Source organism: Mycobacterium sp. 1164985.4 (genome assembly GCF_001668575.1).
Lineage (GTDB): Bacteria > Actinomycetota > Actinomycetes > Mycobacteriales > Mycobacteriaceae > Mycobacterium.
In genome coordinates, this window is sequence record NZ_LZMD01000070.1 from 114,310 (window position 1) to 162,235 (window position 47,926).

A 47,926-nucleotide genomic window follows, 5' to 3' on the forward strand; every position below is an offset into this window, starting at 1 on the left:
GGGCTTCGTGTTCGTCGAATCGCCGGGGATTTGTGTTGAATGACGAAGCTGAGCCGAAGGGGACAGCGCGGGTAACCGCTGTCATTGTCGAGAGCCGTCCGTTGGCACACCTCAATTCACCCAGGTCGGCGCAACATCGGCCAGATGGGGGGCGAACTGCCGGTCTGTATGACGCCGAGTTCCTCGAACCCGTGCGCGGCGTAGAGCCGCTTGTTGCGAGGGTTGGTTGCTTCGAGGTACGCGGGTAGGTTGTCGCGGTCGCAGCGTAGAGCAGCGTGCCGGAGCATCGCCGAGCCGAGCCCTCGGCCCTCCTTCGGCGCGTCGACACCGATCAGAGGGAGGTACCAAACGGGCTCTGCCGGGTGGTATTCCCCCATCTGTCCCAATACGCTGAAGACCTCTTCCTGGTCGGGCTCCGGTACTGCCTCAGATGCGATGGCCGCCATCGCCTCGTCGTTCGACCCCACGTTGGGTGGCAGCCACAGGGCCTCCGCAATCGTCGACCGAGTCGGCAGTACCAGCTGCGAATGCTTCGCCGGCCAACGCGCGTACGAACGGGGGCCAATACGTCAGGTATCGACTCGCGTCGGACAGGAACCAGCGGGCGACGGGATCGCTGCTGAAGGCGATCGTGAGCGTGGCGATCGCCCTGCCCTCGTCGGTTGCCGGGGTTACCCGAGACTCCTCCGGACTCGTCATGCGCTGACGATACTCGGGCGCAGAGCTCAGATTTGTTGTCTGAGCTGAAGCGGGGAGTGTCAAGGATCAGCCGAAGTAACTGTCAACCATCAGCCGAAACACCGTCAGCCATCAACCGCAGCAATACAAAACAGAAGTGCCCCCGGCAGGATTCGAACCTGCGACACCGGCTTTAGGAGAGCCGTGCTCTATCCCCTGAGCTACGAGGGCGGACCGCTGGCAGCTTACCGGCTGGCACCCGCAGGCAGCGCGGACCACTCGTCCCAGGCCGCGACGCACCAAACGACACTGCGGGAACCTTCCGTCGATTACGCTACTGTTCGTTCCGTAATTGCAAAAGATCATTGCGGTCAGGAGGATCTGTCGTGCGCAGTCGCTATGCGGGCACGCCGTTCACGACGCCGACCGCCGAAATCGAGCGAGCACTCGAGGACGTGAGCGTTCCCACGCTGTTGCTCAGCCTCGTGCACATCACCGGAGACACCCGCTTCATCCGCGACTACGCCCAGGCCGGGCTGTTTCTCAACGAGGTTCAGGGCTTCATGTCCGAGGAGGACAAGGCTCGGGCGCGAGCCGAAGCCCTCGACGTGATCACCGAATACCGCGACCGCGGCTGTCCCGAACCCGCGCCGCTCGATGCGTCCGTCGTCAAGCAGATGATGGATTGGGCCGCTTGCGAACCCGTCGGCGAGGAGTATCTGCCGCTGCTGACCGAGGAGCTCGATCTCGACGGCGCCGACCCTCGTCGACCCGAAACCCTTGACCCGGCTGCCGCGGCGAACCTTCCCGTGCTCGTCATCGGTTGCGGTGAGTCCGGCCTGCTTGCTGCCATCCGACTCAAGCAGGCCGGCCTGCCGTTCACCGTGGTCGAGAAGAATGCCGGCCCCGGGGGAACCTGGTGGGAGAACAGCTATCCCGGCGCCCGCGTCGACGTGGCCAACCACTTCTACTGCTACAGCTTCGAACCCAGCAACGACTGGAGCCATTACTTTGCCGAGCAGCCGGAGTTGCGGCAGTACTTCGTCGACGTGATGAACAAACACGGCATCGGCGAGCACGTCCGCTGGCAGACCGAGGTGGTCTCGGCCGAGTGGGACGACGGGCCCGGCACCTGGACCGTCGCGCTGCGCGCCAAGGACGGCCGGATCTCGCGGGTGATCGTGCGCGCGATCATCAGCGCGGTCGGCCAACTCAACCGCCCCCTGGTGCCCGACATCGACGGCGCGGACACCTTCGGCGGTCCGGCGTTTCACTCGGCCGCGTGGAACCACGCCGTCGATGTCACCGGCCGACACGTCGCGTTGATCGGCGCTGGCGCAAGCGGATTCCAGATCGCGCCCGCGATCGCCGACCGGGTTGAACACCTGGACGTCTACCAGCGCACTGCCCAATGGATGTTCCCGAACCCGATGTACCACGACGAAGTCGGCGACGGCACCCGCTGGGCGATGGAGCACCTGCCGTTCTACAGCCGCTGGTACCGATTCCTGCTGCTGTGGCCCGGCGCCGACAAAGGGCTGGACGCCGCTCGCGTCGATCCCGCTTATCAGCGAAGCGATTACGCGGTCAGCGACATCAACGCCGCCGCGCGGATGATGTTCACCGACTGGATCACCAGTCAGGTCGACGGTGATGACGAACTGCTCGCCAAGGTCCTGCCCGACTACCCCGCGACGGGTAAACGCACGTTGCAGGACGACGGCACCTGGTTGCGAACGTTGAAGCGGGACAACGTCGAGTTGATCCGCACACCGATCGAGCGGATCACGCCGACGGGCGTGCTGACCGCCGACGGCCGTGAGCGGCGTGCCGATGTGATCGTGTACGCCACCGGTTTTCGGGCCACCGAGGTGCTGTGGCCGCTTCGGATCATCGGCCGCGACGGCGACGGCAATCCGGTCGACCTGCGCGACGTCTGGGGTGACCGTCCGTTCGCGTATCGGGGGATCATGGTTCCCGGCTTCCCGAACTTCTTCCTCACCTACGGCCCCGGCACACATCTCGCGCACGGCGGCAGCCTGATCTTCAACTCCGAGTTGCAGATGCGCTATATCGGACAGTGTCTGCATGCGCTGGCCGACGGGCTACACTCGATCGAACCGAAGGTCGACGCGACCGAGCAATGGCGCCGCACGTCGCAGGAGGCGATCAAGATGACGGTCTGGTCGCACCCGTCGATCGAGCACTCCTACTTCAAGAACGCCCGTGGTGAGATCCACACCGTCAGCCCGTGGAAGCTCTACGAGTATCACGACGCGGTGCGCGAACCGGAATGGTCGGACTTCGTCTTGAGGTCCGCCGATACCGCTGTGGTGCAACCGTTATAGCTCTGCGATCACCTTCGCGAACGGCTCGGCATGCAACTGCTGGACCGTGATGTAGCTGACGCCGTACGTGTCGCGGTAATGGCGCAACGTGTCGGCGATCTCGCTCGTCGATCCGGACAGCACCGCCGGCGTCGCCAGCAGTTCCTCATCGGAGAGGTGCGGTAGGAATCGCCGGGTGATGGACAGGTCGGGCATGCCGGAATCGTCGGTCGGCATGGCCGTGACGGCGATGTTGAGTTCGAGATCGTCGAACCGGTCACCGGCGGCATCGCGCACGAATGCGATGCGATCGGCGAGCGGATCGGATGTCGCGGTGATCGGGGCGCCGCCCGTCAGCCCGATGATGTCGGCGCGCTGTGCGGCCAGCGTCAGCAGCTTGTCGCCGTTGCCCGCAATCAGTATCGGCACATCGGGTGCGTGCTCTGCCATGTGTTCGGTGACATGACGCAACCAGTCCACGCGTTGGCCTGCGGTGGGGTAGGGCAGCTCGGCCTGCTCGAACTCCTCCTTGACGTAACCGGCTCCGAGCCCGAGGTCGAAGCGTCCGCCGCTCAAGTCGCGCAGCGTCGTCACCTCACGCGCGAGCAGGGCGGGGCGGTAGAAGCCCGTGTTGAGCACGAAGGTGCCCACGCGGAGGCGCTCGGTGACCATCGCCATCGCCGTCATCATCGGAAAGGGCGCCGTGGTGTAGAGGTGGTCGGCGACGTGCACGATGTCGTAGCCCATGTCCTCGGCGCGGCGCGCCCAGTCCTGCACTGACTTCTGACGACGCGCAGCCTGAAGGCCCACACCGAACCGGAAGGGTTTGGTCACGGATCGATCGTAGGAGGATCGCAGGCCGGCAAAGAATGTTTGGCACGCAGACTCGCTGGGCAATACATCTGCCGCCGACTTCGAATCACCGAAGTCCACTAGCCAAAGGACTTGCTGCCCCGATCCGGCCCGTCGTGAACTTCTCCGACGGGCCGGATCAATATTTCCGACCCCCTCAGTTATGGCCACTCATCCCACCATCGGTGTCGAAGAAGAATTTCTGCTCGCCGACCCGGCGACCGGTGAACCGGTCGCGCTCAACGAGGCCGTCGCGCGCGAGGCCGCCGACCGGGGTGTGAAGCTGCAACTCGAGCTGACCACCTGCCAGGTCGAAACCACCAGCGACGTGGTCGGCTCGACCCGAAACCTGCACGAACAACTGCTTCGGCTCCGTCGCCTCTCCGCGGAGGCCGCACAGGCCGCCGGCGCCCAGCTGCTGGCGGTTGGACTGCCGCCGACACTGCCTCGCGACTTTCCGATCACGGACACCCCGCGGTACCGCGAGATCGGCGACAAGTTCGGCATGATCGCGCACGAACAGGGCATCTGCGGCTGCCACGTCCACATCGCGGTGCCCAGCCGGGAAGCCGCGATCCGGGTCAGCAACCGGCTGCGGCCGTGGCTGCCCAGCCTGCTCGCGCTGAGCGCCAACTCCGCGATCTACCGCAACTCCGACACCGGCTACGCCAGCTGGCGCAGCGTGCTGTGGGCGCGCTGGCCCAGCGCCGGTCCGCCGCCGCATTTCGACTCCGTCGACGAGTACGACGCGGTCGTGCAGATGCTGCAGCAGGCCGGCGCGATGCTCGACGACGGCATGGTCTATTGGGACGTGCGCCCATCGACGAACTTCCCGACGATCGAGGTGCGCGTCGCCGATGTGCCCGCGACGGCGGACGAGACCGTCCTGCTGGCCGCGTTGAGCCGGGCCGCGGTGATGACCGCCCTGGAGGACGAGCGCAGCGGCGAGCGGACACCGCCGTTGTCCGCGCACGCACTCAAGGCCGCGTACTGGAAGTCTGCGCGCGACGGCCTCGACGGCGATGCGGTGGACCTGTTGGAAAGCCATCAGCGGGTGCCCGCGCGCGAGCTGCTGGACCGCCTGGTCGAGCACGTCCGACCCGCGCTCGAGGCGGTGGGTGATTACGACCTCGTGACCGACGGGCTGCGCCGCGTCACCGAAGACGGCAACGGAGCCATGCGTCAGCGGCGGGCGTGGCAACGTCGTGGCGACGTGCGCGACGTCGTCGCGGAGGCCGCTGAAGCGACGCTGGCGGGAACGTAAGCCGCGCCTTAGACCAGCGGGAGTTCGGCGAATGGCGCGCTGGTCGGCTCCTGCGAACCGCCCGGCGGTTCGACGGTGAAGGCCAGGGTGCTGGAGTCGCCGAGATCGGGCAGCACGGCAGTGGTCGACGGTGCAACGGACTGCGGGTCCATCGTGCCCGCCGGGTGCGGACCGTCCGCGCCGACCAACCACATCTGGTAGACGGTGCCGGGCTGTGGCGGGGTGACGTTGTTCATCACCAGCACACCGGCGTCCTTCTCGCGGGAGAACAGCACTGTCGCCGTGCCTCCGCCCGGGATCTCGCCCGAAACGGTGCGCACATCGGGAGCGGCGAACACCTGCTCGGCGGTCGACGGTTTGGCCGTCGGCCGCAGGGCCAGGCCGACACCGACCGCACCGAGCCCGACCACGAGCACGGCCGCGGCGGCGAGCGCCGTCCTCTGCCACCGGCTCGGTCGCGGCCGCAACCGGCTCACCGGTCGCTCTCGTCCACCGCCGACCTCGGCGAGCAGACGCTCGCGCAGCTGCGGCGGCGGTTCCGTTGCGGTCGAGGCCGAAACCACCGCCATCGCCTCCCGAACCTTACGAACCTCGTCGGTGAAGGCCTGCGCGACGGCAGGCGGGGCGGCCGCCACACGGCGGTCGACGTCCTCGCGTTCGGTGTCGGACATGGCGTTCAGGGCGTACGGCGCCGCAAGTGCGCCGAGGTCGGAATCCATGGGCTCGGTCATGCCATCCCCAAGCACTTGCGCAGACCGCGGAGTCCGTCGCGCATCCGCGATTTGATCGTGGCCAGGTTCGCCGACAGTCGCTCGGAGACCTGGGCGTAGGTCAGCCCGTCGTAGTAGGCCAATTGGATGCACTCCCGCTGCACATCCGTCAGCGAGCCCAGGCAGTTGGCCACCTGGCGGCGTTCGTCACGCAAGATCACCGAGTCGGCGACGTGGTCGGCGGGCGGTTCGACGGACGCCGCGCCGTAACGGTCCTCTCGCTGGGTCGCCGCCTGTTCCGACCGCACGCGGTCGACCGCGCGGCGGTGCGCGAGTGTCATCAACCACGCGAGGGGGGAACCCGCCGCCGGGTCGTAGGTGTGCGCGGTGCGCCACACCTGCAGGTAGATGTCCTGCGTCGTCTCCTCGCTGTACCCGGGATCGCGGAGGACGCGCGACACCAGACCGAACACGCGCGCCCGGGTGCGGTCGTAGAAAGTGGCGAACGCCTCGACGTCCTGTTCGGCGACCCGGCGAAGCAGTTCGTCGAGGTCCGTGGTCACCAGCGGTAGCCTAGCCACCCGAGTCTGTACCGGCACGGTTATCGGGATCTGGCCGCATGGCCAACGAAAGCCGGTGCCGGAGGAGCGGTTTCGCCGCGCCGATACGCAGGGGATACGACGGGGACACGCCTCAGTCGCAGCGTCAGGTGTTGGAGCCGGTACTCGAGCGCGGTCATCAAAGGCGCCAGCGGAGCCAGCACCTGCATCCGCAGCACCTGGGCGACGCTCGCACGTCGGCGCGTGCCTCGCACCGTCGCGATGAACGCCGGTTCGCTGCCGCGGTGCAGCGACACCGTCACATCCACCTCGTCGTCCGGGTGGGGCGCGCGAACGAGGTAGTGACCGTCGGTGCCGTGAAATGGCGACACCCGCAGCTTCTTCGGCGCCATCGACGTGCCGTCCGGACCCGGTGACAGCAGATATGCGTGCCGTTCGCCGTGGCGGTTGTGCATCTCCATGACGATGTGGCGCAGCACGCCCTCGCAGTCGTGGCACCAGTACAACGTGACCGGGTTGAAGACGTAGCCGGCGACTCGCGCCTGCAGCAGTGCGGTGACCCGCCCGCCTCCGAGGTCGACACCGCGGTCGAACAGGAACGCGTCAATGCGCTGCCGCAGCGTCTCGTCCGAGGCGCCTTCGAGGTGGTCCCGGGCGTCGAACTGCGCGAAGGGGCGCAGCCACCAGGGGAGTCTCGGCAGCCGGTCGAGGTCGACGAGCCAGCTGAAGCCGTGATGCTCGAAATGGTGGTACACCGGCGCGCGCCGCAAGTGCGCCGTCCGGGTGCGGTACAGGTAGGAACCATCCACGTAGCGGTATTCGGAGCCGCTCGCGCCCCGGATGGGTCCTCAAGCCGAGAGTCGTTCCCAGGAATGCGCGGACGCGACGAGCCCCTGGATCAACGCCGACGTCGCCGGCGTGAGCCCGTCGTCGCCGGGCAACTGACTGCGGGGGCTGATACCCCGCACGCGCGGTGTCAGCTCGAGTTGCGCGCCACCCCCGCGGACGCGGTTGACCGGATTGTCGGGGTGCAGCCCGCGCAGTTCGCGAGGCATCGCATCGAGATCGGTGATGAGTTGATACCCAGGCACTTCGACGTGCTCCGCGAGGTGTTCGGCGAGTGCGCGGTTGCGCCCGCCCGCGAGCAACTGTGTGCTACGACCGATGCGGCCGTACCCGTGTAGTGACACCGCGACGTCGACGTGATCGAGGAACTCCGCGAGGCGTTCGGATTCCTGCGCCCGGTACAGCGCCGACGGCAGGTGGTGCGGGTAGTGATCGGGGTGGCGCACCACGTACAGGGAGGCGCCAGCGGCGTCGGCGGCGCGTTCGGCGATCACGTCGGTCATCTGCTCCAGGCCACCGCCGTGAATTGCCAGAAAACCGAAGCGGGACCTCAGGATTCGCTCCTCGACGATGCCCGGCTGCGCCAGGAGTTCCGAAAGCGACTCAGGGGCAGGCAGATCGGATTGATCGGTGCGGCCCGGCCAGTGTGCGGGATCCCATCGCTTGAGGAACTCGACCCAGCGCTGCGGCAGCCCGTGGTGCAGGGCGCCGTCGATGATGCGCTCGAGGTACCCGGCCCGCGGCGGGCCCGGTTCGACGCGATGGTCGATATAGACCCACGCCTCGGCGGGCCCGTCGTCGGTGTGCACGGTGAGCCGGTCGCGGCGGTAGCGCACCGGAACGCCTTCGGCGCTGTCCAGCACCGCCAGGTCGTGATCGTTGAGCTGCCACAGCACGCCGTGCACTTCGGAGCCGTCGAATGGTTCGACCGTGGCGACACCGCGCTCGTTGATCAACCAGTCGTGGTCGGCCAGCCTCGCCGGCCGGGGATCGGCGGCAGCGGGGCACCGCAACGCCATCTGTGAGACGTTGAGGTTCGAGCCGTAAGCGAAGTACGCGTGCATCAACCCGTCAGCGTCAGATAGATCAACACCACGTTCAAAAGGGTAATCAGGCCGGCGATGAGCCACCCGAGCGCGGTCGTCACCCGGTGATTGACGTCGTCGCCCATCAGAGCGCGGTCGCTGGTCAGCCGCACCAACGGGATCAGCGCAAACGGAATCCCGAACGACAGCACCACCTGCGACAACACCAGCGCGCGGCTGGGGTCCAGGCCGATCGCCAGCACCGCCAACGCCGGCAACAGCGTCACGAGGCGGCGCAGCACCAAAGGAATGGAACGGTGCAGCAGACCCTGCATGATCATCGCGCCCGCGTACGCCCCGACCGACGACGACGCCAACCCCGAGGCGAGCAGCCCGATCGCGAACAGCAGCGCGATCGTGGGCCCGAGCGTCTCGTTGACCGCGGCGTGCGCCCGCTCGATCGAGTCGGTGTTCTCTTGACCCCGCAGATTCGTCGCCGCGACCAACACCATCGACAGGTTCACCGCGCCGGCGATGACCATGGCTATGCCGACGTCCCAGCGGGTGACGCGCAGCAGCATCCGTCGCATCGGGCCGGGATCGGGGTGGCCGTGCCGGTCGCGGGCCAGGCCCGAATGGAGATACACCGCGTGCGGCATCACGGTCGCGCCCAGCATCGCCGCCGCGATCAATACGCTCTCTGCGCCTGCGAATTTCGGCACCAACCCGGCGGCCGCCTCGTCGAGCGGCGGATGAGCGACGAACAGGCTCGCGAGGAAGCCGACCGCGATGATCGCCAGCAGGCCGGTGATGACGCGTTCGAACGAGTTCTGGCCGCGGTGGTCCTTAACCATCAGCAGCACCAGAGACACGACGCCGGTGATGATGCCGCCGGCGAGCAGCGGCAGGTCGAACAGAAGGTGGAGCGCAATGGCGCCGCCGACGACCTCGGCGAGATCGGTTGCCATCGCGACCGTTTCGGCCTGCAGCCAGTAGCTCAGCCTAGTGCGGCGCCCCATTCGGCTGCCGACCGCCTCGGGCAGGGACATCCCGCTGACCAGGCCGAGCTTCGCGGAGAGGTACTGCACGGTGCAGGCCATCGCGTTGGCCGCGACGATCACCCAGATCAGCAGGAAGCCGAATTGCGCGCCGGCGCTGACGTTCGCCGCGACGTTGCCGGGGTCGACGTAGGCGATGGCGGCCACGAACGCCGGTCCGAGTAGCAGCCAACTCGGCCGCAATTTCACCTCGGTGTTCTGGGCCACCCCACCCTCTTTCTATCCGGAACTGCGAATAGAAAAGTTAGGTTAGCCGAAACCTTGCGGCCGTGGGGTTAGGGGTTACTTGTGCCAGCCACCGAGTCCGATGACGAGCCCGCCGCCGTACGGCCAGCCCCAGTACGGGCTCGTCTGTACAGACGGTGACGTGACGATCTGCGAACTCCCGTTGGTCTGGCACTGCGTGGTGTTCGGGCCGATGTTGGTGCATTCGGGCGCGGCGCCGGCGATGGGTGCGACGAGCGACAACGCGCCGATACCGCCGAACGCGAGAAGCGGTGCGGCGTAACGGCAAATAGCCTTCATGGTTGGCCTCCTCGGGCCAGGGCACTTCAAGTCAGCGGCCGCTGGTCGGCGAGCGCTGCGAAAGATGTTGAGCGTCAGTCCCGGACGATCACGGGAAGAAGAAGCCGTCGCCTTCCCACATGCTGCCCCAGGGGCCGACGTACTCCTGCTCGGCGGGGGTCGCGTTGATGGAGACGTTGCCCGGGCTGACGCACTCGGTGGTGGAACCGCCGATGGCTTGCGCGCCGCCGGTGTCGACGCACTGCGGCAGCGTGGGATTCGGGGCCGGTTCGGCGGCGGCCAGCGGTGCCGCCGCAAGCGCTGCCGCAATGCCGCATGCAGCGATCGCCGGAGCGAGATAACGAAGAGTGGTCCGCATAGGCACGTCCTTAGTCTGGTCTACCCCCGGCCTTGCTGCACAGCGTACAACCCTTTTCCGGTGATCAGCGGCAAGTCGAGTGTCGTGCGGATGCCGGGTGGCGCCGCCACGACCGCGGGGATCGCGTTGACAACACGAGCGGCCGTCGCGACGAGACCGGCATGGTTGTGATCGCCATTCGGGCTGCTCAGGCAGAGGTCGACGGTGTAGGAAGGCTCGCCGGTGATCTCGATGCGATACGAACCGCCTTCCTGCGCCGGCTGCGGCCAGTCCGGATGCAGGTCGTCGCGCAGGCGGGTGACGTGCTCGAGCACGACGGCCACCCTGCCGTCCTTGATGCCCTGCACTTCGAAACGCAGCGCCGCCGCGGTGCCCTTGGCGATGTGGCCGGACGCGATGTCGAAATCCTCTGGCGCCGGTTCGCGCACATAGGTTTCCGACACCTTGTCGAGCGCGATACCAAGCCCCGCCGCCAGCTGCCTCACCACCGATCCCCAGGCCAGGCTCAGCACGCCGGGCTGCAACAACATCGGGATCTCATCGAGCGGCTTGCCGAAGCCCATCACGTCGAACATGACGGTCGCGCTGTCGTAGGTGTCGTAGTTGATGATTTCCATACACCGGATCTGCTCGACGCTCTGGCAGGTTCCGGCCAGCGCGAGCGGGAGTAGGTCGTTGGCGAAGCCGGGGTCGATGCCGTTGACGAAGACGCTCGACTGGCCCGTCTGCGTCGCCTCCTCGATGGGCTTGACGAGTTCCTCGGGCAGCACCTGCCACGGGTATTGCAGGAAGACCGCGCTGCTGCCGACGACGTTGACGCCGGCGGCGAGGATGCGCCGGTAGTCCTCGAGCGCCTCGGGCAGCCGGTTGTCGGCCATCGCGGTGTAGACCACGCAGTCGGGTTTGGTCGCCAGCACCTCATCGAGGTCCGTCGTGGCGGTGATGCCGGTCGAAACCTGCAGTCCCGCAAGCTCGCCCGCGTCCTTGCCGGCCTTGTCCTCCGACGACACCCATACTGCGGCGAGCTCGTACTGCGGGTCGTTGATGAGTTGGGTCAGCGCGTGCCTGCCGACATTGCCGGTGCCGATCGCGGCGACTTTGATGGTCATGGCGTTCCTTTCACAGATCCGGGATCGGCATGTCGAGATTAGGGACCGTCAGCCCGCCGTCGACTTCGAGCGTCTTACCGGTCAGGTAGCTGCCTGCCGGCGAGGCGAGGTACACCGCGGCCGCGGCGATGTCCTGCGGGTCGCCGAGCCGACGCATCGGCGTGGCCTGCTCCATCGGCTTCCGCAGATCGTCGTTGGACGCCACGATGTCGAGCGCCGACGTGAGGATCGAACCCGGCGCGATCGCGTTGACGCGGATCCGCGGGCACAAGTCGAGTGCGGCGAGGCGGGTGTAGTGGGCGAGCGCGGCCTTGGCCGTTCCGTAGGCGGCGAAGCCTCGGCCGGCCAGCCGTCCCATCGTGGAGGTGATGTTGATGATGCTGCCGCCGCCGGAGTGTTCGAGCATCAGCGGAACCGCGGCCGTGGTGAGCGCGTGCGCGGTGGTGACGTTGAAGGTGAACGCGTCGCGCAGGTCCTTGGTCGAGGTGTTCAGGAGCGCGTTCGGCATGGTGCCGCCGACGTTGTTGACGACGATGTCTAGTTTGCCGAACGCCTCGATCGCGGCGCCGGCGAGCATGGCGGTGTCGGCGGGGTGCGCGAGGTCGGCCACCACGACGTGCGCGCTGCGCCCGACGCCCTTGATCTGCTCGGCCACCTCCTCGAGTTGCGACTGGGTGCGCGACGCGATCACCACGTCCGCACCGGCTTCCGCGAAAGCAACCGCCATCGCGGCACCGAGGCCGCGGCCTGCGCCGGTGACGACGGCAACCTGATCGTCGAGCCGGAATCTGTCAAGAATCACGTTTCGAGTCCTTCCCTTGCCCGGCGAACCGTAACAGGGTGCGGCGGCAGGCGTGACGGCTTTTTGAAACACGTTCTAATTTCCGCCAAACGTACGCCAAGGTCGTACTTCGACCGGTCAGCACGGCCCTGGTGTACGTCTCGCGGAAACGAGGTTCGGCGGCGGGGGGGCGACGGCGGCGGGGGGTGCGACGGCGGCGGGGGTGGACGGCGCCCCTCGGGCGGACGGCGCCTCTCAGACGAGCGGCTACTTCTTGGCGGCGGTCTTCTTGGCCGCGGATTTCTTCGCCGTCGACTTCTTCGCGGCCTTCTTGGCGGGCGTCTTCTTAGCCGCGCTCTTCTTCGCGGGCGCCTTCTTGGCCGGCTTGTCGTCGTCGTCGGAGCTGCGTGACCCGCCGCGGCCTTCGCGGCGCGCCTTCACACTGGCCTCGAGCTTGGCCAGCAGATCGGAGACGTCCTCGGTCTCGTCGAGCTCCTGCGGCTGCTCCTCGGTGGTAAACGCTTCGCCGCCTTCGAGTTTCGCTTGGATCAGCTCGCGCAGCTGCTCCTGATAGTCGTCGTGGTAGCGGTCGGGATTGAAGTCGTCGGTCATCGAATCGACGACCTGGGTTGCCATCTTCAACTCGGCCGGCTTGATGTCGACTTCCTTGTCCAGCACCGGAAAATCGGGGTCGCGGATCTCGTCGGGCCACAACAGCGTCTGGATCACCATGACGTCGCGCTTGCTGAAGTCCTGAACCCGAAGCGCGGCGAGCCGCGTCTTGTTGCGCAACGCGAAGTGCACGATCGCGACTCGGTCGGTCTCCTTGAGCGTCTTGGTCAACAGCACATACGACTTCGACGACTTGCCTTCGGGCTCGAGGAAGTAGCTGCGGTCATACATCATCGGGTCGATGTCGCCGGCCGGAACGAACTCCAGCACCTCGATCTCGCGGCTGCGTTCCTCGGGCAGCGTGGCGATGTCCTCGTCGGTGATGATCACGGTCTGCCCGTCGTCGGATTCGTAGGCCCGGGCAATGTCGCGATATTCGACTTCCTCGCCGTCGATCTCGCAGACACGCTTGTAGCGGATGCGCCCGTTGTCCTTCGCGTGCACCTGATGGAACTTCACGTCGTGGTCCTGCTGCGCGCTGTAGACCTTGACCGGCACGTTCACCAGGCCGAACGCGATCGAACCCTTCCATATGGAACGCATCAACCCAGTATGGCTGATTTGAGGGCCGCATCGCGGGTACTGCGATCTGGCAGGTTGGCGCCGGGCTGCGAGACCGTCAGCGCCGACGACATCGCGGCGGTGCGCACGACGTCCGTGAGCTGGTCGGTGCCGATGCGTGCGAGGTCACGGCGGCGCTCGGCGCCCAAGAGTCCGAGCGTCCACAGTGCGTCGATCAGGCCGGTCATGTACGCATCACCCGCGCCCACGGTGTCGACGACGTCGACCTGGAACGCCGGAAGCCGCACCATGCCCTGCGCACACAGCGCGAACGAGCCATGCCCACCCATCGTCACCGCGACGATCGATGGGCCCAGTGACAACCACGTCTGCGCGATCTGCTCGGGTGTCCGTCCCGGATCGAGCCAGCGGATGTCTTCGTCGCTGGCCTTCACCACGTCGGACCGTTCGATGAGCCGGTCGATGCGGGCGCGTGCTGCGTCGGCGTCCTCGATCAGTGCGGGCCGCACGTTCGGGTCGAACGTCACGGTGGCCGAAGGGTGATAGGTGTCCAGCAGCGCGGCGGTTGCCCGGCAGCCGGGCTCGAGCACCGAGGCGATCGATCCGGTGTGCGCGACCAGCGGCGGACCCACTTCTGGTGTTCCGGTCAGCTGCCACTCGATGTCGAACTCGTACTCCGCCGATCCCTGCTCGTCCAGCGTCGCCAACGCCGTCGGCGTCCGCGCTGCGTTCGTGCTGCCTTCGACCAGCCCTACCCCGGACGCTTCGACGTGGTCGGCGATGCGCCGTCCGCGTTCGTCGCCACCGATGTGGGTCAAGAAGTCGACGTCGCGGCCCAGGCGAGCCAGCCCCACCGCCACGTTGAGTGGGCTGCCGCCGACGTGCTCACCAATGACCTCGCCACCGCGCCGGACGATGTCGATCAACGCCTCGCCGATCACCAGCGCCCGCTGCACGCTCACGAGTCGTCCTTGTGCATCAACGCTTCCAGCGTCGCCCGCGCACCATCGCGGTGCAGCGAGTCGAGCGCCCAGACGTAGGCATCGACGAATCGTTCGTCGGAGGCGAGATCGCCGAATAGATCAGTGTTTTCGATGAATGCGGTCGGATTCTCGCGCGGCTGTTTGGCCAGTGGTACCAAGACGTCGGCGAGCTGATCCTGCACGTCGATCGGCTGGCCGTGTTCGTCGGTGGCCTCGGCATAGCGTGCCCAGCTGGCCACCGTCGCCGCCGACAGCCGGATCGGCGCGCCGGTTCTCAGGTTTTCGCGGATGACGGGCAGCAGCCATTTCGGAATGCGGTCCGAGGAGCCGTAGCACAGCCGGGCGACGGTATCTCTGACGCCGGGATTGGCGAACCGCTCGATCAGCGTGCGCTTGTAGTCGGGCAGGTCGATCCCGGGTACGGGTTTGAGTGTCGGTGTCGCCTCGTCGTCCATGTACGCCAGCAGGAAGTCGGCGAACAGCGGGTCGCCGGCGGCGTCGTGGACCAGACGGTACCCGGCGAGATATGCGAAGTAGCAGAGGCATTGATGGCCGGCGTTGAGCAGACGCAGCTTCATCAGCTCGTACGGGGTGACGTCATCGACCATGAGCACGTCCACGGCTTCGAGCGGTGGTCTGCCGTCAGCGAAGTCGTCCTCGAGCACCCAGGAGGTGAAGGGTTCGGCTACCACCGGCCATTGGTCGTCGATACCGAATTCGGTTGCCACGACGTCGATCACGTCGGGGGTGGTCACCGGTGTGATGCGATCGACCATGGAGTTGGGAAACTTGGTGTGCGTGTCGATCCATTCGCCGAGGCCTGCGTGGACCCTTTCGGCGTAGTTGGTGAACGCGTGCCGGGCGACCTCGCCGTTTCCCTCGATGTTGTCGCACGACACGATCGTCGGCGAGGGGATGCCACGGTCGCGCCTGCGCGCGAGCGCATCGACGACCAACCCGAAGACGTTCACTCCGTCGGCGCCGCCGACATTGTCGATGTTGTAGCCACCCTCGGTGATGGTCAGCGAAATGATCCGGGTGGTCGGCGCGGCCAGCAGCTCGATCACAGAGTCGGGGTCGTCGGGCGCATAGCGGTAGTCGACGATCGAACCGATCACGCGTGCATCGCGGCTACCGTCGGGCTTCTCCAGCAGCAGGATGTACAGGCCGTCCTGGCTGGCCATCACATCGGCCATCTTGCGGTCGGCGGGCATCACGCCGACACCGGCGATACCCCACTCCTTCGCGAGCCCCTTCTCCAGAAGCCGGTCGACGTACATCGCCTGATGCGCCCGGTGAAAGCCGCCGACTCCGAAATGCACTATGCCGACCGATATTCCGGAACGGTCGTAGGTCGGCTTGTCCGACGGCAGCTGGGCGAGCGTGGAGTTGTCGAGTTTCATGAGACCGTCACCACCGACTTCACGCTACCCGGCGTGCGGTCGGAGTCGAGGGCCTCGGCGGTGCGCTCGAGCGGAAAGCGGGCGGTCACCATCGCATCCAGATCAACCTGTCCCGATTCCACCAGGGCGATCGCCGTCGGCCAGGTGTTCGCGTATCGGAAAACGCCCGTCAGCACCAGTTCTCGATTCTGAATCACCTGCGTCGGCAGCTCCATCGACTCGGCGCCCAGGCCGACCAGCACCACCTTGCCCGCCGGTCGCACCGCCCGAACGCCGTCGGCGACGGCCGTCGCCGCGCCGGAGGCGTCGATGAACGCGTCCACCCCGAGATCCGTGATGGGTTGGACGGTCGGATCGAGCACTGCCGTCGCGCCGAACGAGGTCGCCTGTCGTCTCCGGGCCTCGTCGGGATCGCTGACGACGATGTCCGTCGCGCCGTAGGCGCGCGAGAGTTGGGTGATCACGATGCCGATCGGTCCGGCCCCGGTGACCAACACCCGCGAGCGTCCGTCCACGCCCGCCTTGCGTACCGCGGCGATGCCGACGGACAGCGGCTCACACAACGCGGCCGCGTCATCGGAGATGGAGTCGGGCACGCGATGGGCGAACTCCGCTCCGATGGTCACATACTCGCACAGTGCTCCGTCGACGGGTGGGGTCGCGAAGAACCGCATGTGCGGGCAGAGGTTGTAGTGCCCGCGGCGGGTCTCGTCGCTGTCGGGATCGGGGCGCTGCGGTTCGATCGACACGCGCTCACCGATGCGCGCGCGGTCGACGTTCTCGCCGACGTCGACAATCGTGCCGGCCGCCTCGTGGCCCAGGATCAGCGGCGCCGCCACGACGAATTCGCCCACGCGCCCGTGCCGGTAGTAGTGGGTGTCCGATCCGCACACACCCACTGACGAGATGCGTACCAGCACGTCACCGAGGTCGGGGCGCGGCACAGGGCGCTCCTGCATCTCGATCCGCCCGGGTTCGACGAGCACCGCGGCCCGCATCCGGCTATCCGGCGAAAGTGTTGTGTGCGTCACATCGACCATGTTAACGTGGTGAGCATCTAATCGCACCCCTGAGCAAATGCTCACGCGGCGAATGCTCAGTTACGGAGGGCGGAGGGCGTGACCGCATCGACGTCGACCGGTGAACTCGGCGGGGCCGCGGTTCCGGCGCAGGACATCCGGCTGGCGCTGCGTGCGGCGACGATGTACTACCTCGACGGCCTGACCCAGGCCGAGATCGCCGCCCGGCTCGGCGTCTCACGTCCGACCGCTGGTCGACTGATCGCCCGCGCGAAGGCTCGCGGCCTGGTCCGCATCGAGATCGCCGTCCCGGCCGGGCTCAGCGAGGATCTGCACGCCGAGGAGGAGCGCGAACTCGAGCGGCGCTACGGCCTCACCGAGGTGGTGGTCGCCGGGCACGGCGTCGACATCGGCGCCCCGGGTCGGCCGGCCGGGTTCGCCAGTGTTGGGCGCGCCGCGGCCGCGCTGCTGATGCGGCGCCTCATGCCCGACGACGTGCTCGGGTTCACCTGGGGCCCTGAGCAGGTTGCCGCCGCCAACGCGCTGGTTCCGGGGGTGGCGAGTTGTCGCGCAGTCGTGCAGCTCGACGGCGCCATGTCGACCGCGGCCTATCAGACCGGCACGGAGTTCATCCTGACGCGGTGCGCGGAAACGTTGCGCGCGAGCACGTTACGGCTACCAGCACCGCTGTACGCAGACCCGTCGACGGTCGCGTCGATGCGCACCGATTCGGTGATTTCACGCACGCTCGAGGCGGGTCGGCAAGCGGACATGATGCTCTTCGGTGTCGGTGCGGTGTCGACCTCGACCACGCTGTTCGAGGGCAGCTTCCTCGACACCCGCATGCTCGATGAGCTCGAGTCGCTCGGTGCGGTAGGGGAGATCGGCGGACGGTTCTTCGACGCGGACGGTGCGCCCGTCGACACCGAACTGCAGCAGCGTGCGGTGTCGGTGCCGCTGGAGGACATCCGTAACTGTGGGAAGACGCTGCTGATCTCCAGCGGCGCCACCAAGTACGACGCCACCCTGGCCGTCCTGAAGGGCAAATTGGCCCGGCTGCTGGTATGTGACATCGATTGCGCGCGTTGGTTGTTGGGGCAGTGAGGAGACGACGCAGGTGAGACCGATAATGATCAGGCGATTCGCGGCGGTGACCGCCGCGTCGGTCGTGGTGCTCGCATCCGGTTGCTCGGGCGCCGGGAGCCTCGGCGCTTCGGACAACCAGGTCACCATCGCGATGGTGTCGAACTCCCAGATGACCGACGCCAGGGATCTGTCCTCGGAGTTCGAGAAGGCCAACCCGGGGACGAAGTTGAAGTTCGTCACGCTCTCGGAGAACCAGGCCCGCGCCAAGATCACCATGTCGACCGCGATGGGTGGAAGCGAGTTCGATGTCGTGATGATCAGCAACTTCGAGACCCCGCAGTGGGCGAAGGACGGCTGGCTGCGGGACCTCTCCGAATACGCCGCGAAGACACCGGGTTACGACGAGGAAGACTTCATCTCGTCGCTGCGCGAGTCGCTGTCGCACGACGGTGATATGTACGCGGTCCCGTTCTACGGCGAGTCGTCGTTCCTGATGTACCGCAAAGACCTCTTCGAACAGGCCGGGATCAAGGTCGATCAGTCACCGGACTATCAACCCACCTGGCAGGAAGTGGCGCAGTGGGCCGACACCCTCAAGACCAACAACCGCGCCGGCATCTGCCTACGCGGGAAGCCCGGGTGGGGTGAGGTGCTCGCACCGCTCGACACCGTGATCAACACCTTTGGTGGGCGCTGGTTCGACGAGCAGTGGGACGCGCAGCTGAACAGCCCGGAGGTGCGCAAAGCGGTCAACTTCTATGTCGACCTGGTCAAGCGTTCCGGTGAGCTGGGCGCGGCCTCGACCGGATTCCAGGAGTGCGCAAACCTGTTCGGGCAGGGCCAGACAGCCATGTGGTACGACGCGACGTCCGCGGTGTCGGTCCTGGAGGATCCGAAGGAGTACCCGGAGCTGGTCGGCAAGATCGGCTACCTACCCGCACCGATCGCGGAGAAGCCGAACTCCGGATGGCTGTACACCTGGGCATTGGGCATTCCGAAATCGGCCAAGAACCCCGACGGCGCCTGGAAGTTCATCTCGTGGATGACGAGCAAGGACTACATGAAGCTGGTGGGGGAAAAGCTCGGCTGGGCCCGTGTTCCACCGGGCAGCCGCACGTCGACGTATACCGAACTGCCGGAGTACGAGAAGATCTCGCAGTCGTACGGGCCTCTGACATTGCGCTCGATCGAGAATGCGAACCCGAACAAGCCCACGGTGCAACCGGTTCCGTACACCGGCATTCAGTTCGTCGCGATCCCCGAGTTCCAGGACCTCGGCACCAGGGTCAGTCAGCAGATCAGTGCCGCGATCGCCGGCCAGAAGACTGTGGACGAGGCCCTCGACCAGGCGCAGCAGTACGCCGAGGTTGTCGGCAAGACATACCAGGAGAAGTAATGACCGTAACCGCCGATACCAAGGCCGAAACCAGCGAAATGGCGGTGGCCGAACGGGTTCGAAGGATTCGAGAGGCACAGGACACCGGCGTGAGCCGCGCCGAGGCCTGGCGTCGCCGCGGCCCGCTGCTGCCGGCGCTGATCTTCATGATCGTCGTCACGCAGATCCCGTTCCTGTTCACCCTCTACTATTCGACGTTGTCGTGGAACCTGGTTCGCCCGGGTTCACGCAGGTTCATCGGATTGCAGAATTACGTCACGGTCGCCAAGGACAGCCAGTTCTGGACGGTCGCGCTCAACACCGTGATCCTGATCGTCGGGGTGGTGTTGCTCTCGGCGTTCTTCGGGCTGCTGCTGGCCCTCCTGCTGGACCGGGCGTTCCTGGGCCGCGGGATCGTGCGGACCCTGTTGATCACGCCGTTCCTCGTCACACCCGTTGCCGCCGCCCTGATCTGGAAGACGACGATCCTCGATCCCAACAACGGAATCCTGAACTGGGTGATGTCGCTGGTCGGGATCGAGCGCATGGACTGGATCGGGCGGTTCCCGCTGCCGATGGTGATGGTGATGCTCATCTGGCAGTGGACACCGTTCATGATGCTGCTGATCCTCGCGGGCCTCCAGTCGATGCCACGCGACATCCTGGAGGCCGGTCGAGTCGATGGCGCCAACGCGTTCCAAGTGTTTCGGGAGTTGACGCTGCCACACCTTCGGCGATTCATCGAGTTGGGCGTCGTCCTGGGAGCGATCTTCCTGGTCAACACGTTCGACGCGATCTACATGATGACCCAGGGCGGCCCAGGGATCGCGAGTGCGAATCTCCCGTTCTACATCTATCAGCGCGCGTTCCTCGGCTTCGACATCGGTCAGGCCGCTGCTATGGGCGTGGTGGTCGTGATCTTCACGATGATCATCGCCAGCTTCGCGCTCCGATTGATCTTCAAGTCGTTCACCGGGAAGGAAGAGGCGGCCTGATGACTACCACGGTTGAGAAGACCGCAGCCACACCACAACCCGCTGCGAGCGCAAAGAAGAAGTCGCGCACGTTCAGCCCGTTGGGCCCGGTGGCGTGGCTGGTCGGACTCGGGTTCTTCTTCCCGGTCTTCTGGATGGTGCTGACGTCGTTCAAACAGGAAGCCGACGCCGCCACCAGCCCACCGAAGCTGTTCTTCTCCCCGACGCTGGATCAGTATTCGGCGGTCTTCAACCAGGGCATCGGGCCGGCGATGCTGAATTCGCTGTTCGCCACCGGGGTCTCGACGCTGATCGTGCTGTCGCTCGGCGTGCCCGCCGCGTTCGCCTTATCGCTGCGGCCGGTCCGCAAGACGCAGGATGCGCTGTTCTTCTTCATGAGCACCCGCATGCTGCCCGTCGTCGCGGTGATCCTGCCGCTGTACGTGATCGTCTCCAATATCGGCCTGCTGGACAACATCTGGGCCTTGATCGTTCTCTACACCGCGATGAACCTGCCGATCGCGGTCTGGATGATGCGGTCGTTCTTCCTGGAGGTGCCCGGCGAACTACTGGAGGCGGCAAGCCTGGACGGGGCCAGCCTGTGGCGGTCGGTCCGTGAGGTGATCTTGCCGCTCGTGTCGCCGGGTATCGCCGCGACGGCGCTGATCTGCGTGATCTTCGCCTGGAACGAGTTCTTCTTCGCGGTGAACCTGACCGCGGTGAACGCTCAGACCATGCCTGTGTACCTCGTCGGCTTCATCGCCGGTGAGGGTCAGTACTGGGCCGTGCTGTCGGCGGCCGCAACCATGGCCGCACTGCCCGTGATCCTCTGCGGGTGGATCGCACAGAACAAGTTGGTGCGCGGACTTTCGTTCGGCGCGATCAAGTAACCGTCAGAGCTGATCAACAGACACGGAGATACCTATGGCAACAATCACTTACCGCAACGCCACGTGCATCTACGAGGGCTCGGACAAGCTCGCGGTCGACTCGCTCAACCTCGAGATCGCTGATGGCGAGTTCGTGGTGCTGGTAGGCCCTTCCGGGTCAGGAAAAAGCACGGCACTGCGCATGCTGGCCGGGCTGGAGGACATCGACGAGGGGGCGATCGAGATCGGCGGCCGGGACATGACGGGTGTGCCGTCGAAGGATCGTGACATTGCGATGGTGTTCCAGAACTACGCGCTGTATCCGAACAAGACCGTCGCCGAGAACATGGGTTTCGCGCTGAAGCTGCGTGGGGTGTCGTCGGCGGAGCGGCGCAAAAAAGTTGAGGAGGCCGCGAAAATCCTTGATCTGACGGAGTTCCTGGACCGCAAGCCGGCCAAGCTGTCGGGTGGTCAGCGTCAACGCGTGGCGATGGGCCGCGCGATTGTGCGAGAGCCGCAGGTGTTCTGCATGGACGAGCCGCTGTCGAACCTCGACGCGAAGCTGCGCGTGCAGACCCGAACCCAGATCGCCGCGCTACAGCGACGCCTCGGCACCACGACGGTCTACGTCACCCACGATCAGGTCGAGGCCATGACGATGGGGGACACGGTAGCGGTTCTGCGGTTCGGCAAGCTGCAGCAGTTCGCCTCCCCGAACGAGCTCTACGACAGGCCGGCCAACGCGTTCGTCGCGGGTTTCATCGGGTCACCGGCGATGAACCTGGTGACCCTGCCGATCGCCCCCGACGGCGTCCGGATCGGCGACTCGATCCTGGAGGTCGAGCGTGATCGATTGACCAAGTTGAGCGATGCAGGCCTGTCGGAGGTCACGATCGGAATCCGGCCCGAGCAACTCGAACTCGCCGACACCGGCGGTGTGCCGGTCGTCGTCGACCTGGTCGAGGACCTCGGCAGCGAGGCCTACCTCTACACGCACGCCGGTTCGGGTCCGGGGGTGGAGCTGGTCGCGCGGTGCAACCCGCGCACGGCGCCCAAGCTTGCGGAGACGGTGCGGCTGCGCAAGCATCCGGAAGGCTTCGTCCACCTGTTCCACCCGGAGACGGGCGAGCGCATCGACTGAGGCTCGCCAGCGGTGCGTCGAGTTCTGCACCAGGGTCGTGCTTTTAGCGTTATCACGACCCTCCGGCAGAACTCGGTGGCGTCCATCCGCGTCGGGCGAACGCGTCGAAGACGCGATGCAGGGTGTACCGACGACTGTGTTCCTTGAGCACATGAATGTCGATCCAGCCCTGGCGCTCGATGAACGCGGCGCGGCCCACGTCGTGTACGTACTGTCGTCGGTTCTCGCTGTGGTGAACTCCGTCGTAGTCCAGGCCCACCATCGGTTCGTCGTAGCCCATGTCAAGGAACGCCTCCTCGTAACCGTCGCTGAGCCTGATCTGCGTGCGCGGGGCCGGCAGCCGGCGTCTACGAGTGACGGTCGAAGCCGGGTCTCCTCGGGCGACTGCGCGCCCCTGTCCACCAACTCGAGCGCCACGCGTGCGCGACGAACTCCGCGTGCACCGCGATACCGGTCGCTCAGCGCGAGGGCATCGTCGGCGGACACTCCGGTCGCGGCGGCCAGGGCGTCCAGGTGCGCGACGGCGGTATCGCGCGGAAGGTGGCGAGCCAAATCCCACGCCGTGCGGACCGGACTCGTCACGGGCACCTCACCGACATAGGTGATCTCGTCGGGTGCCCGGCGTTCCTCGCGGACAATGACGCCATCGCGTCGGCGGGTGTGAGCGGTGATCACCTCGATCGGTGTCGACGCATCCACCCACTTCGATCCGTGAAGTGCGGCCGCGGCCCGCCCCGCGATGACGCCTCTGCGGCCCGTCCACAACCACACCGCGACGGCGCTCGCGTGGACGTTGCGCTCGGCGCCGTTCGGCATATAGACCCGCGGTAGGACCGCGGTGTTGTTCCAGCGCAGCCGGCCACGCGTGAGTCGGCCTTCGCCGATCGCTTCGCTGCCGAGAAACGGTCGCCACATGACCGGGATCGTGCTTGCGCCGGCCGACAAGACCGCGGATCAACCGCCCATTTCTGCGGCAGGGCTGTGGATAACGCGAAATCGCGACCCTGGGTGCAGAAATCGACGGGCGAGCGCATCGAGGGAGGCAGGCTCGCCAGCTAGCCCACGATCGCCGGGTTGCCCGGGTCGAGGCCGCTCGAGAGATTCGGGTCGAATCCACCTGGCGTGTGGGTGAACTCCTGATGTGCCATTGGCCGGCAGTTGTTGTCGATCGGCGTCTGATCGCCCGAGCAGTAGGGCAGGAGGTCCTGCGGATCCGCGGCCGCGTGGGGCGCCGCCAGCAAGCCGGCCACCGCGACCAGGACCGCCGCGAGGATTCTCGTCACGGATCCAACCTAGCAGCGGGTATACGTTCACATTGTGGATCGATTCGGCCGGGTGAAGCTGACCAACCCGGACAAGGTGCTGTACCCGGCGACGGGTACGACCAAAGCCGAGGTGTTCGACTACTACGTCGGCATCGCCGAGGCGATGATCCCGCACATCGCAGGCCGCGCCGTCACCCGCAAGCGCTGGCCCAATGGCGTCGAGGAGTCGTCCTTCTTCGAAAAACAACTCGCCTCCTCGGCACCCGACTGGCTGGACCGCGCCTCGGTCACCCACCGCTCCGGTACGACGACCTACCCGCTGATCGACACCGCCGAGGGCCTGGCGTGGATCGCGCAACAGGCCGCGCTCGAGGTGCACGTTCCGCAATGGCGCTTTGTTCGTAAGGACGACGGGCCGCCGGCCCCCGGCCCCGCCACCCGCATCGTGTTCGATCTCGATCCCGGCGAGGGCGTCAGGTTTCGCCAGCTCTGCGAGGTCGCCCACGAGGTCCGCGACCTCATCACCGACATCGGCCTGACCACCTACCCGCTCACCAGCGGGAGTAAGGGCTTGCACCTGTACGTCCCGCTCGAGGAACCGATCAGCTCCCAGGGCGCGTCGGTACTCGCGCGGAGGGTCGCCCAGCAGCTCGAGAAGACGATGCCCAAACGGGTGACCGCGACGATGACCAAGAGCGTGCGCTCCGGCAAGGTCTTCGTCGACTGGAGTCAGAACAACGGCTCCAAGACGACGATCGCACCGTATTCGCTTCGGGGACGCGAACATCCGACGGTCGCTGCGCCGCGCACCTGGGACGAGATCGAGGATCCCCAGTTGCGCCACCTCAACTTCGACGAGGTGCTCGATCGCATGCAGGAGATGGGCGACCTACTCGCCCCACTCGACGAGGCGGTGCCCGTACCGGACCGGCTGACTACCTACCGCAGCATGCGCGACGCGTCGAAAACGCCTGAGCCGGTACCGAACAGGCCGCCGACGACGGGCAACAACGACAAGTTCGTCATCCAGGAGCATCACGCCCGCCGACTGCACTACGACCTGCGGCTCGAACGTGACGGCGTGCTGGTGAGTTGGGCGGTGCCGAAGAACCTGCCCGACACCCCGTCGGTCAACCACCTCGCCGTACATACCGAGGATCATCCGCTGGAGTACCTCACCTTTCACGGCGAGATCCCCAAGGGGGAGTACGGCGGCGGCAAGATGATCATCTGGGACACCGGTACCTACGAGGCCGAGAAGTTCAACGACGTGCCACCCGACAGTGCGAAGGACGGCGGCGAGGTCATCATCAACCTGCGCGGCAAGAAGATCGACGGCCGGTACGCGCTGATCCAGACCGACGGCAAGAACTGGCTCGCCCACCGGATGAAGGACCAGAAGCGGCCGCAGGCGGGCGACCTCGCGCCGATGCTGTCGACGGAGGGTTCGGTCGCGAAACTGAAGGCGAGCCAGTGGGCGTTCGAAGGCAAGTGGGACGGTTACCGCGTGATCATCGACGCGGACCGCGGGAGGCTCACCGTCCGGTCCCGGCGGGGCCGCGACGTCACCGGCGAGTTTCCTCAGTTCGAGGCCGTCGCAGCCGACCTCGCCGAGCACCACGTCATCCTCGATGGTGAGGCGGTCGCGCTCGACGAGTCCGGGGTGCCGAGCTTTTCGGAGATGCAGAACCGTGCCCGCTCCACTCGCGTGGAATTCTGGGCGTTCGACATCCTGTACCTCGACAGCCGATCCTTGTTGCGCGCCAAGTATTCCGATCGCCGCAAGCTGCTCGAGGCGCTCGCCGAGGGTGGTGGTTTGATCGTGCCCGAGGTGTTACCCGGCGATGGCCCCGAGGCGATGGAATACGCCCGCAAGAAGCGCTGGGAGGGTGTGGTCGCCAAGAAGCTCGACTCGACCTACCAACCGGGCCGACGGTCGAAGGCCTGGATCAAGGACAAGGTGTGGAACACCCAGGAGGTCGTGATCGGCGGCTGGCGGCGCGGTGAGGGCGGGCGTTCGAGCGGTATCGGCTCGCTGATTCTCGGTATTCCGGCCGAGGGTGGGCTTCAGTTCGTCGGCCGAGTCGGAACCGGCTTCACCGACAAAGCTCTCGCCGCGCTCACGAAGACCCTCGAGCCGCTGGAGACCGACGAGAGCCCGTTCAACGAGCGACTCCCTCGCCCGGACGCGAAGGGGGTGACGTTCGTGCGTCCTGAACTCGTCGGCGAGGTGCGTTACAGCGAACGTACCTCGGATAACCGTCTGCGCCAGCCGAGTTGGCGCGGATTGCGGCCCGACAAGGAGCCTGATGACGTCAGGTGGGAGTAGCTCAGCGCGATACGAAATCCGCCATCTCCGCAAGTCCGGCGGCTAAGCTGACGAACGGAGCGTAGCCGAGTTCGGTTCTCGCAGCGCTGATGTCGTAGCTGCGGCCGCGGCCCATGAACGCGGTGATCCAATTCGTCAGCATCAGGCGTGGCATCGACATGAGGCCACTGCCGTTGCGAGGATGCCGCTTTCATGAGGCGAATCGCTGTCAGGTCGCCAATCGAAGGGGAAGTGCTTGCTGGACCCGCGCGGTCAGTGCGCCGCTAGCAGCGCTTCCTGTATCCCGCGTGTCGCGAGCACGTCGGCAAGCTCGTTGTCGGCGACGCCCGAATGGCCCTTCACCCAGAACCACTCGACCCGATGCGGCTTACACGCCAGCTGCAGCCGCTGCCAGAGGTCGACGTTCTTCACGGGCTGCTTGGCGGCGGTCATCCAGCCGTTGCGCTCCCAGCCGAGCACCCAATTCATGATGCCGTTGCGGACGTACGTGCTGTCGGTGTACAGGTGCACAACCACCGGACGGGTCAGCGCCTCCAGCGCCATGATCGGGGCGGTCAACTCCATGCGGTTGTTACTGGTCTGCGCCTCGCCGCCGTACATCTCGCGCACATGCATCCGCTGGCGCAGTACCGCGCCCCAGCCGCCGGGCCCCGGATTGGGCCGACACCCGCCGTCCGTATGGATCACCACGACGTCGTCTGCCATGGGCAGAGAATAAGCAACGGCGTCGAGCCGACGGCTCAGCGACGCGCGGGGGCGGAGATCATCGCCGTGCGGACCGACATGCCGAACGCCTGATGCCGCAGTGTGGTGATCCGTCGCCCGGGCTGCACGGCGTCCTTGACCGGTGCGGTCCGGTCGCCGAAGAACGCCGCGGCCGCGTCGATGTCGGCAACGACGTAGGTGATTCCCCAAAGCGTCGACGGCGCGTCGCTCGTGGTGCCGGAGGAGCCGACGACCTCGACGATCACCCCGCCGAACCGGAAGAAGATCTGGCGGATCGGCCTGCCGCCCAGTTCACCGTCGCGTTCCCGTCGCGGCGCGACGCCGATGCCCGTGAACGCCTGGACGGTCCGGTCCAGATCGGGGGAGAGCACCACGACATGGTCGATCGCGGTGACGCCGTTGACATGTTCGGCGCCCGACGCGAGCGGCGCGCCCGACACCGTCGTCGGGATCCCGTCGACTTCGGAAAGTGCGGCGTCCGAGGACAATCCGCGCAACGACCACCCAGCGATTCCACTGCCGCCATCCGCGCCGACCAATCGGACGCGCACACCGCCCACTCGGCAGGTGCTATCCGCGTCGACCGTGAATCCGGCCCGACCCCAGGCGTCGGCCGGATCGGCCACCACGAGTTCGTCGACACTGACGGCTGCCGATGACACCGCTCGAGTATGACGTCTGCGCTCAGCGCGCGAAATCGGCGGGGCGGAACTGGCCGTTGCTCAGCTTGCGTTCGATCTCCTCGAGACTTCTTCCCGTCAGGTCGGGCATCCGGAAATAGACGAAAATCCATGCGGCCACGTTGAACAATCCGTAGAGCCACATGGTCGGCCCGACCTCGATCGCGTTGATCAGCGACAACAGGGTCAACGTGATGATCAGGTTGGTGCCCCACAGCGCCGCGGACTGCGCGGCCGTGCCGGCCGGTCGCACCGCCAGCGGATAGGTCTCGGATCCGGTCAGCCATCCCATCAACTGCAAGCCGCGCGCGTTGAAGAGCATGAACACGATGAGACAGACGATGATGAACGGCACGGAATCCCGGCCGCTGTTGCCGGTGACAAACAACGTACCGAGAACGAACAGGCTCAGCGCCGCACCGGGAATCATGATCAACGTGAGTCGCCTGCGGCCAACCCTGTCGATGATGGACAGCCCGACGAGCTGGGCCACCAGATAACTCACACCGAGCCCCACCGACACCTGCAGCGCGACCGATTCCGAGAATCCGTTGTCGGTCAGGATCGTCGGCGAGTAGTAGATGATCATCTCGATGCCGCTGAGCTGAGTGAAAATCGCTATGCCACAACCGAGTATGAGCGCCGGGCGCACCCACCGCGCGCGCAGCCCCGGCCACCCCCGCGTCTTGGCGGTCTCCTCTTTGCGTACCAGCTCGGCCATCTCGTCGAGTTCGCCTTCGATGTCGTAGCCCGACGGTCGAACCCGGTCCAAAACGTCACGCGCCTTATCGCGGTTTTCGTTCTTGATCAACCATCGGGGGCTTTCCGGCAGCCGCAGCAGCAGACCGAACATGATCGCGGCGGGAACCGCGGCGATGCCGATCGACCATCTCCACGGGATCGATTCCGTCGCACCGACAATGGTCGCGATCACGATGCCGACCCCGATCGCGATTTGGAAGCAGAGCACGAGCCGGCCCCGGTACTTGGGCGGCGCCAGTTCCGCGACATACATGGGCGCGGTACCGCCCCGAGCAGAATGCTGGCGGCGATCAGCTGCTTCCAGCCCTCGGCGATGCCGAAGTCCTTTGTGATCTGCAGCAGTGCCCCGGAGATGATGCCGGTGTCGTAGCCGTAGAGCATCCCGGAGACCGCCGACACCAGCGCGACGATGACGACCGCGCCGGTCAGTTGTCCCGGTGTCTTGGCTCGCACGTCATCCGAGCGTTCGGTATCGATGGCACTCATCAGCCGCGGCTCCTTGAATTCATGAAGGTGCGGCACCGTCTTACCCGAGCCGGAGAAAAAGCAAACTCGCAGGTGCGCGGGGTCGCGTTCCGCGGTACCGACACCGACGTGCCGCTGGGTAATCCGCTGACCCTTCGCCACCCATAGGTCGCTGTACGGCATCAGTATGGAACTGGCGAAATCAGGCGTCGCAGCTTCACTTGCTCGGTACTTTGAGAGCGAAGATTCGGCATTTCACCGGAGGGCGGTGGCATATGGCCGGGGGAATAGCGACTGAGCTGGCGGCCGCCGGGTTCACCGAAGCGGTCGAGATCGGCCGCGGCGGCGGTGGCGTCGTCTACCGCTGCTATCAGCAGTCGCTGGCGCGAAGCGTCGCGATCAAGGTCCTCGCATCCGACCTCGACGAAGACGACCGCGAACGATTCTTCCGCGAGGGCTACGCCATGGGCGCGCTCTCCGGCCACCCCAACATCGTCAACATCCTTCAAGTCGGTGTGACCGAGGGCAATCGGCCGTTCATCGTGATGCCCTACCACCGCGAGGGCTCGCTGGCTGAGCGACTGCGGCGGGAGGGCCGCATCGCGTGGCCCGAGGCGCTGCGCATCGGCGTGAAGCTCTGCGGCGCACTGGAAACCGCACATCGAACGGGCACCCTGCACCGCGACATCAAACCGGCCAACGTCTTATTCAACGATTACGGCGAACCACAACTCAGCGACTTCGGAACCGCCCGGATCGCCGGCGGATACAAGACGGTGACCGGTTTCTTCACCGGCACGCTGTCCTACACCGCGCCGGAAGTGCTCGAGGGAAACCCGCCGACCGTCGAGGCCGACGTCTACTCGCTCGGCGCGTCGATCTACGCGCTGATCGCGGGCAAGCCCCCGCACGAGCGCAAGAACGACGAGGACCTGATCGCGCACTATCTGCGCATAACCTCCACGCCCGTACCGGATCTGCGTCCGCAGGGCATCCCCGCCGACGTGTGCGCCGCGATCGAGAAGGCGATGGCCCGCAAACCCTCCGAGCGCTACGCGTCGGCGGCGGATTTCGGTCACGAACTGCAGCTGGCACAACGCCACAACGGGCTGACCGCGGACGCAATGGCGCTCAGCGAGCCGAGTGCCGCGCCGGAACAGCCGGAAGGCACGCAGGCCGTGGCCGTTTCGGATCTCGCCGAGCCGTCGGTCTCCGCGCCGGCTGAACCCCTTTCGCCGGCGCGGCGCACGCCGGCTACGTCGGGAGCTTCCGACGCGCCCGCGCCCGAACCCGGAATGTTCGCTCACACCGCGTCGATCAGCCAGTCGAGCCTGCCCTGGCAGCTGCCGCCCGGTGTGCGGCCCGGTCAAGAGGCGGACACGCCGCCGGAGAGGAGCGGTCGGAAGCGGGCGCTGATCGTGTCCGGCGCGATCGTCGCGGTGCTGCTGCTGGTGATCAGTGGCGTCTTCGTCGTCGCATCGACGCGCGACAACGGCGGCGGCCAAACCGCCGCGCCCGCGCAGCCGGTCGCCGAGGCGCAGCCGGCCTGGCGGCCGATCGCCGACGCGCGGGTCGCCCGCGACGCCGTGGCCGCGACCCAGGCCGACGGCACCATCTGGGTCTTCGGCGGCCTCGGTGCCGACGACCGGGTCAGCGGTGAGCACGAGGGCTACGACCCCGCCATCGACAGCTGGAAGAGCGGCGAGGATCTGCCGGTTCCCGTGCAGCGTGCGATGGCGGTGACGTGGCGGGAGAACCCTGTCGTGCTCGGCGGCTGGCGTACCGAGGGCGACGACGCGAAGGTCGCGACCGACCGGGTGTGGCGGGTCGTCAACAGCCGCTGGACCGAACTGCCGCCGCTTTTACAGCCCCGCGCCGGCGGCGCCGCCGCCGTGGTCGGGGACCGGATCATCGTCGCCGGCGGGGTGGACTCTTCGGGCAAGCTGCTCACCACCACGGAGGTGTTCGACGGCACCGTCTGGAAGCTCGGTGCTCCCATTCGGACCCCGCGTCAGATGTTGAGCGCGGCGTCCGACGGCAAGCGGGTGTACGCGATCGGCGGCACGACCGGCACCGCCGACGTGGCCACCGTCGAGGCATACGACCCGGCCGCCGATTCCTGGACCGCCTTGCCCGAACTTCCCGAGCCACGAAGCGATTTCGGCGTTGCCGCCACCGACGACCGGTTGGTGGTGGTCGGGGGGACGTCGGCAGGGCAGGTCCTCAAGAGCGTCCTCGCGTTCGACCTCGCGACGACGACCTGGTCCGGCCTTCCCGACATGGGCACCGCACGCCACGGCATGGCGGTGGCCGCGGTGGGCAACCGCGTGTACGCGATCGGCGGATCGACGGATATCGGCGACGGCAAAATCACCGCGTCGGCTGAAACGCTGAAACTTCCTGTACGCCAACCTCAACCCGCTGCCGAGTGGCGCGCTCTCCCGGACGCCCCGACGCCGCGGTTGATGGCGGCGTGGAGCGTGCTCGACGACCAGATCTGGATCGCCGGTGGCATCCGCGAGGGTGAAACCCTCGACACAGTAGAGAGTTTCGATCCGCGGACCGGCAAGTGGCAGACCCAACCGCCCCTGCCGGTTGCGCTACACCATGCGACGGGCGCGACCTATAACGGGGACTTCGTCGTCCTCGGCGGCGCCACCGACAACATCGGGGAGCCGTCCGACAAGGTATTCGCGCTGCGCGACGGCAAGTGGACCGAACTCGCTGCGCTGCAACACGGTCGGGCCGGGGCCGCCGCGGCAGTGGTCGGCGACAAGCTTGTCGTGGTCGGCGGTCAAAGTGATAAGCAGCTCGTCGTGCCGACCGAGGTGTTCGACGGCGAGTCCTGGACGCAGGCCGCCGACATGCCGACGCCGCGCGAACATTTGGCCGCCGTGTCGGACGGCAACTATGTTTACGCCGTGGGAGGGCGCTCGCTGAGCGCCGACGAGAACAGCTCCGCATTCGAGCGTTTCGACCCGGCCAGCGGGGAATGGAAGAAGCTGCCGGACATGCCGACCCCACGCGGCAGCTATGGCGCCGCCTTCATCGACGGCCGGATCATCGCGGTTGGCGGCGAAGAGCCGACCCGCGTGCTGGCGACGGTCGAGATGTACGACATCGGCAACGACCGGTGGACGACGGTGGCACCGATCGGAACCCCGGTGCACGGGCAGGTGGTGGCCGCAGTCGGGGAGGCGGTGTACTGCATCGGAGGCGCCGACCGTCCGACTCACGAGGGCCCGGTCGCCACCGTCGAGGCCCTCGACTTCACGTAGCGCGCAATTGCGCCAGCGTCACGGCGCCGCGGCGAAGTGCCTCGTTGGCCAGCCGGACCCGGCGATCGCCCTCGGCGGGGATGGCGAACTTGTCGTACAGGTTCTGCAGATGCTGTTTGACCGCGGCCTCGGTGACGAACAGTTCGCCCGCCATCCGGCGGACCGAGGCGGGCTCGGGGAACGGGTCATCGGAGACCAGCGGCCGGCACAACACGATGAGCACGTCGAGTTCGCGGTGGGTCAGCCTCGGCGGGGGCTCGGCACCCTGAGCGGTGACCGTCTCCTCGTCGAGCTTGCCGTCCGAGCTGTCCCTAACCTCCCAGAAGACCAGCCGTGACTTGCCGAGGCGCACCTCGTCGCCGGATCGCAGCACACGTTCGGCGGTGATCCGCTCGCCGTTGAGAAACGTCCCGTTGCGGCTCCCGAGATCCCTTATCGACCAGGCGAACCCGAGGTTCTCCAGTACGGCGTGCAACCGCGAGACGGTCTCGTCGTGCTCCAGCGACACCGCGTTGGTGGACGCCTTGCCGAGGGTCACCCGCTCACCACTGAGCGGAACCAGCTCCCGCCCCGACGGCCTCGAGATTTCCAGGTGCGACGACATAGGACCTCCTATCGAGGCAATTCTGGCCCAGACAGGAGGTCCCTGGTCGACGAACGCTACGGCCGGTTGGTGAACTTCTTGTAGGCGCGGACGACCCGCTTGGCCGGAGCCGTCTCAAACAGCGGTGGCCAGGGCCATTCGCTGCGGTCACGCCCGCGCGGCGCCTTCAGGAAGGCCAGGCCCAGCACCAGGCCGAAGATCAGGTGTCCGACCAGCGTGATCGTCACGGTCGCGACGTTCAACGGGAACATCATCTCCTCGCCGCGCGGGGCCAGCGCGACCGTCGCCATCAGTCCGGCCCACGTCGGGAACACCGCGAAGGCGACCGACGCCAGCACCGCGTAGACGTTCTTCCACCGGTCGATGCCCAGCGCGAACGCGACGACGAAGAACGCCACGCCCAGGCCGCCACCGTCGCCGATGTAGCGCCAGACATAACCGACCGCCGCGCTGCCCGCGGTGTCGGGCTCACCGGTGACGAACGATCCCATCACCGGGATGAAGTCGCCCATCAGGCCCAACACGTGCACCGCGAACAGCCGGGCGGCGTCATAGACGATGCACGCCACCATGCCGGCGATCAGGCCGCGTCCGACAAAGATGTCCATCCGGTGTGGAGCGAACGCGATCAGCGCACCCAGCACCGCGCACAGCGCGATGACGATGACCGACGTGACGTTCTGGGGGACCAGGCCGAACACGTCGACCGAGATGCCCAGGATCGGCATGGAGGCCAGCAGCATCACCAGCGAGAGCCGCGCGATGTCCCACTTGGTCGGCGCCTTCCTGACCGCGCTCAAGTTCAGGTAGCGCTGCCTGACGGTGTTGGTCACCTTGGCGACGACCGGCAGGTCGATCGGGCGCAGCCGCACCGTCTTGCCGTCGAACGCGCTGGTGGCCTTCGGCAGTGGCTTGGTCGAAGCGGCGACGGGACGCAATCGCGTGGTCCTGGCCTCGCTGCGCGTGACCGGGGGCAGGTGGCGCACCGGCAGGTCACCGAGGCGCAGTCGCACCGTCTCGTCGCGGGCGGGCTTGTTCGTACCGGTGGCTGTCGTGGTCATCGGTTCCTCGAGTCATTCGTTGCAGGGACGCGTCAATAGTCGCGAGCGCCGTCAGGCCGCGTAATCGCCCGCGAGTGAGCTTTCTTCCCAATGCGGGAAGGGATTTCTGTCCGCGGGGTAAGGGGTTGGGGGCGACGCGCGGGCAGCGGATCGCTTTTCGTTTCGAGACCCTTCCGCTGGGTATGCTGCAAATCACTGGAGCTGAGACAACAGCTTCGCCGTGCGCCTCCTTGATGAGGTGAGCCCGATCGGTAATGCAGCCCCCGAGCCACAGCAGCTGGAACGGTCACACGTCGAAATCCGCGAATCCGCCGACGTCGACGAGTTTCTGGAAGACGCCTATGGCGTGAAGATGAGGCTCGCATTCAAGTCGCGGGAACACCATGAGGGTCCGCTGCTGACCCATGTCCGCGCCACGATGGGTCCGCTGACACTCGATGACGTCACCGTGGCCGGCCAGGCCGAAATGCAGCCCGATCCGCTGAACAGAGTTGCAGCGATCTGGCCCACTGCCGGCCGCGTGGCCAGTGCCTGCGACGGCCTTCGTTCGGAAGCGACGGCGGGGGAGGTCGCGATGCTGGCGCAGCCGCACCTTCCGTACCGAGCGCGCTTTGAAAACGCGCACGTCACCGCGGTCCTCATCGATCCTGCCGTGGTTGCCGGCGTAGCCACCGGTCTGCCGGCGGGACAAGCACCGCTGCCGATTCGCTTCAAGAGCCTCTCGCCCGTTGACGACGCCGCGGCGCGGATGTGGAAGGACACGGTCCGTTACGTCAGGGACTCGGTGCTGTCGGACGCCGCGCTCGCGACACCTCTGATCGTGGGGCATGCGAGCCGACTGTTGGCGGCGGTGACGCTGTCCACATTTCCGAACACCGCGGCCGCCGAGCCGGGGCCCCACGATCACACCGACAACAAGCCTGTGCTCCTGCGGCGCGCGATGGAGTTCATGGATGCCAACGCCACCAACGACATCGCGCTGGGGGATATCGCCGAAGCCGTCCATGTCACTCCGCGCGCTGTGCAGTACATGTTCCGGCACCACTTGGACACCACGCCGCTGCAGTACCTTCGTCGGCTTCGACTCCATTACGCGCATCAGCAATTGCTGGCCGCCGACCGCAGCACGGACACAGTGACGGCGATCGCCGCGCGCTGGGGGTTCGCCCATACCGGTCGGTTCGCGGTGCTTTACCGCCAGATCTACGGGCAGAGCCCGCACACCACGCTTCGCGGCTGAGCGCTTCCGTGCCTCAACCCTCAAAAGAGGCGTAGATTTTTTGCAGCTGACATCGTCGGGAGCGAGCATGAGTGACGACGAGCGTGGGTCCATCGCGTCCGGTGAATTGGCCCGTGCCCGGGCCGATGAATTGCGTCAGCGGCAGACCGAACTGGCGAGGGGCCTGCCCAGCACGCCGGAGTCGGTGGCGCGTGCGAAGAGGCGTGCCGAAGAGGCGTTGGAACGCGCACGCCGGGCACATCACGGCGCCGCCGCGCGCCATGACGACGCGATGCAGGCGCACCTGCGTGCGGCGGCAGCGCACGAGCAGGCGGCGATGCGCGCCGACGACCGGACCGTTGGCCTGCATCAGGACGCCGCCGAACGGCATCGCGACGCCGCGCTTCGTCATCGGGAGGCAGCCTTCCATGAGCAGCTGTTGGAGGCCGAAGACGCGGACCGCTAGCTCTGCAGCTCCATCAGCAGCAAGGCCCCGCTGGCTGTCTCGCTGGTCGCGCGAAATCCCGTACACACGACCCGGATCCGCGCCTGCTTACCCCGCCGGGTGACGGCATCGAGAAACGCCTCGGTGGTGAGGTCCGGGTCGACGAATGCCTGGCCGATCAGCGGCTTGACGTCATCTGTGGGTAAACCGATGTCCAGCGATGGCAGGGCCGAACCGTGAGCCTCGTCGGCACGAAGCCCCCAGAGCTCTTCGCAGCCGCGGTTCCACAACACCACCCGCATCTCGCGGTCCACCACGATGAGGCCGAAGTGGATCGAATTCACCAGCGAATCGAGGAAGGCCTTGGTCTCGTTGACCTCCACGCTGCGCTGGCGCAGTTCGTCGTTGATGGTGTGTAGCTCGTCGTTGGTCGACTGCAGCTCCTCGTTCATCGTCTCGAGTTCTTCGTTGGTGGACTGCAGCTCTTCGTTGGTGGTCTCGAGTTCCTCGACAGTTGACTGCAGCTCTTCGTTGGTGGTCTCGAGTTCCTCGTTGGTCGACTGAAGTTCCTCGTACGCCGTCTCCAGTTGACGGTTGGTCTCCACCACCTTGTCCAGCAGGGCGCGGGTCGCGGTCACGTCGAAGAAGACGATCGACACACCGCGTAGTCCGTTTTCGGCGTCGACGAGCGGGTTGACGTGTATCTCGAACCACACCACGTCCGAGCCGGGGCGGTGCCATTGCACATCCTGGATGCGGGCCGACCGCCGTTCGACCTTGGCCTGCTCGAGATAGGCGCGCAGTTCGACGGGGCGGTAGGAGACCTCGAGGTCGCGCAGCAGTCGCCCGATGTCGCGTGCCGACAAACCGAAGGTGGCCTCGGCCTGCTGGTTGATCATCGCGACGGTGTCGTCGCTGGTGACCACGATCTGGGCGACGGGTCCGGCGCGGAACGCGAGTTCGCGGATCGGGTCCAGCCCCGCCAGGTCTCCCTGCCGGTCGTTGACCGGCGCTGAGTTTCCGAGTCGCTCGACACCAGTGTGCGGCCCGGCCACCTTGCAGAAGATGCGGTGTTTGAGGTTGAGCGGGGTGAACCGGTCGCTGTGGCTCAACAGCATCTCGGCGTGGCCGAGGAACAACGTTCCCTGCGGGGCCAGTGCGAAGTGCAAGCGGCTCAACACGTTCCGTTGCGTCTCGGCGTTGAGGTACATCAGCGTGTTGCGACAGACCAGCAGGTCTACCCGCGAGATCGGTGCGTCCTTGACCAGATCGTTGCGGCCGAAGATCACGGCCCTGCGCAGATCCTTGAGGAACACGTGCCGGCCGTTGACGCGCTCGAAGTACTTGCCAAGCAGCGCCGGCGGGACCGACTCGACGGCCTTGTCGTCGTAGGTCGCGGTGCGCGCCTCGGTCAGCGCGTCCTCGTCGACGTCGGTTGCATAAATCTTGACCCGCTGCCGGAAAGCGTCGGTGCCGAGAGCCTCGGCCAACACCATCGCCAGGGTGTAGGCCTCCTGACCGGAAGCGCAGCCCGCGCTCCACACCCGGATCGGGTCGTCCGGCCCGCGTTCCGCCAGGAGTGACGGAACGACCTCCTCGCCGAGGTACTCCCATGCCTGCGGGTCCCGGAAGAAGGCCGTGACATTGATCAGGATCGTGTTGAACAGCGCGTCGAATTCGTCGGGGCTCGCCTGCAGGTGGTCGAGATACTGCTCGTAGGACTCGGAACCGGCCTGTCGCATCCGGTGTTGCACGCGCCGCATCAGTGATGTGCGCTTATAGCCGGTGAAGTCGAATCCGCGTGAGTCGCGCATGTAGCGCAGCAGCGCCTCGAACGCCTCTTCTGTCTGGTCGCTCAACCCGTGTCCGTCCGCTCGCTTCGGCTGCAGGCTTGACGATACTCACTAAAGGGCGTTCTCCGGACCGATGACCGCCCATACGGTCTTACCCGTCGTGTTCGGCGCGTTGCCCCAGGCACGACACAAGGCGGCGACGATCCGAAGTCCCGATGGCGCCGGGCTGTGGGCAGCGTCCTCGCGCAGTCCGGCGGGCGTGGCGCTCGCATCGGTCACGGCGACCGTGACAGTCGCGTCCTTCGACTCGATCCGGAGTTGGGGCCGACTGTCGGTGTGCTGCAGAACGTTCTCGACGAACGTCGTGGCAACGACCTTGGCGGTGGAGATCAACTCGGGCTGAGACCATGCCGTAAGCCACTCGACGACCAACTCGCGCGTGCGTTGCAGGCTCGCGACCGACCTCGGAAGATCGGCCCTCGCCCGATGGCGTACCTGGCGCGAGTCGTGATGCGCCAAGGCGTCGATCGCGTCCTGCATGCCTGCGTACACGGGCACGTAGCGGGTGACGCCGTTCCTGGCGAGCGCCGATCGGATCATCGGCTGTTCGCACACCAACAAGATCGGAACCTCGGGCCAACGTCCGACGTGCCAGCGGGCGCTGGTGAACACGACCAATGCCGATTCGGCCGGAACGACGAGATCGCCGATGTCGACGACAACGGCGCGCGGCTGCTCGAGTGCGGTCTTGATGATGGAATCGCGCAGCGACCGATATGTGCGGCTGTCGAGCACACCGCGTGGCCGCACAGTCGTGACATCGCCCACCGGCTCGGTGAAGACCGCCAGCGGCGTGGGATCAGGTGGCACCGAGCTCTCCGTGCGGCGCCGTGGTCGAAAGATGTTCGCCCAGAACCATCGCCGCGCGGTCGGCTTCATCCGCGGTTTCGAGATAACGTTGCCGCACGGTGCCGGGCCCGACGGTATTCGCCAACCTCCGCGACATCTTCGCTTTCTCCCGCAGGCTGCGCAGTGCCACCCAGATGGCACCCTCGATCTCGTCGTCGCGGGCTTTCAGCAGCGCGTCTGCGGTCCAGGCGTGTCCCACCCGACAGCGGAAGCTGCCCGGTCCCGCCTCGATCAGCGATCCGTGGCAGTCGGGGCAGATGTAACCCGAATGAGGGCCGAGGTCTTCCGCATCGATATTCGTGGAGAATCGGCGTCCCATCGCGATGCGGTTCTCCAACTCCATGGCCTTGTCAGGTTCCATATCCCGGACCTCGATCTCTCGTTCAAGCAGCTTCGTCAAGACGCCGCCGACGTCGCTCGCCGCGGCTTGGTGATCGGCGACCCCCGCCTGGATAGCGTTGAGCGGCATGGCCGCAAACAGCGCATCGCTCGGCGTCTGAATGACCGTCGTACCGCCCCGCGAGCGTATGGCCGCCGCACCCAACACGCCGTCGTCGAGGACGCCGGACAGCAGGACACCGATGGCGCGCGGTCCGAAACTCAGTGCCACGGAACGGAACAGCGCGTTGATGGCCGGACGATGCCCGCTCTCCGTGGGCCCCGACGACAAGATCAAATGCCCGTCCGCGACCAGCAGGTGACGGTCGGGTGCGCAGACGTATACACGACCGGGCTCGATCGGGGCGCCGTCGATGGCGGTCGCCGCGGGCAATAACCCGCTGCGGTCGAGGATCTTGGCCAGGACGCTCGGCGCGTTCGGCGGCATGTGCAGGACGATGAGAACCGCATAGGGCAGGTCCTGCTTCAGTCCGCCGACGAACTGGCTGAGAGCCTCCACACCCCCTGCGGATGCGCCCACCGCCACCACACCCGGCAGCGCGTCGTGGCGCCCCGACGTTGTACTTCCCATTGGACACCGGTTACCCGTAGCCCCCGTAGATAACCCCTTCCTGACGTCGACGCTACGCCTTCTCGGGGGCCGTTGGCACCCCTCAGAGCTTGGCGATGACGTTCTCCGCGAACTTTTCGAGGTGGCGGATCTTGCGGTCGAGCGGTTCGGTGTCCGGCCCTGTGATGTAGGGGATTCGGAATCCAACGATGACGTCGGTGACGCCCTTGTCCTCGAGCCGTTTGATGCCGTCGGGCGTATAGGCATCGGCCGAGATCACGTGAATCTCGAACGGCCCGGTGCGGCCCGCTTCCTCACGAAACTGCTTGAGCTGCCTGAGGAGCCGGTCCAGCTCCTCGGCGTCGCCGCCGCCGTGCATCCAGCCGTCGTTGCGCGCCGCACGCTTGAGCGCGGCGGTGGCGTGGCCGCCGATCAGGATCGGGATCGGCTGGGTGGGCGCGGGTGTCATCTTCGTTTTCGGGATGTCGTAGAACTCGCCGTGGAACGCGAAGTATTCGCCTGTGGTCAGGCCCCTGATGATCTCGATGCACTCATCCATGCGCTTGCCTCGCTTGGCGAACGGCACGTCCATCAACTCGTAGTCCTCGGGCCAGGGGCTGGTGCCGACGCCCAGGCCGAGGCGATTGCCGAACAGCGCGGCCAGCGAGCCGGCCTGTTTGGCCACCAGGGCCGGTGGCCGAATGGGCAGCTTGAGGACGAAGAAGTCGAACCGCAGCCTCGTGGTGACCGCGCTCAGGGCGCCGGCGAGCACGAACGCCTCGATGAACGCCTTGCCGTCGAGGAATTCGCGGCTGCCGTCTGCGGTGTAGGGGTATCTCGAATCCGATTCGAACGGATAGGCGACGCTGTCGGCGATCGTCATCGCGTGGTACCCGGCCGCCTCCGCGGCCTGTGCCAGGGGGATGTAGTACGTCGGGTCGGTCATGGCTTCGGCGTAGGTGAACCGCACAGGGCAATAATAGAACGTGTTCTAGTTCGGGGTTTGATCATTGGCGCATCGGGAATCTCGATCGCCGTGAGTGCGGCCAAGACGATTTACAAGCCCCTGTCGATCGCCAGCAGCGTTGCCGGCGGGATGATCGCGGGCCAGATCTTCCAGCAGATCTGGCAGCGCATCAGCCCGGACGATGAAGAGCCGGATCCGAAGGACCTCAGCCGCTCGACGCGCGAGGTGTTCATCGCCGCCGCGATCCAGGGTCTGCTCGCCGGCGTGGTTCGGGCAGCGCTGGCTCGCGGGCAGGCCAAGGGGTTCGCGGCGCTGACCGACGAAGATCTGGACTAGCCGTCCAGTGGATACGGCGGCGCGCCGACGCCTGCGACACAGTGCGTCCCCCACGGCGTCACCTCGGTCAGGTGGCCCTCTGCGGAGTGGTGGCCGATCGAGATGTGCACGGGTTGGGGCAGGCGCACATCGGATGTCAGATCGAAAACCATTCCACGCCAGTGGTATCTGCCGTCGATCGGGTCGACGTGACCGACGAGACGCACCCGGACGCCGTGGTCCGTGTCGTGCATCCGGAGCGCGGCGACCCCGTCGTACATGTCACTCATCGGGGTAGAAAACCGCTCCGTCGCCACATTCGGCGGGCGATCGGGCCCAGCAGGCCCACTTCATCGAGGAAGGCCGCCAGCGGTGCGAACCCCGTCACCTGGGTGTCAATGCGGTGCGGGCTGCGACGCGCCATGCGCCGCGTCCGGCGGGGGTCGAGGCCGACGCGGCTGTACTGCACCTTGTTGGTGAACAGGAAGCGGAAGAAGTAGCCGCCGAGACCGTTGATGTTGGACAGCACGAATTTCGGCAGCGGTCGCATGTGCGGGACCCGCTTGCGCAATCCGTCACGGGCAAACTGGATATGCCGTGCTTCTTCGGTGACGTGAATCCGCATGAGTCTCTGCACGATCGGCTGCAGCTCGTCGTCGTCCATCATCTGGCGCTGCAGCGAGTCGAAGATCTCTTCGCCGATCAACGCGGCCACCCACAGCGCGGAGCCCTGGAACACGAATGGCAGGGCGTTGATGATCACACGCTGATACCACTTGGGCCACACCGGCTTTGCGCCGACCCGTTCGATCGCCTTGCCGAACATCACCATGTGCCGGGTTTCGTCACCGAGCTCGGTGAGTTCGTAATGCGTGGCGCTCGCGGTGGGATCCTGATGCATCATCTTGCGCAGCAGTGACTGGTTGAGGATGTTCTCGAACCAGATGCCCGCGGACAATGTGTTGACCAACTCCTGGCGGGACAGTTCGATCTGCTGCTCGCGGGTCATCGCGTCCCACAGCGGCGTCCCGTAGAGGGAGACGATCTTCGGCGGCAGGAAGAACTTGCCCGGATCGAGCGGCGCGTCCCAGTCGATGTCGACGACGGGCGCGTAGGACTTCTTCACTGACCCCCGCAGCAGGCGTTCGGAGAACTCCGCACGGCTGGGGCTGAGCGTCGGGTTGGTCATCGTTGACGTCCCTTCGGTGACGGTCCTCCCAAGGTAGGCAACCGCAGGCGCTCTAGTCAATACCTGCGGTACCGCATACTTGCGGTACCGCTGGCGTTTGATGGAGGCGGGCAGGGGTATCGGGGGGTATGCAAACCGACGAGGCCGACAGGACCGTCCAGGCTCCCGACCCGGATGATCCCCGCAAACCGGAGTCACCGACCGACCTCACCCGGCCGTCGCTGATCTATGCCATGCGCAAGGCCGTCCGGGAGTTCCAGAGCGATCAATGCACGGATCTGGCCGCGGCATTGACGTACTACGCGGTGCTGTCGATCTTTCCCGCGCTCGTGGTCATGGTGTCGCTGCTCGGTGTCTTCGGGCAGGGCCGACGCACGGTCGACGCGCTCCTCGACATCGCAGGCGATGTCGCACCCGCGTCCTCGCTGGACAGCCTGCGCCCGACGATCGAGCAGCTGGTCAATTCGCCGACGGCTGGCTTCGCGTTGGTGGTGGGCATCGTCGGCGCGGTGTGGTCGGCGTCCGGCTACGTCGGTGCCTTCGGCCGCGCGATGAACCGGATCTACGAGATCGACGAGGGCCGGCCGGTATGGAAGCTGCGACCAGTGCAGCTGCTGTTGACGCTGGTCGGGCTGGTGATGGCGGCCGCGGTGGTCTTCCTGCTCGCGATCAGCGGACCGGTGGCCCACGCGGTCGGCGATGCGATCGGGCTGGGCGACGCGGCGGTGACGGTGTGGAATGTCGCCCGGTGGCCGCTGATCCTGCTGTTTGTGGTCGCGGCGGTCGCGATCCTGTACTACGTCACGCCCAACGTTCAGCAGCCGAAGTTCCGCTGGATCAGCGGCGGCGCTGCGCTGGCGATCGTCGTCTGGCTCGTCGCGTCCGTGCTGTTCGGCCTCTACGTAGCCAACTTTGGCAGCTACAACAAGACGTACGGCGCACTGGCGGGCGTCATCGTGTTCCTGCTGTGGCTGTGGATCACCAACCTCGCCCTGCTGCTCGGCGCGGAGGTCGACGCCGAGGTCGAACGCGGCCGTCAACTGCAGGCCGGCCTGCCCGCTGAACACGAACTGCAGCTGCCGATGAAGGACGATCACAACATCCGCAAGGACGAGGCCGCCGAGAAGAAGGACGTCAAGCGCGCCAGGCGGCTACGTCTGTCACGCGGCCGCAAACACTGAGGGCATACTCGCGGGCGTGACCCGTCGAATTCACGTCATCGGTATCGGCGCGGGCGATCCCGACCACGTCACGGCGCAGGCGGTGTCGGCCCTCAACGACACCCAGGTGTTCTTCGCGATGGACAAAGGTTCGGCGAAAGACGACCTGGTGGCGCTGCGACGGCACATCTGCGAGCGGTTCATCCGCGAGCCCCGGTACCGGTTCGTCGAACTTCGCGACCCGCCGAGGGTCAGGGAGGCATCGGACGGGCCCGCTTACCGGCAGGCGGTCGCCGACTGGCATGCCGCGCGGGCACGGGTGTGGGCCGAGGCGATCGAGAACGAGCTCGCGCCCGACGGCGTCGGCGCATTCCTCGCGTGGGGCGACCCCTCGCTGTACGACAGCACGTTGCGCATCCTCGACACGGTCGCGAACCACGTCGACATCGCCTACGACGTCATCCCGGGCATCACCGCGATCCAGGCGCTCACCGCGCGACATCGCGTTCCGCTCAACGACGTCGGCGAACCGGTGCTGATCACGACCGGCAGGCAGCTGCGTGACACCGGACTGGCCGGGAGCGCGGTCGTGATGCTCGACGCCGATTGCTCGTTCCTGATGTGTCCGCCGGAAACCCGCATCTGGTGGGGTGCGTATCTCGGTACGCCCGACGAGCTGCTGATGTCGGGCACCGTGGGCGATGTCGGCGAGGAGATCGCCCGGGCGCGCGCCGACGCGCGGATACGGCACGGCTGGATCATGGACACCTATCTGCTGCGCGCGAAGGACCGTTGATCGCACGCATCTGATGCGTGGGATCAACCGGCTAAGGGGTCTGGTGCCCGGGGTCGTTGCGCTGCATCCACAGTCGGTAGACGTCGATGGCGCTGTCCTCGGGCTGATAGCGCATCGGTAGTCGCCGTTGGTCCCAGTTCTTGGCGAACTCGTCGTAGAACGTGTTGAGCTCGAAGTACTTTCGATCGTCGACGTAGTAGCGCGCATAGTCGTCGCGGGTGGTCAGGAAGATCACCTCGTCTGGGGAGCAGTAATACAGCGAGCCGAGGCACATCGGGCAGGGGTGGGCGAGAACGTAAATCGTCGTGCCGACGAGATGCTCGGTGCCGAGCTTCGTGCACGCCTTCCGGATCGCGAGGATCTCGGCGTGTGCGGTCGGATCATGGGTTTGGGCAACCTGATTGGCGCTCTCGGCGAGCACCTCCCCGTCCTTGGCGATGACCGTAGCGAACGGGCGCCCGCCCTCCTCGACGTTTCGCCGTGCGAGATCCACGGTGCGCTGAACGAAATCCACGGCTGCCCTCCCAGTGCGTCGACTGGTTTAGGCTAGTGCGATGTCGTTTCTCTTGCGGGCCGCTTTGACCGGCTTCGCGCTGTGGGTGGTGACTCTCGTCGTTCCCGGAATCAGGTTCGTGGGCGCCGAGTCGCGACTGCAGGAAGTCGGCATCATCTTCGTGGTCGCGTTGATCTTCGGTGTGGTCAACGCGATCATCAAGCCGATCGTGCAGATCCTCTCGATCCCGCTCTACATCGTCACCCTCGGCCTCATCCACATCGTGATCAACGCGTTGATGTTATGGATCACGTCGCAGATCACCGAACACACCACCCACTGGGGGTTGTTCATCGATGACTTCTGGTGGACGGCGATCTGGGCCGCGATCGTGCTGTCGATCGTGAGTTGGCTGCTGTCGGTGCTCACCGGCGGTGCCGCGCGACGGAATTGACCGGCACACTGGAGCCATGCCCGAACTACCCGAAGTCGAAGCGCTCGCCGACCACCTGCGCCGCCACGCCGTCGGTCAGACGGTGGGCCGCATCGACGTCTCGGCGTTCTCGGTGCTCAAGACGTTCGACCCGCCGATCACGGCGCTGCACGGCCTGACCGTCACCGACGCCAACCGCTGGGGCAAGTACCTGGGCATGCAAGCCGGCGACCTGCACCTGATAACCCATCTGTCGCGCGCGGGGTGGTTGCGCTGGTCGGACAAGTTGGCGGCTGCGCCGCTGAAGCCGGGTAAGGGGCCGATCGCTCTGCGCGTACATCTCGGCCCGCCGGGTGATGCGCCCGGGTCGAATGTCGCCGCCGGGGCGGTTCCGGGTTTCGACCTGACCGAGGCCGGCACGCAGAAGCGGCTCGCGGTGTGGGTGGTCGACGACCCGACGAAGGTACCCGGTATCGCGACGCTGGGGCCCGACGCGCTGTCGCTGGGACCCGAGGACCTCGCCGGGGTGCTCGCGGGCAACAGCGGCCGGATCAAGACGGTCATCACCGACCAGAAGGTCATCGCGGGCATCGGTAACGCCTACAGCGACGAGATCCTCCACGTCGCGCGGATCTCCCCGTTCGCGACGGCGGCCAAGCTGACCGATGCGCAGCTGTCGGCATTGCACGACGCGATGATCGGAGTCCTCAGCGACGCGGTGACACGCTCGGTCGGTCAGCAGGCCGCGACGCTGAAGGGGGAGAAGCGATCCGGCCTGCGCGTGCATGCCCGAACAGGGCTGCCCTGCCCCGTCTGCGGAGACACCGTTCGGGAGGTGTCGTTCGCGGACAAGTCGTTTCAGTACTGCCCGACGTGTCAGACGGGCGGCAAGGTGCTCGCCGATCGGCGGCTGTCGCGCCTGCTCAAATGATTCGGCAATAGGAGCGGGTGGCCGCCGACAACGCGTGCCGGTAGAGCGGATCGAGCTGACGGCCGGTGGCCACAGCGTTGATCGCGTTGTCGAGCTCGACCGTGCAGTTCGGTGCGTGCAACGAATCCCACTGCCGCGCAATCTCGTCGACCATGACCTTGTTGAACTCGTCGATCTGGGAGCGCGACACCGACAGGTCGGGGGCCGTGGTGGGAGCGGTGGCGGGGTCGAATTTCCACTGGCCGAATCGGGTGTACTCGACGCCCTCGGTGGCGTCGATCTGGTCGGTGAAGATCGCCCGCACGTAGCCCTGGTCGATCGCGCGAGCGGAGGCGTCGGCGGCCACCGCGTTCAACACCGCATCGGCGCGCTGACGGTCCGTGATCGGTCCGCCGTTGACCCACTTGGCCGCCGCGACGGCGTCGGCGGTGGCCAGCCGCTGCGACGCGGTGTCGACGAGCCGGTACAGCGGCGAGGTGGGTTGTCCGGCGGCGATCCCCTGTGAGAGGGCGACGAACAGGGCCACGAGCAGGAATGTAGCGCTGCGCACAAGAACCATGTGGTCATTCTGACGGCGATTCCCTCGCCTAGTCTGTCGGGGTGACTCGGCAGAGAATCTTGATCACCGGTGCGAGCTCCGGACTGGGCGCCGGAATGGCCCGTGCGTTCGCCGAGAAGGGCCGCGACCTCGCGCTGTGCGCCCGGCGTGTCGACCGCCTCGACGAATTGAAGGCCGAGTTGCTCGAGCGCCATCCCGGTATCAATGTCGCGGTCGCCGCCCTCGACGTCAACGACCACGAGCAGGTGCCGAAGGTGTTCGCCGAACTCTCCGACGAACTCGGCGGCATCGACCGCATCATCGTGAACGCCGGTATCGGCAAGGGCGCGCCGCTCGGGTCCGGCAAGCTGTGGGCGAACAAAGCCACCATCGAAACGAATCTCGTTGCGGCGCTTGTCCAGATCGAGACCGCGCTCGAGATGTTCGAGAAAGCCGGCGGTGGCCATCTTGTGCTCGTCTCATCGGTTCTCGGAAACAAGGGCGTGCCGGGCGTGAAGGCCGCGTACGCCGCGAGCAAGGCCGGGGTCTCGTCGCTGGGGGAGTCGTTGCGCGCGGAGTACGCGCGCGGGCCGATCAAGGTCACGGTGCTCGAGCCGGGCTACATCGAATCCGAGATGACGGCGAAGTCGGCGTCCACGATGTTGATGGTGGACAACGAAACCGGCGTGCGTGCGCTGGTCGGCGCGATCGAACGCGAAAGCGGTCGCGCGGCGGTGCCGTGGTGGCCGTGGGCGCCGCTGGTCCGGGTGATGCGGGTATTGCCGCCGCGACTGATGAAGCCGTTCGCATAGAGCACCCGTGTAGAGGCAGGCGCTTCGGGGTAATCCGCAGCGCTAGTTCCTACGGGAGGTCTGAATGAGGGTGCTGTTGACCGGGGGTACCGGTTTCGTCGGGGCGTGGACGGCAAAGGCCGTGGCCGACGCAGGTCACCAGGTGAGATTCCTGGTCCGCGATCCGGCACGACTGGAGACGAGCGCCGCGGAGATCGGTGTCGCGATCGACGACTATGCCGTCGGCGACATCGCCGATGCCGAGTCGACGGCTGCGGCCATGGACGGCTGTGATGCTGTAATACATTCCGCTGCAATGGTTTCAGTCGACCCGCGACAAGCCGATAAGATGCTGCGGACCAACCTCGATGGCGCTCACAACGTGCTCGGTGTCGCGGCTGAGCGCGGTCTCGACCCGATCATCCACGTCTCGAGTTTCACGGCACTGTTCAACCCGGACTGCGATGTGCTGCACGCGGACCTTCCGGTCGTGGGAGGCACCGACGGCTACGGGAAATCCAAAGCGGAGGTGGAGAAGTACGCGCGCGGCCTGCAGGAGCAGGGTGCGCCGGTGAGCATCACGTACCCGGGCATGGTGCTCGGCCCGCCCGCGGGCAACCAGTTCGGCGAAGCGGCAGAAGGTGTTCAGGCCGCGGTTCAGATGCGCGGTGTGCCGGGTCGCGGGGCGGCATGGGTAGTTGTCGACGTTCGAGATCTGGCGGCATTGCACGCTGCGCTGCTCGAGCCCGGGAAGGGCCCGCGCCGCTACATGGCTGGGGGCAAGCGAGTTCCGATCGCCGACCTGGCGACGATGATCGGAAAAGCCGCGAACACGACGCTACGGGTGTATCCCATACCGGACATGGTGTTGCGCAACATCGGAAGGGTCGTCGATGTGGTCGGGCCGTTCCTACCGTTCGACGCGCCGGTGACCGCGGCGGCGATGCAGTACTACACGCAGATGCCGTCTTCCGACGATTCGCCTAGCGAGACCGAACTGGGGATCACATACCGCGATCCGCAGGAAACGCTGTCGGACACCGTTTCCGGACTGAAACAGGTCGGCCGGTTGTGACAGGAGCCTCACGTCGCGGAGAAAGTTTGAAGGTTTCAGTAAATCCCTGACGTGGTAGCCCTCAGAACATGAACGTGAAACTGACGAAGATGATGCCCCTGTTGTTCTCGGGCGCCGCGGCAGTTGCGATCGCCGTCGCGCCGGTGGCCGGCGCGCAGCCGGCGCCCCCACCCTGTCTGAATGCCGATGGCACCCCGTGTGCGGGTATCGGCAACATCGACGCCTCACCCGGTGGCGGCGCCGACGTCAACGTCCCCGGCGGCCCGCAGGGCACCGCTGACGGTGGCGGCGCCCAGGGCGTAATCCCTGGTGGCCCCGGCGGTTCAGCCGGACCAGGCGGCGCGAGCGGCGCGCTGGCTCCGAACGGACCTGGCGGCACGGCCGGACCCGGCGGCGCGAGTGGATGCCTGCCGAATGTCGGCTGCATCAACATCCCCGCCCCGTAATCACTAGCTAGCTGCATCCAGCGCCCAACCACGCGGCGCACGCTTCTCGTGAGCGTGCGCCGCGTTGCTCTGTGCGTAATGACCGATTGCAATTCACTTGTGTCTCTTTGGTTTCAGTGGTTACAGATGGGGCTGGGGTTGTCGGTGGCTCGAACTAGTGTTCGGGTATG

General features: G+C 66.4%; 49 protein-coding genes, 1 tRNA gene and 3 pseudogenes. 20 read left to right on the forward strand and 33 right to left on the reverse strand.

Features of this window, described 5'->3' with window-relative positions:
- Positions 1 to 116: 116 nt before the first annotated feature.
- From A5650_RS26425 to A5650_RS14335, 3 genes are all read right to left on the reverse strand, one after another.
- Positions 117 to 446, reverse strand: a complete 330-nt coding sequence (locus A5650_RS26425; protein ID WP_156744134.1) for a GNAT family N-acetyltransferase — start codon at positions 444 to 446, stop codon at positions 117 to 119.
- Positions 427 to 699: a hypothetical protein gene (locus tag A5650_RS26825; RefSeq protein WP_156744135.1), complete on the reverse strand. Its 273-nt coding sequence runs from the start codon at positions 697 to 699 to the stop codon at positions 427 to 429. The genes A5650_RS26425 and A5650_RS26825 overlap by 20 nt, the downstream gene beginning before the upstream one ends.
- Before the next feature lie 137 nt (positions 700 to 836).
- Positions 837 to 909 (reverse strand) — tRNA-Arg (locus A5650_RS14335).
- A gap of 155 nt (positions 910 to 1,064) precedes the next feature.
- Here A5650_RS14335 and A5650_RS14340 point away from each other — a divergent pair.
- The gene (locus A5650_RS14340; protein ID WP_067292386.1) at positions 1,065 to 3,026 is read left to right on the forward strand and encodes a flavin-containing monooxygenase; all 1,962 of its coding nucleotides are present in this window, start codon (positions 1,065 to 1,067) and stop codon (positions 3,024 to 3,026) included.
- Here A5650_RS14340 and A5650_RS14345 read toward each other — a convergent pair.
- Positions 3,021 to 3,839 carry an LLM class F420-dependent oxidoreductase gene (locus tag A5650_RS14345; RefSeq protein WP_067292389.1) on the reverse strand — a complete coding sequence of 273 codons (819 nt, stop codon included), beginning with the start codon at positions 3,837 to 3,839 and terminating at the stop codon, positions 3,021 to 3,023. The genes A5650_RS14340 and A5650_RS14345 overlap by 6 nt on opposite strands.
- 181 nt (positions 3,840 to 4,020) lie before the next feature.
- Between A5650_RS14345 and A5650_RS14350 the strand changes: the two genes are divergently transcribed.
- On the forward strand, positions 4,021 to 5,121 hold the full coding sequence (locus A5650_RS14350; protein ID WP_067292392.1) for a glutamate--cysteine ligase 2: 1,101 nt from the start codon (positions 4,021 to 4,023) through the stop codon (positions 5,119 to 5,121).
- A gap of 8 nt (positions 5,122 to 5,129) precedes the next feature.
- Here the strand turns inward: A5650_RS14350 and A5650_RS14355 are convergent, their stop codons facing one another.
- The 13 genes from A5650_RS14355 to A5650_RS14415 form a co-directional block, all read right to left on the reverse strand.
- Complete coding sequence (locus A5650_RS14355) at positions 5,130 to 5,852, reverse strand: anti-sigma factor (protein ID WP_067292395.1); 723 nt, start codon at positions 5,850 to 5,852, stop codon at positions 5,130 to 5,132.
- The gene (locus A5650_RS14360; protein ID WP_082950760.1) at positions 5,849 to 6,430 is read right to left on the reverse strand and encodes a sigma-70 family RNA polymerase sigma factor; all 582 of its coding nucleotides are present in this window, start codon (positions 6,428 to 6,430) and stop codon (positions 5,849 to 5,851) included. The genes A5650_RS14355 and A5650_RS14360 overlap by 4 nt, the downstream gene beginning before the upstream one ends.
- 2 nt (positions 6,431 to 6,432) lie before the next feature.
- Positions 6,433 to 7,200 carry a DUF1365 domain-containing protein gene (locus tag A5650_RS14365; RefSeq protein ID WP_067292401.1) on the reverse strand — a complete coding sequence of 256 codons (768 nt, stop codon included), beginning with the start codon at positions 7,198 to 7,200 and terminating at the stop codon, positions 6,433 to 6,435.
- A gap of 39 nt (positions 7,201 to 7,239) precedes the next feature.
- On the reverse strand, positions 7,240 to 8,301 hold the full coding sequence (locus A5650_RS14370; RefSeq protein WP_067292405.1) for a poly-gamma-glutamate hydrolase family protein: 1,062 nt from the start codon (positions 8,299 to 8,301) through the stop codon (positions 7,240 to 7,242).
- Positions 8,301 to 9,527 carry an Nramp family divalent metal transporter gene (locus A5650_RS14375; RefSeq protein ID WP_067292408.1) on the reverse strand — a complete coding sequence of 409 codons (1,227 nt, stop codon included), beginning with the start codon at positions 9,525 to 9,527 and terminating at the stop codon, positions 8,301 to 8,303. The genes A5650_RS14370 and A5650_RS14375 overlap by 1 nt, the downstream gene beginning before the upstream one ends.
- A gap of 75 nt (positions 9,528 to 9,602) precedes the next feature.
- Positions 9,603 to 9,845 carry a hypothetical protein gene (locus A5650_RS14380; RefSeq protein ID WP_067292411.1) on the reverse strand — a complete coding sequence of 81 codons (243 nt, stop codon included), beginning with the start codon at positions 9,843 to 9,845 and terminating at the stop codon, positions 9,603 to 9,605.
- 88 nt (positions 9,846 to 9,933) lie between these two features.
- A complete protein-coding gene (locus A5650_RS14385) occupies positions 9,934 to 10,203 on the reverse strand; it encodes a hypothetical protein (protein ID WP_067292414.1) in 270 nt (89 codons plus the stop codon).
- Positions 10,204 to 10,223: 20 nt separating this feature from the next.
- A complete protein-coding gene (locus tag A5650_RS14390; RefSeq protein WP_067292417.1) occupies positions 10,224 to 11,312 on the reverse strand; it encodes an NAD(P)H-dependent amine dehydrogenase family protein in 1,089 nt (362 codons plus the stop codon).
- Positions 11,313 to 11,322: 10 nt separating this feature from the next.
- Complete coding sequence (locus A5650_RS14395; RefSeq protein ID WP_067292421.1) at positions 11,323 to 12,114, reverse strand: SDR family oxidoreductase; 792 nt, start codon at positions 12,112 to 12,114, stop codon at positions 11,323 to 11,325.
- 246 nt (positions 12,115 to 12,360) lie between these two features.
- Positions 12,361 to 13,308, reverse strand: a complete 948-nt coding sequence (ku, locus tag A5650_RS14400) for a non-homologous end joining protein Ku (RefSeq protein WP_067292424.1) — start codon at positions 13,306 to 13,308, stop codon at positions 12,361 to 12,363.
- Positions 13,308 to 14,243 carry a carbohydrate kinase family protein gene (locus A5650_RS14405; RefSeq protein ID WP_067292554.1) on the reverse strand — a complete coding sequence of 312 codons (936 nt, stop codon included), beginning with the start codon at positions 14,241 to 14,243 and terminating at the stop codon, positions 13,308 to 13,310. The genes ku and A5650_RS14405 overlap by 1 nt, the downstream gene beginning before the upstream one ends.
- Before the next feature lie 2 nt (positions 14,244 to 14,245).
- The gene (locus A5650_RS14410) at positions 14,246 to 15,673 is read right to left on the reverse strand and encodes a mannitol dehydrogenase family protein (RefSeq protein WP_067292427.1); all 1,428 of its coding nucleotides are present in this window, start codon (positions 15,671 to 15,673) and stop codon (positions 14,246 to 14,248) included.
- The gene (locus A5650_RS14415; protein WP_067292431.1) at positions 15,670 to 16,671 is read right to left on the reverse strand and encodes an NAD(P)-dependent alcohol dehydrogenase; all 1,002 of its coding nucleotides are present in this window, start codon (positions 16,669 to 16,671) and stop codon (positions 15,670 to 15,672) included. The genes A5650_RS14410 and A5650_RS14415 overlap by 4 nt, the downstream gene beginning before the upstream one ends.
- A 120-nt stretch (positions 16,672 to 16,791) precedes the next feature.
- Between A5650_RS14415 and A5650_RS14420 the strand changes: the two genes are divergently transcribed.
- Genes A5650_RS14420 through A5650_RS14440 form a run of 5 tightly spaced genes read left to right on the forward strand, consistent with a single transcriptional unit; the run spans position 16,792 to position 22,137 of the window.
- Positions 16,792 to 17,796: a sugar-binding transcriptional regulator gene (locus tag A5650_RS14420; RefSeq protein WP_067292435.1), complete on the forward strand. Its 1,005-nt coding sequence runs from the start codon at positions 16,792 to 16,794 to the stop codon at positions 17,794 to 17,796.
- Positions 17,797 to 17,821: 25 nt separating this feature from the next.
- Positions 17,822 to 19,174, forward strand: coding sequence for an ABC transporter substrate-binding protein (locus tag A5650_RS14425; RefSeq protein WP_067292438.1), 1,353 nt, complete (start codon positions 17,822 to 17,824; stop codon positions 19,172 to 19,174).
- Positions 19,174 to 20,148 carry a carbohydrate ABC transporter permease gene (locus tag A5650_RS14430; RefSeq protein WP_067292445.1) on the forward strand — a complete coding sequence of 325 codons (975 nt, stop codon included), beginning with the start codon at positions 19,174 to 19,176 and terminating at the stop codon, positions 20,146 to 20,148. The genes A5650_RS14425 and A5650_RS14430 overlap by 1 nt, the downstream gene beginning before the upstream one ends.
- Positions 20,148 to 21,017, forward strand: coding sequence for a carbohydrate ABC transporter permease (locus tag A5650_RS14435; protein WP_067292449.1), 870 nt, complete (start codon positions 20,148 to 20,150; stop codon positions 21,015 to 21,017). Before A5650_RS14430 ends, A5650_RS14435 begins: the two co-directional genes overlap by 1 nt.
- A gap of 34 nt (positions 21,018 to 21,051) precedes the next feature.
- A complete protein-coding gene (locus A5650_RS14440; protein ID WP_067292453.1) occupies positions 21,052 to 22,137 on the forward strand; it encodes an ABC transporter ATP-binding protein in 1,086 nt (361 codons plus the stop codon).
- A 52-nt stretch (positions 22,138 to 22,189) separates the two neighbouring features.
- On the opposite strand, the pseudogene A5650_RS14445 reads toward A5650_RS14440, so the two are convergent.
- Positions 22,190 to 23,052, reverse strand: a pseudogene (locus A5650_RS14445) (type IV toxin-antitoxin system AbiEi family antitoxin).
- 140 nt (positions 23,053 to 23,192) lie between these two features.
- Positions 23,193 to 23,420: a hypothetical protein gene (locus tag A5650_RS14450; RefSeq protein WP_067292456.1), complete on the reverse strand. Its 228-nt coding sequence runs from the start codon at positions 23,418 to 23,420 to the stop codon at positions 23,193 to 23,195.
- 31 nt (positions 23,421 to 23,451) lie between these two features.
- On the opposite strand from A5650_RS14450, the gene A5650_RS14455 reads away from it, so the two are divergent.
- On the forward strand, positions 23,452 to 25,731 hold the full coding sequence (locus tag A5650_RS14455; protein WP_067292459.1) for an ATP-dependent DNA ligase: 2,280 nt from the start codon (positions 23,452 to 23,454) through the stop codon (positions 25,729 to 25,731).
- 1 nt (position 25,732) lies between these two features.
- Here A5650_RS14455 and A5650_RS26830 read toward each other — a convergent pair whose 3' ends face one another.
- The 4 genes and pseudogenes from A5650_RS26830 to A5650_RS14470 form a co-directional block, all read right to left on the reverse strand.
- Positions 25,733 to 25,891: a hypothetical protein gene (locus tag A5650_RS26830; protein WP_197501878.1), complete on the reverse strand. Its 159-nt coding sequence runs from the start codon at positions 25,889 to 25,891 to the stop codon at positions 25,733 to 25,735.
- Between the two features lie 92 nt (positions 25,892 to 25,983).
- Complete coding sequence (gene rnhA / locus A5650_RS14460) at positions 25,984 to 26,436, reverse strand: ribonuclease HI (protein ID WP_067292463.1); 453 nt, start codon at positions 26,434 to 26,436, stop codon at positions 25,984 to 25,986.
- A 35-nt stretch (positions 26,437 to 26,471) separates the two neighbouring features.
- Positions 26,472 to 27,119, reverse strand: a complete 648-nt coding sequence (locus tag A5650_RS14465) for a VOC family protein (RefSeq protein WP_067292466.1) — start codon at positions 27,117 to 27,119, stop codon at positions 26,472 to 26,474.
- A 22-nt stretch (positions 27,120 to 27,141) separates the two neighbouring features.
- Positions 27,142 to 28,385, reverse strand: a pseudogene (locus A5650_RS14470) (sugar porter family MFS transporter).
- Positions 28,386 to 28,639: 254 nt separating this feature from the next.
- Here A5650_RS14470 and A5650_RS14475 point away from each other — a divergent pair.
- Positions 28,640 to 31,642: a serine/threonine-protein kinase gene (locus A5650_RS14475; protein WP_067292470.1), complete on the forward strand. Its 3,003-nt coding sequence runs from the start codon at positions 28,640 to 28,642 to the stop codon at positions 31,640 to 31,642.
- On the opposite strand, the gene A5650_RS14480 is transcribed toward A5650_RS14475, so the two are convergent.
- Positions 31,635 to 32,246: an FHA domain-containing protein gene (locus tag A5650_RS14480; protein ID WP_067292474.1), complete on the reverse strand. Its 612-nt coding sequence runs from the start codon at positions 32,244 to 32,246 to the stop codon at positions 31,635 to 31,637. The genes A5650_RS14475 and A5650_RS14480 overlap by 8 nt on opposite strands.
- 56 nt (positions 32,247 to 32,302) lie before the next feature.
- Positions 32,303 to 33,307 (reverse strand): hypothetical protein, encoded by a 1,005-nt coding sequence (locus tag A5650_RS14485; protein ID WP_067292477.1) that lies wholly within the window; start codon positions 33,305 to 33,307, stop codon positions 32,303 to 32,305.
- Positions 33,308 to 33,527: 220 nt separating this feature from the next.
- Between A5650_RS14485 and A5650_RS14490 the strand changes: the two genes are divergently transcribed.
- Together A5650_RS14490 and A5650_RS14495 are read left to right on the forward strand one after the other, a co-directional pair.
- Positions 33,528 to 34,547, forward strand: a complete 1,020-nt coding sequence (locus tag A5650_RS14490; RefSeq protein WP_231992621.1) for a helix-turn-helix transcriptional regulator — start codon at positions 33,528 to 33,530, stop codon at positions 34,545 to 34,547.
- Positions 34,548 to 34,614: 67 nt separating this feature from the next.
- Positions 34,615 to 34,992: a hypothetical protein gene (locus A5650_RS14495; RefSeq protein ID WP_067292481.1), complete on the forward strand. Its 378-nt coding sequence runs from the start codon at positions 34,615 to 34,617 to the stop codon at positions 34,990 to 34,992.
- Here the strand turns inward: A5650_RS14495 and A5650_RS14500 are convergent.
- From A5650_RS14500 to A5650_RS14515, 4 genes are all read right to left on the reverse strand, one after another.
- Complete coding sequence (locus tag A5650_RS14500) at positions 34,989 to 36,785, reverse strand: CheR family methyltransferase (RefSeq protein WP_067292560.1); 1,797 nt, start codon at positions 36,783 to 36,785, stop codon at positions 34,989 to 34,991. The genes A5650_RS14495 and A5650_RS14500 overlap by 4 nt on opposite strands.
- Positions 36,786 to 36,875: 90 nt before the next feature.
- Complete coding sequence (locus A5650_RS14505; RefSeq protein ID WP_067292485.1) at positions 36,876 to 37,634, reverse strand: STAS domain-containing protein; 759 nt, start codon at positions 37,632 to 37,634, stop codon at positions 36,876 to 36,878.
- A complete protein-coding gene (locus A5650_RS14510; protein WP_067292489.1) occupies positions 37,624 to 38,643 on the reverse strand; it encodes a chemotaxis protein CheB in 1,020 nt (339 codons plus the stop codon). Before A5650_RS14510 ends, A5650_RS14505 begins: the two co-directional genes overlap by 11 nt.
- Positions 38,644 to 38,725: 82 nt before the next feature.
- Positions 38,726 to 39,592, reverse strand: coding sequence for a TIGR03619 family F420-dependent LLM class oxidoreductase (locus A5650_RS14515; protein ID WP_067292493.1), 867 nt, complete (start codon positions 39,590 to 39,592; stop codon positions 38,726 to 38,728).
- A gap of 66 nt (positions 39,593 to 39,658) precedes the next feature.
- On the opposite strand from A5650_RS14515, the gene A5650_RS14520 reads away from it, so the two are divergent.
- A complete protein-coding gene (locus tag A5650_RS14520; RefSeq protein ID WP_067081821.1) occupies positions 39,659 to 39,925 on the forward strand; it encodes a DUF4235 domain-containing protein in 267 nt (88 codons plus the stop codon).
- On the opposite strand, the gene A5650_RS14525 is transcribed toward A5650_RS14520, so the two are convergent.
- Both A5650_RS14525 and A5650_RS14530 read right to left on the reverse strand, forming a co-directional pair.
- Entirely contained in the window at positions 39,922 to 40,194 is a 273-nt protein-coding gene (locus tag A5650_RS14525) for a DUF4873 domain-containing protein (RefSeq protein ID WP_156744136.1), read from the reverse strand. The two genes, A5650_RS14520 and A5650_RS14525, sit on opposite strands and share 4 nt — an antisense overlap.
- The gene (locus A5650_RS14530) at positions 40,191 to 41,093 is read right to left on the reverse strand and encodes an AurF N-oxygenase family protein (protein WP_067292500.1); all 903 of its coding nucleotides are present in this window, start codon (positions 41,091 to 41,093) and stop codon (positions 40,191 to 40,193) included. The genes A5650_RS14525 and A5650_RS14530 overlap by 4 nt, the downstream gene beginning before the upstream one ends.
- A gap of 128 nt (positions 41,094 to 41,221) precedes the next feature.
- Between A5650_RS14530 and A5650_RS14535 the strand changes: the two genes are divergently transcribed.
- Both A5650_RS14535 and cobF read left to right on the forward strand, forming a co-directional pair.
- Positions 41,222 to 42,274 carry a YihY/virulence factor BrkB family protein gene (locus tag A5650_RS14535; RefSeq protein WP_067292503.1) on the forward strand — a complete coding sequence of 351 codons (1,053 nt, stop codon included), beginning with the start codon at positions 41,222 to 41,224 and terminating at the stop codon, positions 42,272 to 42,274.
- 16 nt (positions 42,275 to 42,290) lie between these two features.
- Positions 42,291 to 43,049: a precorrin-6A synthase (deacetylating) gene (cobF, locus tag A5650_RS14540; RefSeq protein ID WP_067292506.1), complete on the forward strand. Its 759-nt coding sequence runs from the start codon at positions 42,291 to 42,293 to the stop codon at positions 43,047 to 43,049.
- 31 nt (positions 43,050 to 43,080) lie between these two features.
- On the opposite strand, the gene A5650_RS14545 is transcribed toward cobF, so the two are convergent.
- Entirely contained in the window at positions 43,081 to 43,563 is a 483-nt protein-coding gene (locus A5650_RS14545) for a nucleoside deaminase (RefSeq protein ID WP_067292509.1), read from the reverse strand.
- A 40-nt stretch (positions 43,564 to 43,603) separates the two neighbouring features.
- On the opposite strand from A5650_RS14545, the gene A5650_RS14550 reads away from it, so the two are divergent.
- The 3 genes and pseudogenes from A5650_RS14550 to A5650_RS27360 all read left to right on the forward strand — a co-directional run bounded on the left by A5650_RS14550 (position 43,604) and on the right by A5650_RS27360 (position 44,906).
- Positions 43,604 to 43,996: a phage holin family protein gene (locus tag A5650_RS14550; RefSeq protein WP_067292513.1), complete on the forward strand. Its 393-nt coding sequence runs from the start codon at positions 43,604 to 43,606 to the stop codon at positions 43,994 to 43,996.
- Positions 43,997 to 44,012: 16 nt separating this feature from the next.
- Positions 44,013 to 44,255, forward strand: a pseudogene (locus A5650_RS27355) (DNA-formamidopyrimidine glycosylase family protein); the annotation flags it as partial.
- Positions 44,256 to 44,417: 162 nt separating this feature from the next.
- The gene (locus A5650_RS27360; RefSeq protein ID WP_502687075.1) at positions 44,418 to 44,906 is read left to right on the forward strand and encodes a zinc finger domain-containing protein; all 489 of its coding nucleotides are present in this window, start codon (positions 44,418 to 44,420) and stop codon (positions 44,904 to 44,906) included.
- On the opposite strand, the gene A5650_RS14560 is transcribed toward A5650_RS27360, so the two are convergent.
- On the reverse strand, positions 44,899 to 45,465 hold the full coding sequence (locus tag A5650_RS14560; protein WP_067292520.1) for a chorismate mutase: 567 nt from the start codon (positions 45,463 to 45,465) through the stop codon (positions 44,899 to 44,901). The genes A5650_RS27360 and A5650_RS14560 overlap by 8 nt on opposite strands.
- A 41-nt stretch (positions 45,466 to 45,506) precedes the next feature.
- On the opposite strand from A5650_RS14560, the gene A5650_RS14565 reads away from it, so the two are divergent.
- The 3 genes from A5650_RS14565 to A5650_RS14575 all read left to right on the forward strand — a co-directional run bounded on the left by A5650_RS14565 (position 45,507) and on the right by A5650_RS14575 (position 47,756).
- On the forward strand, positions 45,507 to 46,256 hold the full coding sequence (locus A5650_RS14565) for an SDR family oxidoreductase (RefSeq protein ID WP_067292524.1): 750 nt from the start codon (positions 45,507 to 45,509) through the stop codon (positions 46,254 to 46,256).
- Between the two features lie 64 nt (positions 46,257 to 46,320).
- Positions 46,321 to 47,310, forward strand: a complete 990-nt coding sequence (locus tag A5650_RS14570; protein WP_067292527.1) for an NAD-dependent epimerase/dehydratase family protein — start codon at positions 46,321 to 46,323, stop codon at positions 47,308 to 47,310.
- 68 nt (positions 47,311 to 47,378) lie between these two features.
- On the forward strand, positions 47,379 to 47,756 hold the full coding sequence (locus tag A5650_RS14575) for a hypothetical protein (RefSeq protein WP_067081793.1): 378 nt from the start codon (positions 47,379 to 47,381) through the stop codon (positions 47,754 to 47,756).
- Positions 47,757 to 47,926 lie beyond the last annotated feature (170 nt).

Excerpts from the sequence above, each read along its gene's own strand:
- A5650_RS26425 (WP_156744134.1), bottom strand. The coding sequence starts at position 446 with ATGGCGGCCATCGCATCTGAGGCAGTACCGGAGCCCGACCAGGAAGAG.
- A5650_RS26825 (WP_156744135.1), bottom strand. The coding sequence starts at position 699 with ATGACGAGTCCGGAGGAGTCTCGGGTAACCCCGGCAACCGACGAGGGC.
- A5650_RS14350 (WP_067292392.1), top strand. The coding sequence starts at position 4,021 with ATGGCCACTCATCCCACCATCGGTGTCGAAGAAGAATTTCTGCTCGCC.
- A5650_RS14355 (WP_067292395.1), bottom strand. The coding sequence starts at position 5,852 with ATGACCGAGCCCATGGATTCCGACCTCGGCGCACTTGCGGCGCCGTAC.
- A5650_RS14370 (WP_067292405.1), bottom strand. The coding sequence starts at position 8,301 with ATGCACGCGTACTTCGCTTACGGCTCGAACCTCAACGTCTCACAGATG.
- A5650_RS14380 (WP_067292411.1), bottom strand. The coding sequence starts at position 9,845 with ATGAAGGCTATTTGCCGTTACGCCGCACCGCTTCTCGCGTTCGGCGGT.
- A5650_RS14385 (WP_067292414.1), bottom strand. The coding sequence starts at position 10,203 with ATGCGGACCACTCTTCGTTATCTCGCTCCGGCGATCGCTGCATGCGGC.
- A5650_RS14390 (WP_067292417.1), bottom strand. The coding sequence starts at position 11,312 with ATGACCATCAAAGTCGCCGCGATCGGCACCGGCAATGTCGGCAGGCAC.
- ku (WP_067292424.1), bottom strand. The coding sequence starts at position 13,308 with ATGCGTTCCATATGGAAGGGTTCGATCGCGTTCGGCCTGGTGAACGTG.
- A5650_RS14410 (WP_067292427.1), bottom strand. The coding sequence starts at position 15,673 with ATGAAACTCGACAACTCCACGCTCGCCCAGCTGCCGTCGGACAAGCCG.
- A5650_RS14415 (WP_067292431.1), bottom strand. The coding sequence starts at position 16,671 with ATGCGGGCCGCGGTGCTCGTCGAACCCGGGCGGATCGAGATGCAGGAG.
- A5650_RS14425 (WP_067292438.1), top strand. The coding sequence starts at position 17,822 with ATGATCAGGCGATTCGCGGCGGTGACCGCCGCGTCGGTCGTGGTGCTC.
- A5650_RS14430 (WP_067292445.1), top strand. The coding sequence starts at position 19,174 with ATGACCGTAACCGCCGATACCAAGGCCGAAACCAGCGAAATGGCGGTG.
- A5650_RS14435 (WP_067292449.1), top strand. The coding sequence starts at position 20,148 with ATGACTACCACGGTTGAGAAGACCGCAGCCACACCACAACCCGCTGCG.
- A5650_RS14440 (WP_067292453.1), top strand. The coding sequence starts at position 21,052 with ATGGCAACAATCACTTACCGCAACGCCACGTGCATCTACGAGGGCTCG.
- A5650_RS26830 (WP_197501878.1), bottom strand. The coding sequence starts at position 25,891 with ATGTCGATGCCACGCCTGATGCTGACGAATTGGATCACCGCGTTCATG.
- rnhA (WP_067292463.1), bottom strand. The coding sequence starts at position 26,436 with ATGGCAGACGACGTCGTGGTGATCCATACGGACGGCGGGTGTCGGCCC.
- A5650_RS14475 (WP_067292470.1), top strand. The coding sequence starts at position 28,640 with ATGGCCGGGGGAATAGCGACTGAGCTGGCGGCCGCCGGGTTCACCGAA.
- A5650_RS14480 (WP_067292474.1), bottom strand. The coding sequence starts at position 32,246 with ATGTCGTCGCACCTGGAAATCTCGAGGCCGTCGGGGCGGGAGCTGGTT.
- A5650_RS14485 (WP_067292477.1), bottom strand. The coding sequence starts at position 33,307 with ATGACCACGACAGCCACCGGTACGAACAAGCCCGCCCGCGACGAGACG.
- A5650_RS14495 (WP_067292481.1), top strand. The coding sequence starts at position 34,615 with ATGAGTGACGACGAGCGTGGGTCCATCGCGTCCGGTGAATTGGCCCGT.
- A5650_RS14500 (WP_067292560.1), bottom strand. The coding sequence starts at position 36,785 with ATGCGCGACTCACGCGGATTCGACTTCACCGGCTATAAGCGCACATCA.
- A5650_RS14510 (WP_067292489.1), bottom strand. The coding sequence starts at position 38,643 with ATGGGAAGTACAACGTCGGGGCGCCACGACGCGCTGCCGGGTGTGGTG.
- A5650_RS14525 (WP_156744136.1), bottom strand. The coding sequence starts at position 40,194 with ATGAGTGACATGTACGACGGGGTCGCCGCGCTCCGGATGCACGACACG.
- A5650_RS14530 (WP_067292500.1), bottom strand. The coding sequence starts at position 41,093 with ATGACCAACCCGACGCTCAGCCCCAGCCGTGCGGAGTTCTCCGAACGC.
- A5650_RS14535 (WP_067292503.1), top strand. The coding sequence starts at position 41,222 with ATGCAAACCGACGAGGCCGACAGGACCGTCCAGGCTCCCGACCCGGAT.
- A5650_RS14550 (WP_067292513.1), top strand. The coding sequence starts at position 43,604 with ATGTCGTTTCTCTTGCGGGCCGCTTTGACCGGCTTCGCGCTGTGGGTG.
- A5650_RS14560 (WP_067292520.1), bottom strand. The coding sequence starts at position 45,465 with ATGGTTCTTGTGCGCAGCGCTACATTCCTGCTCGTGGCCCTGTTCGTC.
- A5650_RS14570 (WP_067292527.1), top strand. The coding sequence starts at position 46,321 with ATGAGGGTGCTGTTGACCGGGGGTACCGGTTTCGTCGGGGCGTGGACG.
- A5650_RS14575 (WP_067081793.1), top strand. The coding sequence starts at position 47,379 with ATGAACGTGAAACTGACGAAGATGATGCCCCTGTTGTTCTCGGGCGCC.